49 protein-coding genes (2 of these 49 running past the window's edge) are annotated in these 57,671 nt (G+C 62.0%); 26 read left to right on the top strand and 23 right to left on the bottom strand.

Annotated features, from left to right (window positions below; translation table 11 throughout):
- Positions 1–192, bottom strand: partial view of an ABC transporter ATP-binding protein gene (locus C5L13_RS19140; RefSeq protein ID WP_105384862.1) — the 5' portion only. Its footprint begins 582 nt before the window's first position; only the first 192 of its 774 coding nucleotides appear in the window; its start codon is at positions 190–192; the stop codon falls past the left edge of the window.
- Positions 193–401: 209 nt separating this feature from the next.
- On the opposite strand from C5L13_RS19140, the gene C5L13_RS19145 reads away from it, so the two are divergent.
- Genes C5L13_RS19145 through C5L13_RS19160 form a run of 4 tightly spaced genes read left to right on the top strand, consistent with a single transcriptional unit; the run spans position 402 to position 4,742 of the window.
- The gene (locus C5L13_RS19145; protein ID WP_105384863.1) at positions 402–1,274 is read left to right on the top strand and encodes a dimethylarginine dimethylaminohydrolase family protein; all 873 of its coding nucleotides are present in this window, start codon (positions 402–404) and stop codon (positions 1,272–1,274) included.
- 2 nt (positions 1,275–1,276) lie between these two features.
- A complete protein-coding gene (locus C5L13_RS19150) occupies positions 1,277–1,918 on the top strand; it encodes a TetR family transcriptional regulator C-terminal domain-containing protein (protein ID WP_105384864.1) in 642 nt (213 codons plus the stop codon).
- 17 nt (positions 1,919–1,935) lie between these two features.
- Complete coding sequence (locus tag C5L13_RS19155) at positions 1,936–3,129, top strand: pyridoxal phosphate-dependent aminotransferase (RefSeq protein WP_105384865.1); 1,194 nt, start codon at positions 1,936–1,938, stop codon at positions 3,127–3,129.
- Complete coding sequence (locus C5L13_RS19160) at positions 3,126–4,742, top strand: 5-guanidino-2-oxopentanoate decarboxylase (RefSeq protein WP_105384866.1); 1,617 nt, start codon at positions 3,126–3,128, stop codon at positions 4,740–4,742. Before C5L13_RS19155 ends, C5L13_RS19160 begins: the two co-directional genes overlap by 4 nt.
- Before the next feature lie 15 nt (positions 4,743–4,757).
- On the opposite strand, the gene C5L13_RS19165 is transcribed toward C5L13_RS19160, so the two are convergent.
- The 3 genes from C5L13_RS19165 to C5L13_RS19175 all read right to left on the bottom strand — a co-directional run bounded on the left by C5L13_RS19165 (position 4,758) and on the right by C5L13_RS19175 (position 7,548).
- Entirely contained in the window at positions 4,758–5,027 is a 270-nt protein-coding gene (locus C5L13_RS19165; protein ID WP_105384867.1) for a hypothetical protein, read from the bottom strand.
- A 61-nt stretch (positions 5,028–5,088) separates the two neighbouring features.
- Positions 5,089–6,348 (bottom strand): DUF763 domain-containing protein, encoded by a 1,260-nt coding sequence (locus C5L13_RS19170; protein WP_105384868.1) that lies wholly within the window; start codon positions 6,346–6,348, stop codon positions 5,089–5,091.
- 27 nt (positions 6,349–6,375) lie between these two features.
- The gene (locus tag C5L13_RS19175) at positions 6,376–7,548 is read right to left on the bottom strand and encodes an aminotransferase (protein ID WP_105384869.1); all 1,173 of its coding nucleotides are present in this window, start codon (positions 7,546–7,548) and stop codon (positions 6,376–6,378) included.
- A 73-nt stretch (positions 7,549–7,621) separates the two neighbouring features.
- On the opposite strand from C5L13_RS19175, the gene C5L13_RS19180 reads away from it, so the two are divergent.
- Complete coding sequence (locus C5L13_RS19180; RefSeq protein WP_105384870.1) at positions 7,622–8,284, top strand: sulfite oxidase-like oxidoreductase; 663 nt, start codon at positions 7,622–7,624, stop codon at positions 8,282–8,284.
- Between the two features lie 237 nt (positions 8,285–8,521).
- Here the strand turns inward: C5L13_RS19180 and C5L13_RS19185 are convergent, their stop codons facing one another.
- Genes C5L13_RS19185 through C5L13_RS19195 form a run of 3 tightly spaced genes read right to left on the bottom strand, consistent with a single transcriptional unit; the run spans position 8,522 to position 12,305 of the window.
- Positions 8,522–10,813 carry a xanthine dehydrogenase family protein molybdopterin-binding subunit gene (locus tag C5L13_RS19185; protein WP_105384871.1) on the bottom strand — a complete coding sequence of 764 codons (2,292 nt, stop codon included), beginning with the start codon at positions 10,811–10,813 and terminating at the stop codon, positions 8,522–8,524.
- Positions 10,810–11,793, bottom strand: coding sequence for an FAD binding domain-containing protein (locus C5L13_RS19190; protein ID WP_105384872.1), 984 nt, complete (start codon positions 11,791–11,793; stop codon positions 10,810–10,812). Before C5L13_RS19190 ends, C5L13_RS19185 begins: the two co-directional genes overlap by 4 nt.
- The gene (locus C5L13_RS19195) at positions 11,793–12,305 is read right to left on the bottom strand and encodes a (2Fe-2S)-binding protein (protein WP_105384873.1); all 513 of its coding nucleotides are present in this window, start codon (positions 12,303–12,305) and stop codon (positions 11,793–11,795) included. The genes C5L13_RS19190 and C5L13_RS19195 overlap by 1 nt, the downstream gene beginning before the upstream one ends.
- A 232-nt stretch (positions 12,306–12,537) precedes the next feature.
- Here C5L13_RS19195 and C5L13_RS19200 point away from each other — a divergent pair, with 232 nt between their 5' ends.
- The gene (locus tag C5L13_RS19200; RefSeq protein WP_105384874.1) at positions 12,538–13,131 is read left to right on the top strand and encodes a TetR/AcrR family transcriptional regulator; all 594 of its coding nucleotides are present in this window, start codon (positions 12,538–12,540) and stop codon (positions 13,129–13,131) included.
- A gap of 12 nt (positions 13,132–13,143) precedes the next feature.
- Here the strand turns inward: C5L13_RS19200 and C5L13_RS19205 are convergent, their stop codons facing one another.
- The 3 genes from C5L13_RS19205 to C5L13_RS19215 form a co-directional block, all read right to left on the bottom strand.
- Positions 13,144–13,950 carry a helix-turn-helix domain-containing protein gene (locus C5L13_RS19205; protein WP_105384875.1) on the bottom strand — a complete coding sequence of 269 codons (807 nt, stop codon included), beginning with the start codon at positions 13,948–13,950 and terminating at the stop codon, positions 13,144–13,146.
- Complete coding sequence (locus C5L13_RS19210; protein ID WP_105384876.1) at positions 13,947–14,312, bottom strand: nuclear transport factor 2 family protein; 366 nt, start codon at positions 14,310–14,312, stop codon at positions 13,947–13,949. The genes C5L13_RS19205 and C5L13_RS19210 overlap by 4 nt, the downstream gene beginning before the upstream one ends.
- 89 nt (positions 14,313–14,401) lie before the next feature.
- Positions 14,402–15,013: a LysE family translocator gene (locus C5L13_RS19215; protein WP_105384877.1), complete on the bottom strand. Its 612-nt coding sequence runs from the start codon at positions 15,011–15,013 to the stop codon at positions 14,402–14,404.
- A gap of 150 nt (positions 15,014–15,163) precedes the next feature.
- On the opposite strand from C5L13_RS19215, the gene C5L13_RS19220 reads away from it, so the two are divergent.
- From C5L13_RS19220 to C5L13_RS19235, 4 genes are all read left to right on the top strand, one after another.
- The gene (locus tag C5L13_RS19220) at positions 15,164–16,273 is read left to right on the top strand and encodes a carbohydrate kinase (protein ID WP_105384878.1); all 1,110 of its coding nucleotides are present in this window, start codon (positions 15,164–15,166) and stop codon (positions 16,271–16,273) included.
- 11 nt (positions 16,274–16,284) lie between these two features.
- Entirely contained in the window at positions 16,285–17,223 is a 939-nt protein-coding gene (locus C5L13_RS19225; protein ID WP_105384879.1) for a pseudouridine-5'-phosphate glycosidase, read from the top strand.
- Between the two features lie 118 nt (positions 17,224–17,341).
- Complete coding sequence (locus tag C5L13_RS19230) at positions 17,342–19,663, top strand: xanthine dehydrogenase family protein molybdopterin-binding subunit (protein ID WP_158693481.1); 2,322 nt, start codon at positions 17,342–17,344, stop codon at positions 19,661–19,663.
- 39 nt (positions 19,664–19,702) lie between these two features.
- Complete coding sequence (locus C5L13_RS19235; protein WP_105384881.1) at positions 19,703–20,323, top strand: nucleoside triphosphate hydrolase; 621 nt, start codon at positions 19,703–19,705, stop codon at positions 20,321–20,323.
- 7 nt (positions 20,324–20,330) lie between these two features.
- Here C5L13_RS19235 and C5L13_RS19240 read toward each other — a convergent pair whose 3' ends face one another.
- From C5L13_RS19240 to C5L13_RS19255, 4 genes are all read right to left on the bottom strand, one after another.
- Positions 20,331–21,401, bottom strand: coding sequence for an ABC transporter ATP-binding protein (locus C5L13_RS19240; RefSeq protein ID WP_105384882.1), 1,071 nt, complete (start codon positions 21,399–21,401; stop codon positions 20,331–20,333).
- Positions 21,402–21,416: 15 nt separating this feature from the next.
- Complete coding sequence (locus C5L13_RS19245) at positions 21,417–22,265, bottom strand: carbohydrate ABC transporter permease (RefSeq protein WP_105384883.1); 849 nt, start codon at positions 22,263–22,265, stop codon at positions 21,417–21,419.
- Positions 22,258–23,196, bottom strand: a complete 939-nt coding sequence (locus C5L13_RS19250; RefSeq protein ID WP_105384884.1) for a carbohydrate ABC transporter permease — start codon at positions 23,194–23,196, stop codon at positions 22,258–22,260. Before C5L13_RS19250 ends, C5L13_RS19245 begins: the two co-directional genes overlap by 8 nt.
- A gap of 67 nt (positions 23,197–23,263) precedes the next feature.
- Entirely contained in the window at positions 23,264–24,508 is a 1,245-nt protein-coding gene (locus C5L13_RS19255; RefSeq protein ID WP_407070452.1) for an extracellular solute-binding protein, read from the bottom strand.
- Positions 24,509–24,793: 285 nt separating this feature from the next.
- Here C5L13_RS19255 and C5L13_RS19260 point away from each other — a divergent pair, with 285 nt between their 5' ends.
- Genes C5L13_RS19260 through C5L13_RS19270 form a run of 3 tightly spaced genes read left to right on the top strand, consistent with a single transcriptional unit; the run spans position 24,794 to position 27,789 of the window.
- Positions 24,794–25,993 (top strand): ROK family transcriptional regulator, encoded by a 1,200-nt coding sequence (locus C5L13_RS19260; protein ID WP_105384886.1) that lies wholly within the window; start codon positions 24,794–24,796, stop codon positions 25,991–25,993.
- Positions 25,994–26,027: 34 nt separating this feature from the next.
- Positions 26,028–27,131, top strand: coding sequence for a Gfo/Idh/MocA family protein (locus tag C5L13_RS19265; protein WP_105384887.1), 1,104 nt, complete (start codon positions 26,028–26,030; stop codon positions 27,129–27,131).
- A gap of 16 nt (positions 27,132–27,147) precedes the next feature.
- Positions 27,148–27,789: a ThuA domain-containing protein gene (locus tag C5L13_RS19270; RefSeq protein WP_105384888.1), complete on the top strand. Its 642-nt coding sequence runs from the start codon at positions 27,148–27,150 to the stop codon at positions 27,787–27,789.
- 28 nt (positions 27,790–27,817) lie between these two features.
- Here the strand turns inward: C5L13_RS19270 and C5L13_RS19275 are convergent, their stop codons facing one another.
- Both C5L13_RS19275 and C5L13_RS19280 read right to left on the bottom strand, forming a co-directional pair.
- Positions 27,818–29,809 carry an alpha-glucosidase gene (locus C5L13_RS19275; RefSeq protein ID WP_105385037.1) on the bottom strand — a complete coding sequence of 664 codons (1,992 nt, stop codon included), beginning with the start codon at positions 29,807–29,809 and terminating at the stop codon, positions 27,818–27,820.
- Positions 29,810–29,833: 24 nt separating this feature from the next.
- Complete coding sequence (locus C5L13_RS19280; RefSeq protein ID WP_105384889.1) at positions 29,834–30,538, bottom strand: GntR family transcriptional regulator; 705 nt, start codon at positions 30,536–30,538, stop codon at positions 29,834–29,836.
- 100 nt (positions 30,539–30,638) lie between these two features.
- Here C5L13_RS19280 and C5L13_RS19285 point away from each other — a divergent pair, with 100 nt between their 5' ends.
- The 4 genes from C5L13_RS19285 (at position 30,639) to C5L13_RS19300 (ending at position 34,463) form a co-directional block, all read left to right on the top strand.
- Positions 30,639–31,796 carry an LLM class flavin-dependent oxidoreductase gene (locus C5L13_RS19285; RefSeq protein WP_105384890.1) on the top strand — a complete coding sequence of 386 codons (1,158 nt, stop codon included), beginning with the start codon at positions 30,639–30,641 and terminating at the stop codon, positions 31,794–31,796.
- Positions 31,796–32,689 carry an aldo/keto reductase gene (locus C5L13_RS19290; protein WP_105384891.1) on the top strand — a complete coding sequence of 298 codons (894 nt, stop codon included), beginning with the start codon at positions 31,796–31,798 and terminating at the stop codon, positions 32,687–32,689. The genes C5L13_RS19285 and C5L13_RS19290 overlap by 1 nt, the downstream gene beginning before the upstream one ends.
- Positions 32,689–33,222 carry a flavin reductase family protein gene (locus C5L13_RS19295; RefSeq protein WP_105385038.1) on the top strand — a complete coding sequence of 178 codons (534 nt, stop codon included), beginning with the start codon at positions 32,689–32,691 and terminating at the stop codon, positions 33,220–33,222. Before C5L13_RS19290 ends, C5L13_RS19295 begins: the two co-directional genes overlap by 1 nt.
- 71 nt (positions 33,223–33,293) lie before the next feature.
- Positions 33,294–34,463, top strand: a complete 1,170-nt coding sequence (locus C5L13_RS19300) for a pyridoxal phosphate-dependent aminotransferase (RefSeq protein ID WP_105384892.1) — start codon at positions 33,294–33,296, stop codon at positions 34,461–34,463.
- Between the two features lie 58 nt (positions 34,464–34,521).
- Here C5L13_RS19300 and C5L13_RS19305 read toward each other — a convergent pair whose 3' ends face one another.
- Positions 34,522–36,927: a DNA translocase FtsK gene (locus C5L13_RS19305; protein WP_105385039.1), complete on the bottom strand. Its 2,406-nt coding sequence runs from the start codon at positions 36,925–36,927 to the stop codon at positions 34,522–34,524.
- Positions 36,928–37,079: 152 nt separating this feature from the next.
- On the opposite strand from C5L13_RS19305, the gene C5L13_RS19310 reads away from it, so the two are divergent.
- From C5L13_RS19310 to cysG, 9 genes are all read left to right on the top strand, one after another.
- Positions 37,080–37,667 carry an ANTAR domain-containing response regulator gene (locus tag C5L13_RS19310; RefSeq protein ID WP_105384893.1) on the top strand — a complete coding sequence of 196 codons (588 nt, stop codon included), beginning with the start codon at positions 37,080–37,082 and terminating at the stop codon, positions 37,665–37,667.
- Positions 37,668–37,704: 37 nt separating this feature from the next.
- The gene (locus C5L13_RS19315; RefSeq protein ID WP_205836855.1) at positions 37,705–38,982 is read left to right on the top strand and encodes a CmpA/NrtA family ABC transporter substrate-binding protein; all 1,278 of its coding nucleotides are present in this window, start codon (positions 37,705–37,707) and stop codon (positions 38,980–38,982) included.
- Between the two features lie 324 nt (positions 38,983–39,306).
- On the top strand, positions 39,307–40,566 hold the full coding sequence (locus C5L13_RS19320; protein ID WP_105384895.1) for an MFS transporter: 1,260 nt from the start codon (positions 39,307–39,309) through the stop codon (positions 40,564–40,566).
- Between the two features lie 19 nt (positions 40,567–40,585).
- A complete protein-coding gene (nirB, locus tag C5L13_RS19325; protein WP_105384896.1) occupies positions 40,586–43,036 on the top strand; it encodes a nitrite reductase large subunit NirB in 2,451 nt (816 codons plus the stop codon).
- Positions 43,037–43,040: 4 nt separating this feature from the next.
- Positions 43,041–43,379: a nitrite reductase small subunit NirD gene (gene nirD / locus C5L13_RS19330; protein WP_105384897.1), complete on the top strand. Its 339-nt coding sequence runs from the start codon at positions 43,041–43,043 to the stop codon at positions 43,377–43,379.
- Between the two features lie 48 nt (positions 43,380–43,427).
- Positions 43,428–44,273, top strand: a complete 846-nt coding sequence (locus C5L13_RS19335) for a formate/nitrite transporter family protein (RefSeq protein ID WP_105384898.1) — start codon at positions 43,428–43,430, stop codon at positions 44,271–44,273.
- Between the two features lie 49 nt (positions 44,274–44,322).
- Complete coding sequence (locus tag C5L13_RS19340) at positions 44,323–46,056, top strand: bifunctional protein-serine/threonine kinase/phosphatase (protein WP_105384899.1); 1,734 nt, start codon at positions 44,323–44,325, stop codon at positions 46,054–46,056.
- A gap of 290 nt (positions 46,057–46,346) precedes the next feature.
- Positions 46,347–49,019: a nitrate reductase gene (locus tag C5L13_RS19345; RefSeq protein WP_105384900.1), complete on the top strand. Its 2,673-nt coding sequence runs from the start codon at positions 46,347–46,349 to the stop codon at positions 49,017–49,019.
- Positions 48,991–50,469 carry a siroheme synthase CysG gene (gene cysG, locus C5L13_RS19350; protein ID WP_105384901.1) on the top strand — a complete coding sequence of 493 codons (1,479 nt, stop codon included), beginning with the start codon at positions 48,991–48,993 and terminating at the stop codon, positions 50,467–50,469. Before C5L13_RS19345 ends, cysG begins: the two co-directional genes overlap by 29 nt.
- Before the next feature lie 53 nt (positions 50,470–50,522).
- Here the strand turns inward: cysG and C5L13_RS19355 are convergent, their stop codons facing one another.
- The 6 genes from C5L13_RS19355 to C5L13_RS19380 form a co-directional block, all read right to left on the bottom strand.
- Positions 50,523–52,859, bottom strand: coding sequence for a polysaccharide biosynthesis tyrosine autokinase (locus tag C5L13_RS19355; protein WP_105384902.1), 2,337 nt, complete (start codon positions 52,857–52,859; stop codon positions 50,523–50,525).
- 76 nt (positions 52,860–52,935) lie between these two features.
- Positions 52,936–53,841, bottom strand: coding sequence for a UTP--glucose-1-phosphate uridylyltransferase (locus tag C5L13_RS19360; RefSeq protein WP_105384903.1), 906 nt, complete (start codon positions 53,839–53,841; stop codon positions 52,936–52,938).
- Positions 53,832–54,845 carry a glycosyltransferase family 2 protein gene (locus C5L13_RS19365; protein ID WP_105384904.1) on the bottom strand — a complete coding sequence of 338 codons (1,014 nt, stop codon included), beginning with the start codon at positions 54,843–54,845 and terminating at the stop codon, positions 53,832–53,834. Before C5L13_RS19365 ends, C5L13_RS19360 begins: the two co-directional genes overlap by 10 nt.
- Positions 54,842–55,771 carry a glycosyltransferase gene (locus tag C5L13_RS19370; protein ID WP_105384905.1) on the bottom strand — a complete coding sequence of 310 codons (930 nt, stop codon included), beginning with the start codon at positions 55,769–55,771 and terminating at the stop codon, positions 54,842–54,844. Before C5L13_RS19370 ends, C5L13_RS19365 begins: the two co-directional genes overlap by 4 nt.
- Positions 55,771–56,775: a glycosyltransferase family 2 protein gene (locus C5L13_RS19375; RefSeq protein ID WP_105384906.1), complete on the bottom strand. Its 1,005-nt coding sequence runs from the start codon at positions 56,773–56,775 to the stop codon at positions 55,771–55,773. Before C5L13_RS19375 ends, C5L13_RS19370 begins: the two co-directional genes overlap by 1 nt.
- An 8-nt stretch (positions 56,776–56,783) precedes the next feature.
- Positions 56,784–57,671, bottom strand: partial view of a glycosyltransferase gene (locus C5L13_RS19380; RefSeq protein ID WP_105385040.1) — the 3' portion only. Its footprint extends 306 nt past the window's final position; only the last 888 of its 1,194 coding nucleotides appear in the window; its start codon lies beyond the right edge, outside the window — the gene reads right to left on this strand; its stop codon occupies positions 56,784–56,786.

The raw sequence follows: 57,671 nt of genomic DNA on the forward strand, positions 1-57,671 counted from the left end.
GATCGTGCCCGCGCTTGGCAGCTCCAGCATGTTGATGCAGCGCAGAAAGGTGGACTTCCCCGAACCACTGCCGCCGATGATGGCAATCACGTCTCCCTGACGGGCGGTCAGCGACACGCCCTTCAGCACTTCCAATGGACCGAAACGTTTGTGTAGATTCGAGACTTCTATGGCTTGCGCCGAATCCGTCATGGATAGCCTTCACCGCCAGCCGGAATTCGGCCGGTCACACAATTTGGCACTGTTCCCCCAGCTTATGATTTTGGGCTCGCGGCGCTGGTAACGCGGCCTTGTGGAAAGAAGTCTGGCACTTGTGCGGATATTATTCAAGCGTATAATAAGGCCGAAATCCGAAAAAGAGCGACGTCGCCCGCCTTCATTTTTCCCAAGGGATAGAGATTATGACCGCCTACGGCTCTCAAGCCATGTCTGCGCCTTTGATGCGTGTTCTGATGCGCCGTCCGGGCGATAGTCTTCGCAACGCAGACGCGGGCGAATGGCATTACGGGCCAAGCTTCGATGCCGAGAAAGCGATCCGCCAGCATAGGGAATTCACAGGGCTGGTCGAGAAATCCGGGGCGGAAATCCTCTGGCTGGAAGATGCCGGCGACGGCCTTGCCGACTCGATGTTCACTCACGACCCGTCGTTGATGACGGACCACGGAGCCATCCTCCTGCGCATGGGCAAATCCCTCCGCGCCACTGAACCCGAACTGCATGAGAAAGCCTATGCGGCCGCCGGAATTCCGGTGCTCGGCCGGATCGCTGCGCCGGGCGCCGTCGAGGGTGGAGACTGCGTCTGGGTCGACAGACAGACGCTGGCGGTCGGCCGCGGCGTGCGCACCAACCAGGCCGGCATCGACCAGCTTGCCGCCATCCTGAAGCCGATCGGCGTCACGGTTCTTGGCTACGACCTGCCGCTCTGGCAAGGCGTCGAAGCGTGCCTGCACCTGATGTCGGTGATCAGCCCGCTTGCGGAAAAGCTTGCGCTTGTCCATGCGCCGCTGATGCCGGCCGCCCTCTACATGATGCTGCAGGAGCGCGGCTACACCCTGATCCACGGTTCCGACAACGAATTTGCCGAGAGCAATGGCCTGAGCCTGAACGTCCTGCCGACAAGTCCTGGCCATGTGATCATGGTCGACGGTTTTCCCATCACCCGGCAGGCCATGGAGGCCCACGGCTGCGTGGTCGACACCTTCGAAGCCGACGCTCTTTGCATTGCCTGCGAAGGCGGCCCCACATGCCTTACCCGCCCGGTTCTCAGGAGATGACGGTGAACCGGCGCACCTACCACCGGGCGAGCGAGGCCGAAAGGCGGGAGGACCTGATCCTCGCCACGCTCGACTGCATCGCCGAATATGGCATCCAGGGCGCGACGGTGCGCCAGATCGCCACGCGAGCCGGCGTCACCGGCGGGCTGATCCGGCACTATTTCGCCGGTAAGGACCAGATGCTGCAGGCTGCCTACCGCAAGGTGATGACGGGCATGACGGAAACCGCGATTGCCGCGGCGATCGAAGGCGAGACGGCCAAGGCGCGGCTACGCCGCTTCATCGTCGCCAACGTCACGCCGCCGGTCACAGATCCGCGCACCCTCTCGCTCTGGGCGGCCTTCATCAGCCATATCCAGATCGATCCGAGTTTTGCCGCCGTTCACCGCGAAAACTATTTTGCTTTTCTGGAGGCGCTGGAAACGCTGCTGACCGCCTTCTTCGTGGAGCAGAATCGGGAGGTCAGCCCGAAGGAATGCCGCGCCCACGCCGTCGCGCTCAACGCGCTGGTGGACGGCCTGTGGCTTGAAGGAACGCTCGCCGCGGACATGTTCGCGGAGAAGGAACTGGCGGAGAATGCCCTGGTATCCGTGGAGGCGCTGCTACGTCTCCAGCCAGGCGAGCTCTCCGCGGACGAACGATAACAAAAAAGGAAACACCGATGCGCTACGCCTCGATCACCGACCGTCTCGCCCATCTCGGCTCCGGCCGCTGGGCGCTTCATCTCACCGCCCGGCGCATGAAGGCAGCCGGCGAGGAGATTATCGAGCTCACCATCGGCGAACCGGACGTAGCACCCGACAAGGCGCTGCTCGACGAGGCCGCCCGCGCCATGTATGCGGGCCGAACCCGCTATTCCAATGGCCGCGGTGAACCACCGGTGCTGAAGGCCCTGATCGAGAAATACTCGAAACGCCGGCCCGGCGTCACGGAACGCAACTTCCTCTGCTTTCCCGGTACACAGACGGCACTTTACGGCGTCATGACCGGTCTTGTCGAAGCCGGCGACGGCGTGCTGGTCGGCGACCCGCTTTATGCGACCTATGAGGGCGTCATCGCCTCCACCGGGGCGCATATGATCCCCGTGCCCCTGAGGCCGGAGAAGAAGTTCCACCTGCAGGCCGAGGATCTGGAACGGGCGGTGACCCCGGAAGCCCGCGTGCTGCTGCTCAATACGCCGCACAATCCGACGGGCGCAGTTCTGACGGCCGCGGAGATTGTTAAGATCGGCGAGGTCTGCCGCCGCCACGATCTCTGGATCGTCTGCGACGAAGTCTATGAGCAACTGATATTCGAGGGCACGCCGTTCGCCTCCCCATTCGACCTTCCCGAGCTTGCGGAGCGGACGATCGTCGTTTCGTCCATCTCCAAATCCCATGCCGCCCCGGGCTTCCGCAGCGGCTGGGCGGCGGGTCCGGAGGAATTCTGCGAAAAGCTTCTGCCGGTTTCGGAGACCATGCTGTTTGGCGTGCAGCCCTTCATCTCCGACATGACGGCCATGGCTCTCTCGCAGCACTTCGACACCGCCGACGTGATGCGCGAAAACTACCGCCGCCGTGCCGACATCGTCGAGAAGACGTTTGCCGGCAGCAACCTGGTCAAGCCGATGCCGCCGGAAGGAGGCATGTTCATCCTCCTCGACGTGACGTCGACCGGTCTCGGCGGCGAAGAATTTGCCTGGGAACTGCTGCACCAGGAAAAGGTAGCGGTCATGCCCGGTTCCTCGTTCGGAGATCAGGCGGCCGGCTTCCTGCGCATCTCCCTGACCATGCCGGACGACGTGCTCGGAACGGCGATGAGCCGTATCGGCGACCTTGCAAATCGCCTCGTCTCGCTCAAGGAAAAGCGCGCATGAGCGGCAACCTGAAGACTGTCGGCGAGACGCTGATCGATCTTCTGGAAATCAACGGCGTGGATGTCGTCTTCGGTATTCCCGGCGTCCACACCGTCGAACTCTATCGCGGGCTCGCCGCCTCGAAAATCCGTCACGTGACGCCACGCCACGAACAGGGCGCGGGGTTTATGGCGGACGGTTATGCCCGCGTCAGCGGCAAGCCGGGCGTCTGCCTCGTCATCACCGGGCCGGGACTGACCAACATCATCACGCCCATGGCACAGGCCTATCAGGATTCCGTGCCCATGCTGGTGATATCAGGGGTCAACGCGCGCGCCACGCTCGGCCATGGCCGCGGCCGGCTGCACGAACTGCCGGACCAGCGCGGCATGATGGCGACGCTGGCGCTGATGTCCCACACATTGCACAACCCGGAAGACCTGGCCGATGTGATGGAGCGCGCCTTCGCGATCCTCCGTTCGGGAAGGCCTGGCCCAGTGCATATCGAAATCCCGACAGATGTGATGGCGGCGCGGATCAAGGCACCGCGCCTGCGCAATATCGCGCCCGGCCGTCCGCGCGCCGATGCGGCAACGACCAACGAAGCAGCCAGCCGCTGCCTTGCAGCCGGCCGGCCTGTGATCCTGGTGGGCGGGGGCGCGGTATCGGCCGCGAAGGACATTCTGACGCTCGCCGAAAGGCTGGATGCGCCGCTGGTGACGACCACCAATGCCCGCGGCGCCTTCGCACATCACCCGCTGTCCGTGCCGGCAAGCCCCAGCCTCGAATCCGTGCGAAAATTGATTGCGGATGCCGACCTGGTTCTCGCCTTCGGCACCCAGATGGGCCAGACCGATTACGATATGTATGTGAACGGCGGTTTTCCGGAACTCGCCAATCTCATTCGCATCGATATCGACCCGGCCCAGCTTGCCCGCGGCCCGCAAGCGGCGCTTTCGATCCTGTCTTCCGCGGAAAACGCCGCGTCCGACCTCTCGGCTGCGATCGGTTCCGGCAACCGCCGGCAGTCTGACGGAGCGGGGCGGGCCGGCGAGACGCGGCGAGCGGCGCAGGCAGAGCTGACACCGAAGATGCGCGTCGAAATCGGCATCCTCGACAAAGTACGGGAAACCCTGCCGGGCGCGATCATCGTCGGCGACAGCACGCAGGCGGTCTATGCGGGCAACCTCTATTATGAAGCGGGCCGGCCGCATGGCTGGTTTAATGCCGCGACCGGTTATGGAGCGCTCGGCTACGGCCCTCCGGCTGCCGTGGGAGCTGCGATCGCCGAGCCGGAAACACCCGTGGTATGCCTCACCGGCGATGGTGGGCTGCAATTCACGCTCGCAGAGATCGGCTCGGCGAAGGACGCCGGGGCAAACGTCATCTTCCTCGTCTGGAACAACGACGGTTATCAGGAGATCGAGACCTACATGGTCGAGAACGGCATCGAGCCGGAGGGCGTCAAACCCTCCGCGCCCGATTTCCTGAAGATCGCCGAGGCTTTCGGCCTGCCGGCGGTGCGGCTTGGGAATATCGAAGATCTGCCGGCGGCTCTTGAGAGCTGCCGCCGCCAGCAAGGCCCGTCGCTGATCGAAATCCATCAGACCAAGACGATCGGCGCAACTGCCTGAGTTCTGCGTCACGGGTCACTCGCTGTCCTTGCGCCCGGTTGGACGGCCGACGACATCGGCCTGCGCCTCGGCGCTGTAAGGCAGGTTCTGGCCACCGGCATCACCCGCATCGGCGACGTGGTCGTTCGGGTTTCCGGAACCTTCCGCATCATGCGCTTTCCGAGCCTTGTTGATTTCGGCGGTCGTCGGATCCGCCTTTCCGCGCGAGATATCCTCGCCGGTGCCGGAGCTTTTTTCGATGTTCCGGTGACTGCTGCCAAAACGGCCAGGTTCGTTGGATTGCATCTCTCATCTCCTCCTTTTGGCTCTCATATCGAGAACCACTCAGAGGGCACCATCGTTCCCCTCAGCCGCGACGCTTTTCGGCCGATTCCCCGGATGCGGGTTCGAAGCCGAAAACGCTGCGGCCGCCCCACTCATGGGATTGGCGGAATTCGCCGGCGACGATCTCCTTCAAATCCGGGCCGGTGACATAGCGCTCAAGCTGCCTAGCCTGATCGTCGAGCCGTTTCAGAGCCTGCAACTCCTCCTCCCGGCCGAGCCGCGCCTTGCCGACCGCCGATTTCATCACCTTGATCGTTTCGTCATAAACCTTGAGCGGCACCGGAAAGGGATGCCGGTCCTTGCCGCCATGGGCGAGCGAAAAACGGGCAGGATCGGAAAAGCGGCAGGGCGCGCCGTGAACGACCTCCGCCACCATGGCAAGCGCCTGCACCGTGCGTGCGCCGACACCCGGCGTCAGAAGCAATTGCTCGAAGTCTTCCGGTCCTCGATCGGCTGCGGCGGCGAGCGTGCCGTGCAGCCGCTTCATGTTGACGTCTTCCTCGCGGACATCGTGATGCGCCGGCATGACGAGATGCGGCAGCATGGGCTGCGCCAGATCCTTTGCCTTGCGCTTCGGATCAAGCGCAATCACCTCGCGAACGATCCGGTCCGGGCCGAGCGAGGCCAGCAGGTCGAGCTGGCCCTTTCGTGACGCTTCGGCACGATGGTCGGCCAAATTGACGATCTCGCCCTGCCCGCGGCCTTCGATCGCCGCGTGTGGAGAGTCAACAAAGCTGGTGATGCCTTCCGACAGCCAGTGATAGCGCCGCGCCTGGCGTTTGTCGCCGTTCATGCCCTGCTGCACGACAACCCATTTTCCGTCGTCGGTAACGATGAAGCCGTGCAGGTAGAGGTCGAAACCGTCCTGCACCGCGGCGCTATCCACCTTGGCGACCAGCCGGCTGGTCTTCGCAAGGCCGCTGCCGTCAATCCCGACCCGGTTGCCGATGGCGATCAGCTCGTCCGGGGTCTTGCGGGAATTCTGGCCGCGCCCGCCGCAGACATGGATGCCGAGTTCACCGGACAGCGGCGTCAACCCGCGCTTCAGCGCACCGATGACGCTGGTGGTGATACCCGAAGAGTGCCAGTCCATGCCCATGACCGAGCCGAAGGACTGGAACCAGAAGGGATGCGCCAGCCGCCGCATGAACTCGTCGCGACCATAATGGATGACGATCGCCTGCGCGATGATCGCCCCGAGTTTCGTCATCCGCTCGCCCAGCCAAGGGGGGACCCGACCGCCGTGAAGCGGAAGATCGGCACTTCCTGCTCTTTGAACCATGATCCGCTTATATACGGACCGGCGGTATCAAGACAGAAAAAAGTTCTGCAAACGTTCCTTCAGGCGGCCGATCGTCGGCACGTCCGCGTTGGCGAAGGCAAAGCGCAGATAATTCTGCTGACCGTCCCCGAAATACGCGCCGGGAATGCAGATGATGCCGGCCCGCCTCGCCAGCTGTTCTGCGACCTGCGCCGAGCCGACACCGGCAAAAGGATGGCGCACGAAGGCGAAATAGGCGCCGATCGCATCGAGCTTCCAATCGGTCAAGCCCCGCATCACGGATCGCAAGGCATCGGCGCGACGGCCGATTTCCTGCCGGTTCTCCTCCCGCCAGTCCGCAAGCAGCGGCAGAGCCGCGGCAACGGCCGCCTGGGCGGCGCGGGGCGCGCAGATCTGCAGGTTGTCCATGATCTTGGCGATCTGCTCCACCGCGCTTGAACCGGCCGTGATGGCGCCAAGCCGATGGCCGGGAATGCAGAATGATTTCGAAAAACTGTAGAGGCTGATCAGCGTTTCCTCCCAGCCTGCCAGGCTGAAAAGGTTGTGCGGAGCGTGGCCTGCGACCGGCATGAAGTCGCGATAGGTCTCGTCGAGGATCAGCCAGATGCCCTTTTCACGGCAGAGCCTGAAGATCGCTTCGAGCAGCGACGGAGGATAGATCGCGCCGGTCGGATTGTTGGGAGAGACGAGCGCCAGCGCCCGGACATCCGGCGTGATCGCAGCTTCGAGGCTCACCAGATCCGGAAGAAAACCGTTTTCCGCCGCACAAGCCACGAATGCCGTCTTCACGCCCATCATCGCGAGCGTCGTTTCGTGGTTGAAATAGAAGGGCTCGGTCATCAGAACCGTGTTGCCGGGTCCGGCGACCGTCATCGCGGCGCAGACGAAGGCCTGGTTGCAGCCGGAGGTGATATGGATGTTGTCGGACCCGAGCGACGCGCCATAAACCCTGGAGGCATGTTCGGCATAGACGCTGCGAAGTTCCGCCTCGCCTTCGATCGGACCGTAACCGGTAAACGCGGTGGAGGAGGCCGTTTCGCCGAGAAGCTTCAGCATTTCGGAATGGGCGGGGTAACCGGGCACGGCCTGCGACAGGTCGATCAGCGGCCCCTTGGAGCCGTCGTAAGCGCGTCCCCAGGCAAAAACGGAGGGGACGGGCGGCGGTGAGAGCTTTTCGACGAGCGGATTGAAGGCAGGCATGATTTTCCAGAACGGGCAATTGATTTGGTCCTCTTGTTTATCAGATTATCGAGGGACGCAAGGAGAACCGGTCATGCCCGACGACATTCAGCCCGAGGATTCGAAGCTCACCGTCACCAAACGGAAATGGGCCGAACAAGGAAAGTTCCTCACCGGGCGTATCACCCGTCCGGAGACCGATCGTCTGCCGCCCGGCCAGCACCTCGTCAAGAACTGGCCGGTGCTGGACCTTGGTCAACAGCCACGGGTTGCCGCCTCCCAATGGAAGCTCGATGTGCGCGGCCTCGTCAACAATCCCCGGACCTTCGACTGGGCGGCGTTCCAGGCCCTGCCGCAGAGCGAAATGCGCTCCGACATCCATTGCGTGACGACCTGGTCGCGCTACGACAACAACTGGAAGGGCGTCTCCACCCACGACTTCCTCGATGCCGTCGATCCGAAGGACGAGGCCCTGGCGGTGATGCTGACGAGCTACGACGGCTATACCACAAACCTGCTTCTCTCCGACTTCGCCTCACCGGATGCGATCATCGTGACCGAATGGGAAGGCCAGCCGCTGACGGAAGAGCACGGCGGGCCGGTGCGCCTCGTCGTGCCGCATCTCTATTTCTGGAAAAGCGCCAAGTGGCTCAACCGCATCGAGTTTCTCAGCCGGGATAGCGCCGGTTTCTGGGAGCAGAACGGCTACCATATGCGGGGCGACCCGTGGTCGGAAGAGCGGTATTCGGAGGATTGAGCCCGTCTACGTACAGCGGCGCTGTCGTGGATGGGTCTTCGGGACGGTGCGTGGAGCCCCTCCCCCTTGTGGGGAGGGGTTGGGGAGGGGAGTTTTCTCCGAGTGAAAACCCCTCCCGCCTGCCGGCCACCCTCCCCACAAGGGGGAGGGTTAAGAATGCTGCACTGCACTGCCTACGTTACTATATTCGATTGTCTGCCACGACGGGCGAGAAGAGCTGCACGCCTTCCTCTAATCTCAGATCAGCTTCTCCAGCGTGATCGGCAAATCCCGCACGCGTTTACCGGTTGCGTGAAAGACCGCATTGGCAATCGCCGGTGCGACCCCGACGATGCCGACCTCGCCCACGCCCTTGCCGCCCAGCACCGAGGCGTCGTTGTCGGGGATACCGACGGAGATGACCTGGATATGCGGTATGTCCGCATTGGTCGGCACCAGGTAATCGCCCATATTGTTGTTGATCACCCGGCCGAAGCGCTCGTCGATCAACCCCTCCTCGAGCAGCGCCTGGCCGATGCCCATGATGATGCCGCCACGCCACTGGCTCTCGGCGAGCTTGGGATTGTAGATCCGGCCGCAGTCGAAGGCCGAGACGACGCGCGATACCCGCACGGTGCCGAAATCCTCGTCCACCTTCACCTCGACGAAATGCGCGCACCAACTGTGCATGGAAAGATCGCCGGCCGTCGGTCCCTGGACATTGGCCATGGTCGTCCATGACCGTTTATGATCCTCAGGTCCGTTGGCGCCTTCCGGCAGCGTATTGCGCTGCGTCTCGATGCGGTCCCGTCCGATTGCCGACATCAGTTCGGCAAGCGTCAGCGAGGGCCCTTCGCCACGCGGCACCGAAATCCGGCCGTCGGCGATGACGAGAGTATTGGCGCCGGTATCCCGGAACGGCGAATTGCTGTCGTTCAGAGCAAGACCGATCAGCTCGTCGCGCGCTGCCGTGGCGGCCTTGTGGACGGCACCGGTGATGGCGCCGGCAAGCATCGACCCGCCGGCCACCGTCGCGCCCGGCAGCGAGGAATCGCCAAGCTTGACGTCGACCTGTTCAGCCGGAACACCGAGCACCTCCGCCGCCGTCTGTGCGAGGATGGTATAGGTGCCCTGCCCCATGTCGATCGCACCGCTGACGACCTCGACGCTACCGTCGCCGAGAATGCGGATGAGAGCCTCGCTCGCGGCTTTGAGCACCGGAAAGGTGCCGCAGCCGATACCCCAGCCGACCAGTTGCCGGCCATCCCGCATCGAACGCGGCTCGTGGCTGCGCCTGGACCAGCCGAAGACCTCGGCTCCAACTGTCAGAGCCTCGCGAAGTTGCCGCGTCGACCACGGCTTGCCGGACTGGTAATCGTGATCGGCATAGTTCCTCAGCCGCAGTTCCAGCGGGTCCATTCCGATCGCGTAGGACAGTTCCTCGATGGCGCTTTCAAGCCCGAAGGCGCTGGGATTCTTGCCCGGCGCACGAAGCGCTCCCGGCGTCACCGTGTTGACCGGAACGAGCCGATGCTGCGTGCTCAGATTGGGCACGGCATAGAGCAAGGGGGTCGCCGCTCCCGTCTGTTCCGGAAAGTCGGCAAAGACGGAGGTCTCGCTTGCACCGCGATGAACGATCGCCTGAAGAACACCATCCTTCGTCGCGCCGATCCGGATGGTCTGCCTGGTTGCCGCCCGGCCGCCATAGGCGGTGAAGGTCTGCGGACGGGTGACCGCCAGCTTTACCGGACGCCCAAGCTTGCGAGCGGCCGCAGCAGCAACCGCACTATAGGTATAGCCCATGGCCTTGGAGCCGAAGCCGCCGCCGATGAAGGGCGATACGATCCTCACATTCTCGTAGGGAATGTCGAACCATTCCGCATAGGTGCGTGCCATGCCGTGCGTCCATTGGCTCGGCTCCCAGACGGTCAGGAAGTCGCCTTCCCATTTTACCGTCAGCCCGTGAGGTTCGATCGGCACGTGATATTCCCGCGGCGTCCGGTATTCCGCCTCGATCTTGATATCAGCGGCGGCATAGGCGGCCTCGGCATCACCCCAGCCAACGCTCAGCATGTCCACGAGCCTGCCTTCGCCGGCGTCGGGATCGTCGAGGCCCGTCACGGACTGCGTCTCCTCGTAGGAGACCTTCACCAGCTTGGCCGCCTCCGTCGCCTGCTCCAGCGTCTCCGCCACGACGGCTGCGATCGCCTGACCGTTGAAGCTGACCTCACGCGGCAGCGGATGGAAGGGCTGGTTGTCGGGCCGATTACCGAACCAGTCGGACGCCACCAGAAGGCCGAGATCGTCTTCCGGCGTAAACACCGACAGAACGCCGGGCGCAGCCTTTGCCTTCGCGGCATCGACCGCAACAACACGGCCGGCGGCAATGGTGCTCTGCACCAGCACCGCATGAACGAGGTTCTTCACGGGCTGTTCGAGAGCATAGGTTGCGCCGCCGGTGGTCTTCAGTTTGCCGTCGAGCCGCGAAAAGCGGCCGCCCACCATGCCGTCGGCGGCATCGCCATGTTTGCGGGTTTCCATGATGGTCATGCCAGACCTCCCATTGTCAGGATGGCGCGTGCGACGACGCGCGGCGCAAGTTCGATCTTGTAGCTGTTGCCGCCATGTGAAACGGCGCCTTCCATGGAGAGACGGCTTGCCTTCTCCACGGCCTCGACGTCCAGCACCGTGCCGATCAGTGACTGTTCCACGGCGCGAGCGCGCCATGGCTTGGTGGCAACACCGCCGAGCGCGACGCGGATGTCCCGCACGGTCTTCCCGTCGGCCTCGAATTCAATTCCGACCGCAGCGCTTGCCGCGGCAAATTCGTAGGACTGCCGGTCTCGCACCTTCAGATAGGTCGAGTTCTTCGCCGCCACAGAGGCTGGAATGCCGATGCCGGTAATGATCTCACCATTCTTCAGCACGGTCTCCCAGTCGGGCGTTTCCCCTGGCAGCATGTAGAGGTCTTCGATCGCAACCCTGCGGCGGCCCATTTCCACATATGCATCGAAGGCGACCAGTGCCACCGCAAGATCGCCGGGGTTGACCGCTATGCAGGCCCTGCTCGTGCCGAGAACGGCGTGGTTGCGGGTCACACCGCCGATCGCCGAACAGCCGGAACCGGGATTGCGCTTGTTGCAGGCCGGGAAAACGCCCGGCTCGCGGAAATAGGAACAGCGGGTCCGCTGTAACAGATTGCCGCCGATCGTCGCCATGTTGCGTAGCTGAGCGGAGGCGGCGAGCGACAGGGATTGGGCAACGGCTGGAAATGCTGCCTTCACTCCGGGATGATCGGCTACCTCTCCCATCTTGGCGAGAGCACCGATCGTCGCTCCGTTTGCATCGACAGCGATATCGCCGAGGCCGGCAAGATGAGTAATATCGACGAGGGTATCCGGTTCGGACACGCCACATTTGGCGAGATCGAGCAAGGTCGTACCGCCGGCCAGCAGCATGGCGCCGGCGTCCAGCATCGCACGACTGGCCTCTTCGGTGGAAGCGGCGCGGAAATAGGAAAAATCGCGCATCAGGCCACCTCCACCTTGTCCTTGGCCTCTATCCCAGTCGTAACCGCGCTCGCCGCTTCGCGGACAGCCGCGACGATGCTGTTATAGGCTCCGCACCGACAGAGATTGCCGGACATGTATTCGCGGATTTCCTCCTCGGAGCCCGCATGCCCTTCCCGGATGCAGGCGACCGCGGACATGATCTGGCCCGGCGTGCAGTAACCGCACTGGAAAGCATCGTTTTCGATAAACGCCGCCTGCACGGGATGCAGGTCGCCGTTTTCCGCCGCGATCCCTTCGATCGTGGTGATCTGCCTTCCTTCCACCTGAGCAGCGAGAGTGAGGCAGGAGAGCACACGCTTTCCGTCGACATGGCAGGTGCAGGCGCCGCACTGGCCCTGGTCGCAGCCTTTCTTGGTGCCGGTGAGCGCGAGGCTTTCCCGCAGGGCGTCGAGCAGGGTGACGCGCGGCTCGACATCAAGCTCATGTCGTTTGCCGTTGATGTCGAGTGAAAGATGAATGGTTCGTGTCATGATAAGCTCCTGCTATCGTCACGAATTGAATTTTTGGATCGAGGTCCGCTAGCCGAACGACCGGCTTGCGCTAGATAAGGTCCCTGGGGCGCGTGGTCGCATCTTTCAGCATGACACCCGGCCCCCTCCTGGACTATGAGGTAGATGACGCCCCGAACAAACGGAGGCGCCTCCGTTTAACTAGATGTCATCCTGACTTTCGTCAAGTCCTCATTCGTCTGGAGCATGCATTTTGGCCACGGCCGAACCGAAGACACCACCGCCCGCATCAACCAAGCTCCGTGCCGATGCTCGCCGCAACCGCGACAAGCTGGTCGAAGTGGCTGCCGCCGCCTTCGCGGAAAAGGGCGTCGAGACATCGCTCGAAGATATAGCGCGGCAAGCTGGCGTCGGCATCGGCACGCTCTATCGGCATTTTCCGACACGCGAACATCTCGTGGAAGTGATCTACCGCCGCGAACTGGAAAGCCTTGCCGGCGCGGCGACGGAACTTGCCGAAAAACATCCCCCCGACATGGCACTCGAGGAATGGATGCGGCGCTTTGTCGGCTATATCGCGACCAAGCGTGGCATGGCGAACAGTCTGAAGATCCTGATGAATTCCAACTCTACGCTATTTGCGGAAGGCTTCGGGAACATACGAAGCGCCTTCGAGCGCCTCGTCCGGGCCGCCGGAGAAAAGGGCCTCATCCGGACCGACATCGACACCGCGGACCTACTGCAGGCGCTCTCCAGCATTTATTCCATGCCGGATTCCCCCGACTGGCGCGAGCGTTCCCACCGTCTGATCGGGCTTCTTATGGATGGCCTGCGGGCGCGAAAATAGCGCTGGTTGCCATCACCCGCTTTCCGCAGTCCGGCGTAGAAGCCGTGCCGTCTCCTCATCGGCGGGGAAGAAGGATTCGATGGCCAGTTCCGACAAGGTGACATCCACCGGTGTGCCGAAGACCGTCGTTGTCGAGATGAACGAGAGACAGCCAGCTTCCGTCCGCAACTCCATGGGCACGGTGATCCCGGCATAATCGCTTCGCGGTTTCGAAGGCATTTCGGGGGGAACCGGATAGCCCGACAGCTCTTCCAGCAGCCCTTTCAAGATACGGTCACCCGTGGCCGCGATCTGCTGATGCAACCGCTCAAGCAGATGATTTCGCCACTCGGTCAGGTTGGCGATATGCGGCGCCAGCCCCTGCGGATGCAGGCTCAGCCGCAGGACATTGACCGGTCCCTCGAGAAGCGAGGGATCGGCCACGCCGTCAAGCAGCGGTGCCACCGCGGCATTTGCCGCCACCAGCGTCCAGTGCCGGTCGATGGCAAGTGCCGGGAAGGGTTCGTGACCCTTGAGCACCATGTCGATGGCTTTGCGGGCCGCTGCGAGAGCCGGATCGTCCAGCTTTCGCTCGGCATAAACAGGCGCGAAGCCTGCCGCGAGCAGCATGGGGTTCCGCTCGCGCAGCGGCACTTCCAGCCGCTCGGCGAGATGCAGAAGCATGTCGCGGCTTGGAAGCGACCGCCCGCTCTCGATGAAGCTGAGGTGGCGCTGCGAAATCTCAGCCTCCAGCGCCAGGTCGAGCTGGCTCATGCGCCGGCGGCGGCGCCAGTCGCGCAGGAAATCACCGAGAGGACGGGCGGTCGTGATCGTGTTCATGCGGCGGCCGGAACCTGATCGAGGAAACCGTGCACCGCCTTCAGGCGTCCGTTTTCGAGCATTGCGAAATCGGTACCCTTGATGATCGGCTCGCTGCCCTCCGGCCCAAGACCCCACGAAAAGCGCAGGTTGTCGCCGTGGCTGTCGGCAGCACCAAGCAGCTCGAAACGGAAGCCGGGGAAACGAGCCTGCACCGCCTCTACCAGCCCGTTGATCTCCTCATGCCCCTCGCCGCGCATCAGCGGATCGACATAGAGAGCCTCGTTTGTCCAGGCTTCCGCGATCATGGCGCGACGGCGGACGGCATCCGTCTCGTTCCAGATGGCGAGGTAACGTTCGGCGTAGGTATTTGCATCTGTCATTTCTCTTCTCCTTTTGTCGCCCGGCTCATTGCAGGCAGGGCGATCATGCGGGAGCACCGGCATCGTCTCAATTACGCGGCAGGTAATAACTATCGCTCCGAAAGCGCAAGTCTGGCACCGAGCAGGACGAAGGCAGCCGCGAAAGTTCGGCGCATCCACGCGAGGATGGCCGGGCGGGAAATGACATGGTTTCGCACCGATGCCGCGAAGAACCCATAGACGACAAAAACGCCGAAGGTCATCAGCATGAAGACGAGGCTGAGTTCGGTCATGCGCAGGATGGGAGAAGCTTCACCGGGACTCACGAACTGGGGCAGGAAGGCGAAGAAGAAAATCGAGAGCTTCGGATTGAGCGCATTGGCCAGGATGGCCGAAACGATGACCTGCCGCGCTGAGTGCGGTGTCGTTTCAGGCTCGACGGTCAACGCCCCTTTTTCCTTCAGCACCTGCCAAGCCATGAATAGGAGATAGGCGACACCGAGATATTTGACGGCTTCGAAAGCGAGCGCGCTCGCATGCAAGAGCGCCGCCAAACCGGAAACGGCTGCTGCCATATGCGGCAAAATACCAAGCGTGCAGCCAAAGGCGGCCACGATGCTCGCCCTCGCCCCGCGGGAAAGGCCTGCGGCGAGAGTGATGAGCACCCCGGTACCCGGTGATGCCACGACGATGAACGAGGTGAGGAGAAACTCAGGAGTCATGGACAGCCCTTTCCAAACTTTTGCCTAAAGCTATGCCGAAGCGCCGTCCTCATTCTTGAACAAAATTGCAGATTCATGGACAACCAGAAACAATTGTTGACACGAGCGACAATTGTTTTCAAAAGACTCCCATCCCGTGAGGACGTTGCGATGGAAGAACTGACCACTCAGGAAGCTGCCGTACTGGCAATCATCAGGGACAATCCCTTTGCAGGGCAGCAGGAGATCGCGACTGCGCTGGGCCTGGCGCGTTCCACCGTCGCCGCGCATATCGTGCAGCTGATGCAGAAGGGGCATATCCTCGGAAGGGGCTACGTGATGCCGACGCCAACCCGCGCGGTTTGCATCGGAGGCGCGGTGCTCGACAGAAAATATCACGCACGAAGCGCTCTTGTTCGCGGCACGTCCAATCCTGTCGAGAGCGGCCGCAGCCTGGGTGGTGTCGCTCGCAACGTGGCGGAAAACCTCGCCCGGCTTGGGACCGCCACGACCTTCGTCTCGATCGTCGGCGAGGATGAGGGCGGCCGCACGCTGCTGAGCTATATGCGCGATCAAGGCATCGACGTGAGCCAGGTTCTGACGAGCGCCGAACGCTCCACGGCCGAATATGTCGCGGTGCTCGAGCCGGACGGGGAGCTGGCGCTCGGCATTGCCGACATGGGCATATTCGACCTTTTTCGCCCCGACCACCTTGATCGCATCTGGCCTCACCTTGCATCCGCCAGCTGGGTATTCTCAGACTGCAATCCTCCCGCCGAAACGCTTGCCGCATTGATCGAAAAGCGCCGCGATGCGCGCTTCCGCCTCGCCATCGATGCGGTATCGACCGCCAAGGCCATGCGACTGCCAAGAGACCTTTCCGGCATCGACCTGTTGTTCATGAACATCGACGAAGCAAACGCCATCCTGCAGCGTGAAGGGCGCGAGCCCGTCAAAGATGCCAAGGAAGCCGCACTTGCCCTGCAGGCCGCCGGAGCCCGTGAGGCAATCGTCACGATGGGAGCCAAGGGGATCGCCGTAGCTGGTCTCGAAGGGGCACGGACATTTCCCGCCGTTCGGGCAAAACCGGTCGACATGACCGGCGCGGGCGATGCGATGATTGCCGGAACGCTTCACCGCGTCATATCCGGTGACGACACCTATACCGCCGCGCGTACCGGCACCCTGCTTGGAGCGCTGACCACCGAGAGCGCGGCAAGCGTCCATACCGAACTCTCCGAACGCCTGCTCGAAGCCAATATCCACCGGCTCGCCGATTGAAAGGAAAAACCATGTCACTCCTGAAACCGAAACTCAGCTCCGAAGTTGCCGAAGCGCTGGCGGCGGGCGGTCCCGTGGTTGCGCTCGAATCGACAATCATCACCCACGGCATGCCCTATCCGGCCAATCTCGAAACGGCGCTCGCCGTCGAAGATGTCGTGCGCAGGAACGGCGCGGTGCCGGCAACGATTGCCGTCATCGAGGGCGAGCTTCGCGCGGGGCTTGAACGCGATGAGCTGGAAGCGCTCGCTCAGGCCAAAGGCGTGGTGAAAGCATCCGGCCGGGACCTTGCCGTCGCGATGGTGCGCAAGCAGTCGGCCGGCACAACCGTATCCGCCACCATGCTGCTCGCCGATCTTGCCGGCATCGAGATCTTTGCAACCGGAGGCGTCGGCGGGGTGCATCGCGGCGCCGAGCAGACCTTCGACATTTCCGCCGATCTGACCGAACTCGGCCGCACCAGAACTGCGGTGGTCTGCGCCGGCGTCAAGTCCATCCTCGATATCGCCAAGACGCTCGAATATCTGGAAACCCAGCGCGTACCGGTGATTGCCTACGGCACGGAGGATTTCCCCGCATTCTTTACGAGGCTGAGCGGTTTCAAGGCGGACCACAGGCTCGATACGCCGGAAGAAATTGCCAAGGCCATGTGGCTGCACCATCAGCTCGGCACCGGCACTGGCCTGATGATTGCCAACCCGATTCCGGAAGCCGCGGCGCTGGCGCCGGAGTTCATCGACGGCACCATCACTGATGCCGTGCGCGAAGCGGACGAACGCGGCATCGGTCGCAAGGAACTGACGCCCTTCCTGCTCGCGCGCATCAACGAGCTCTCCAAGGGCGAAAGCCTGAAGGCCAATATCGAACTCGTGAAGAACAATGCCGCCCTCGCCTCCAGAATGGCGGTCGCTTACGCTGCGCTGACGAAAAAAGGGGCAGGAACCCGGTAGCATTGGATCGGCATCCCGACCGGTCCACCGTAAACCTCAGTTTGTCATGGCGGAGTTCCTGCTTTAGCCTCGCAAATTGATAGACACCCTTGGCTTGTCATGGTGCGGGAGCGTGAGCTTGAACAATGCGCATAGTGTCTTCGCGGGTCGCCGCGAAGACGACAGATTTTTGACCGGGCGGGGTACCTATACCGGCGACAACGTGTTCAGCGGCCAGCTTTACGCCGCATTCCTCAGGGCCGATCGAGCCCATGCACGCATCGTTTCGATCGACGCGGAAGCCGCGCTGGAAGCGCCCGGCGTTCACCTGGTCCTGATCGGCAAGGACGCCCTCGAAGCCCGTCTGATCGCGCCCGGTCCGCTCGTGTCCTTCCCCGGCGTCGACGGGATGACGATCCGGGCGCCGATCCGTCATGCTCTTGCGACCGATATCGTACGTTTCGTGGGTGAGCCCGTCGCCATGGTGGTAGCGGATAGCGTCGAGGCCGCGGCCGACGCCCTTGAACTCGTTGCGGTGGAATACGAGGATTTACCTGCCGTCATTGGCGCTGAAGCCGCGCTCGAAGACGGCGCTCCGCGGATTTTCGAGGATGTGCCTGATAATCTCGTCTTCCGTCACAGCTTCGGCGATGAAGCCGCCACCGACCGTGCATTTGCAAACGCTGCGCAGGTATCGAGGCTTACCGTCGAATCGCAGCGCGTCGCCGCCAATCCCATGGAGCTCAAATCCTTCGTCGCGGCCTATGAGGCGGAAACGGACGCACTAGACATCTATTCCGCGAGCCAGGGCACCGGCCTTGCGGATGCGCTCGCCCGCTTTATCGGCCATCCCCCGGAAAAGGTCCGTCACCACATGGGCGATGTCGGCGGCAGCTTCGGCATCCGCGGCGTTCCTTATCCGGAATATGCGGCGATCATGCTCGCCGCCCGCAGGCTCTGTTGTCCGGTGCACTGGACCGGAAGCCGTACCGAGAGCTTCCTAGCCGACTATCACGGCCGCGCGCTGAAGCTTACCGGAGAACTCGCGCTCGGCGAAAGAGGCGAGTTCCTCGGCATACGTATCGATATCGTCTGCGACCTCGGCGCCTATCATTCGCCTGCTGGTGCTTTGATCAACGTGCTCAATCCGATGCTGACGGCGACGGGTTGCTACCGCATCCCTACTGTTTTCGGAATGAACCGGCTCGCCTTCACCAATACATCCCCGATTGCCGCCTATCGCGGCGCCGGCCGCCCGGACATCAACTATCTCGTGGAACGCTTGGTGGACCAGGCCGCTGTCGATATCGGCATGGATCGGGTGGAAATCCGGCGCAGGAACCTGATACCGGACGATGCCTATCCCTATCAGACACCGACCGCGGTCTATGACAGTGGCAACTACGGCGCGATGCTGGAGAAGGCGATCGCGCTTTCGCAATGGGACGGCTTCCCTGACCGCCGCGATAGTGCGCAAAAGGCCGGACTTCTGCGTGGCATCGGCATGGGCATATTCGTCGAGCCTTCCGGAGGCGGAAATCTGCCCGAGGAAACCGAAATCCGTTTCGAGCCCGACGGCACCATTACCCTTTATACGCTTTCCGGTTCCGCAGGCCAGGGCCACGAGACGGTCCTGCCGCAGATCGTCGCCAGGGAGCTTGGTGTCGACGAAAACCTGATCACGCTGCGTGCCAACAGCCCAGCGCCACCTCACAAGTTGAAAGGCGCAGGTACCGTCGGCTCCCGAACCATGGCCTCCCACGGCGCTTCCCTGACGGCCAATGCGCGAGAGATCGTCAGAAAGGGCTTCGGGCTTGCCGCCCAGGCGCTGGAGGCTTCCGAACAGGATATCGAATTCGACCACGGTCACTATCGGGTCGCAGGCACCAATCTCTCGGTCTCGTTACTGGAACTGGCAGCGCATAACGCCACGGCCGATGGAAACGCGCTCGATACGCTCCACGCGATCCAGCCGGAACGCAATTTCCCCGGCGGAGTGCATGTGGCGGAAGTGGAGATCGACCCTGAAACCGGCGAAACGAAAGTCATCTCCTATATCGGAGTGGACGATGCCGGCCATATCGTCAACCATACGCTTCTGGAAGGCCAGATGCATGGCGGCGTTGCGCAGGGTGCCGGCCAAGTGCTGGGCGAGCAGATTGTCTATGACGGCAACAGCGGCCAGCTTCTGACTGCCTCGTTCATGGATTATTTCATGCCACGCGCCGATTTCATGCCGAGACCCCGCTTTTTTGATCTGCCGGTGAACACCGCCACCAACGTACTGGGAGCCAAGGGAGGCGGCGAAGCCGGCACGACCGGCGCGCTGCCGACCCTGATGAACGCGGTGATGGATGCGCTTCGCAGGGGTGGCGTTGAAGAATTCGATATGCCCGCCACGCCCTTCAGGGTCTGGCAGGCGTTGAAGTCTGCTGGTGCCAAATCCGGGCGAACAAGATAGAAGCCGCGGGATGTGATCTAACCGCAGGGTTCCGGAACCATGACACTGGACGATATCGCAGAAACCGTCATCGGCCGCGCCAAAGGCAGCAGGCGCTTTATCGTGGCGATTGCCGGGCCGCCGGGTTCGGGAAAATCGACGCTTGCCGACCGTTTGCACGAGGCGTTGCTGGCCAAGGGTGAAACGGTGGAAGTCCTGCCGATGGACGGTTTCCACATGGACAATGCCATTCTGGAGGCGCGCGGACTGCTGCCCCGCAAAGGCGCCCCGGAAACCTTCGACGTGCGCGGCTTCTCAGATGTCCTGACCGCCGTCCGGAAAGCCGAGGAGGAAGTGCTCGTACCGGTGTTCGACCGGTCGCGCGAACTCGCGATCGCCTCGGCCCGACCGATCGACCCGCAGACGCACATCGTGCTCGCGGAAGGCAATTATCTGCTGATCGACGAAGCGCCCTGGTCGAGGCTTGTGGAACTGTTCGACCTTACCGTGTTCGTCGGTCCGGACGAAGATGTCCTGCGGGAGCGCTTGCGGCAGCGCTGGGTCCACTACGGGCTCGATGAAGCCGCAATCGACTGGAAGCTGAACGGCAACGACCTGCCGAACGGTCGTTATATCCTGCAGCACTCACGGCCCGCGGATATCCGGTTGGACAGCTTCTGAGCTCCGCTCACAGCGCAATGCCGCTTTCGCGGTCGAAGACATGCACCTGGTCGGCGCTGATATTCGCTTCAAACCGGGCGCCGTAGCGGGCCGGATACTCGCCGTCGACAATCGCCGTCACGGCCTGGCCCGCCAGATCGAAGACCACATGGGTCTGGGCGCCGGTCGGCTCGACCAGCAGCGTCTGACCCGCCAATGCCGTTCCGCCGGTGCCGGGGCTCAGATGCTCGGGGCGAAGGCCCACCTTGATCGCCTGGCCGCGTTTGACCTTGCGATCGGGCGCGATGCGGATCGCCGTTCCGTCACCGAGGCGCGCCGCAGGTTCGCCACCCTCGCCTTCCACGGTGCCGTCAAGGATATTCATCGCCGGCGAACCGATGAAGGCCGCCACGAAGAGATTGGCCGGCGTCTTGTAGAGCTCGAGCGGCGTACCCTCCTGCTCGACCCGCCCCTGATTGAGCACGACGATCCGGTCGGCCAGGGTCATTGCCTCGATCTGGTCATGCGTCACGTAGATCGACGTCGTGCCCACCTTCTGGTGCAGCGTCTTGATCTCGGAACGCATCTGCACCCGCAATTTGGCATCGAGGTTTGAGAGGGGTTCGTCGAACAGGAAGACCGCAGGATTGCGGACAACTGCGCGGCCCATGGCGACGCGCTGACGCTGGCCGCCGGAAAGCTGCGCAGGCTTCCGGTCGAGAAGCGGCACGAGGTCCAGCATGCGCGCGGCCTCGGCGACCCGTTCGGCGATCACCTGTTTCGTGGCGCCGGAGAGGCGGAGGTTGAAGCCCATATTCTCGGCGACCGTCATATGCGGATAAAGCGCATAGGACTGAAAGACCATGGCGATGTTCCGCTCTCGGGGCGTCAGTTCGTTGACGACCTTGCCGCCGATGAGGACATCGCCATCGGTGATCTCCTCAAGACCGGCGATCATCCTGAGAAGCGTGGATTTTCCGCAACCCGAAGGGCCGACCAGCGCGATGAACTCGCCGTCCTCGATCGAGAGCCGCACCCCATGGATGATCTCCAGCGAGCCGTAGGATTTTTTGACGTTGGACAGTGTGACGGAAGCCATGGGTGCTATCTCCGGTCAGGACTTGACGGCGCCGGCGGTCAATCCGGCAATGATGTGCTTCTGGGCAAGGAAGAAGACGATGATGGTCGGCAGGATGGTGAGCGTGATGAATGCGAGCACCAGCTGCCACTCCGTGCCGAACTCTCCGCGATAGACCATGATCCCGAGCGGCCACGGATAGATGGACTCGGAATTCAGCATGATGAGCGGCAGGATATAGCTGTTCCAGCTCGCGACGAAGGAAACGATCGCGACGGTCGCAATGATCGGGCGGGAGAGCGGCAGGGTGATATGCCAGAAAAAGCGCATGTAGCCGCAGCCATCCACGAAGGCCGCCTGGAACAGTTCCTCCGGAAGGTTGCGGAAATAGTTCCGGAACAGAAGAATGCTCATGCCGAGACCGAACGCGACCTGCGGCAGGACCACGCCCCAATAGGAATTGAGCAGGCCGAGATCGCGGATCCGGATAAAGAGCGGCAGGATCGCCGTGGCGGCAGGAAACATCAGCCCGATCAGAAAGTAGTTGAGCAGAAAGGTCGCGCCGAAGAATTTGACATGCGCAAAGGTAAAAGCGGCCATGGCGGCGACGGATACGGTGAGGAACACGGTGAGCGTCGCAATGATCAGCGAATTCATCATCTGCCGCCAATACCGCTCCCCGAACAGGATATCGGTATAGTTGGACCACTGCCATTCCGCCGGCAGGCCGAACGGATTGACGCGCAGATCGCCGAGCGTTTTGAAGCCTCCGAGAGCCGTCGTCAGCAGCGGAACGACGACCACGGCCGCGATGATGGTGAGCGAGACGTAGAGGTAGATTTTCGTGCCGGCGCTCATCCGGATAGCGGTTCTCGTCTCAGTCATGGCGCATGAATATCCGTTTGTAGCTGAAGGCGAGCGTGACGCAGATCACGAACAGCACGACGCCGACAGCGCTTCCAAGACCGACCTGCATCCGGGTCACCCCGAAATTGTAGAGGAAGGTCACCATTGTCTGAGTGGAGTTGAACGGTCCGCCGCCTGTCAGAGGCATGATCATGTCGAAGAGCTGCAGTGAACCGACCACCGCAAAGAACACCGACAGGCGCAGCGTCGAACCGAGCAGCGGCAGCGTCACGAAGCGGAATTTCTGCCAACCGGTCGCACCGTCGATCTCGGCTGCCTCAAGCACGCTCTTGTCGAGCGACTGAAGACCGGCGATGAAAAGCATCATGTGGAAGCCGAAATATTTCCAGACGACCACGGCCAGAACCGCATAGATGGCAAGGTCCTTGTCGGCGAGGACATAAGGCGTCTCGACGCCGAGGAAGCCGGCAATGGCCGCGAAAAGCCCGTAGTCGCCGTCATAGACGAATCGCCAGATGAGGCCGGCCGCCACATCGGCAAGCACATAGGGCAGGAAGAAGATCAGCCGGAAGACGACCACGCCCGTGATCCGGTTCGCCAGCATCGTGGCAAGCCAGATCGCAAGCGGTATCTGCAGCAGCAACGAAACGACGATGATCAGGAAGTTGTTCTTGAGCGCGGTCAGGAAGGCGCTGTTCTTGAAAAGCACCTCGAAATTCCGCAAGCCGACGAACTGTTCGGGCAGGCCGTAGCCATCCCACCGGTAGAGGCTGTACCAGGCCGCCTCCCCCATCGGCATGATCACGAAGATCGTAAAGAGAAGAAGCGCCGGCGGCAGAAACAGGATCAAAACCGGAAGCCGGCCGCGCGCCGTGGGGCTCTTGCGCTTGGCAACGCGCGTAGCGCCCGCCGCATGCTCTATGGCGGTCGTTGCAGAAATATTGGTCATTTTCGTTCCGACTGTCATGGCCGCAGGGAGCGCACCGGCGAAGCGTCGGCCCCGCCGGTGCCTCGCATCACATCTTGTCCATTTCCACCGCGTCCTGGATCGTCTGCGCGCCCTCTTCCGGCGACATCTGACCCGACACGATGGCGACCGACGCGTCGTTCACGACACGGCCGACGGAGGGACCGAGTTCCTGATCGAAGAAGTTCTGGTGCCAGGTGGAAGCTTCGAGCTGTTTAGCGGACTCCCGAAGGAGAGGATTGGTGACGCCGTCCTCCGCTCCGACCGCCGCCGGCAGGATCATCCCGGCTTTCGCCATCATCCGCTCGTTCTCGGCATTCGTGAGATAGGCCAGGAAATCGAGGGTTTCCGGCGGCGCTTTCGCAGTCACGGCCCATGCGTTGATGCCGCCCAGCGTATCGGTGGCCTTGCCCGCTCCCCCGGCTACGACAGGGAAGGCAAACCGGCCGATATTGTCGCTTGCAAGCCCCTTGCCGTCGCCGGCATTCCTGCGCTGGAAGGCCTCCGTCGTCTCGAAGCCGAGGATCATCGCGGCCTTGCCGTCGCCGAAGACGCCGAGTGTCTGCGGCCAGGTCGTGGCGAGATAACCCGGCTGGAACGGTTCGAGCTTGCCGAGCTGGGCAAGCTGCTCGCCGGCCTTGACCGCTTCAGGCGCCACAAAACCGTCGCCCGCACCGGTCTTCATCGCGTCGAAGCCCTGCTGTCCGGCATTGCGCATGACGAGATAGCTCCAGTAGAAGTGGATCGGCCACTTCTCCCCACCGCCTCCCGCAATCGGAACGATCCCGGCATCCTTCAGCTTTTTTACCGCGGCCAGGAAATCATCCCAGGTCTTGATGCCGGCGGCGTCGACCCCGGCTTTCGTGAAATAGGCCTTGTTATAGAAGAAGCTGACCGTACCCATCTTGTAGGGCACCGCGCTGATCTTGCTGTCGAAGGTGACCGCCTTCAGCGCCGCAGGATTGTAGCTCTTGCCCCAGGCGCCGCCATCTCCCTTCATTTTGCCGCTGATGTCCTTCAGCGCGCCGGTCGCCTGCTGCTGCTTCAGCACGCCGCCGCCCCAGCTGTAGAAGAAGTCGGGCGCATCGCCGGATTGCAGGAGCGTCGGCAGCTTTGCCTTGAAGGCCTCGTTTTCAAGAAACTGCATCTCGATCTTCACGCCGGGATGCTCGGCCTGATATTTGTCGGCGATACTGCGCCAGACTTTCACGTATTCCGGATTGAGTTCCAGATGGAGCCATTTCACGACGGCATCAGCCGAGGCCGTGGCGGCCGTGGCGCATAAGGCCAGCATGCCGATGGCAGTGGCAGATGCAAAGCGAATTCCGAATTTTCCGATGGTCAGCATTTCGCACTCCTCCCGTAGCGCTTTATTTCCGTATCCGGAATAAATAAAGCGCGCACGCTTGCCGCCTGTCAATAGGGAGGACGGGAAAACGCCCGGCGAAGCATCAACCTCCCGCAAAGCCGCAAATTTTTGTTGCACCATCCGCGAAATCGGGACTAGAAGATGAGTGATTTAATTTGCCTCACGAAATAAATCGCGGCGCGATTCACTCGTCAGGCCTTGAGAGTGCCGATGAAGACCGCCGATCCCGAACTGATGCGCGCCATCAACCGCCTGAGTGTGCTGGATACGATACGCCGCCACGGGCCTATCTCCCGTGTGGAAATCAGCGAGCGTACCGAGCTTTCCACGACCACCGTTTCGGCAATTACGGCCTCCCTTCTCGATGACGGGCTGATCCTGACCCGTCATGAAGGCGACATCCGCAATGAGGCGGTGCGCGGCAGGCCGCGTGTCATGCTGGAGGTCAATCCGGATGCGGCCCGCGTCGTGGGCGCCAAGATCGCCGCGAGCCGCATGGTCTTCGTCGTCACGAATTTCAGGGGTGACGTGCTCTCGACGCTGACACTACCGATCCGCATAGACCGGCAGCCGATCGCGGTGATTGCCGATCTGGTCGAAGACGGCGTTCGCCGCTGCGTCGTCGATGCGGGGCTGTCGCTGGAGGACGTCGATACCGTATGCCTCGGACTTCCGGGCGTCATCGAGCACCGCACCGGCCATGTTCGCTCGAGCCCCATCTTCCGCGAGACCAATATCGATTTTGCGGCCGAAATGTCGGCGCGCCTCTCGACACCGACGATTGTCGAGAGCGACGCGCACGCCATCACCCTCGCCCACCACTGGTTCGGCAAGGCTCGTGAGCTGGAGGACATGGTGCTGATCTCGCTCGAGCAGACGCTGGGGCTTGGCGTATTGCACGGCAATCGCCTTTTCCGAGGCGCCGGAGGCCTCAGCCATAACCTCGGCGATCTCGTGCTCGGCATGGGCGCGCAAGGGATCGTTCGCCTTTCCAGCCAAGCCGGAGAGAGCGCGATTCTCGGCGAAAAGCAGACCGACGGACGGTTTGCCGAAGCGGTGCGGCTGGGGCGGGGCATGACCCACGTCCAAGCGCTGATCCAGGCCGATGACGACCGGCTGATCGCCGCAGCGGTCCGCGCCGGCGAAGCCGTCGGCATTACGATCGCCAATATCGTCACGCTGTTCGCGCCGCCGCGCGTCATTTTGGTCGGCTCGTCGCTGGCGCTGGGAGAGCCCTTCCTGAACAGCCTGCGCGACGCCTATGCGCTTGCCGTACCGCCGTCTCTGAAGGGTGTCAGTGAACTCGTTTTCGACGATTCCACCGACGATTTCTGGGCACAGGGAGCCGCTGCGGTTGCCCTTTACGAACTTTATGAATCGCCCTGGAGCACCACGGGGCCTGCGCTCTAAGCGGAAAAATCAGCAATTATCGGGAGGAGAATGAATGGACAAGGTCGGCATCGGCATCATTGGATGCGGCAATATCTCGGGCGCCTATCTGAAGGCGATGACCGCTGACTTTCCAGTTCTCGACATTCGTGGCTTGGCCGACCTCAACCGCGAGCTTGCCGAAGCCAAGGCCTCCGCGTTCAGCCTGTCGGCCAGGACGGTCGACGAACTGCTCGCCGATCCAAAGGTCGAGATCATCGTCAATCTGACCATCCCGAAAGCCCATGTGGCCGTCGGTCTGCAAGCGCTCGAAGCCGGCAAGCACACCTATTCGGAAAAGCCGCTCGGGATTAATTTCGCCGAAGGGAAAAAATTGGCGGAGGCCGCGAAGGCGAAAGGCCTACGCATCGGCGCCGCCCCCGACACCTTCCTTGGTGGCGGCCACCAGACCGCCCGCGCATTGATAGATCAGGGCGTCATCGGCATTCCGGTCGGTGGCACCGCGACCTTCATGTGCCCCGGCCATGAGCGCTGGCACCCGAACCCGGCCTTCTATTACGAAGTCGGGGGCGGCCCCATGCTGGACATGGGGCCGTATTACATCACCGACCTCGTCAACCTGCTGGGGCCTGTGGCGAAAGTTGCGGGCTTTGCGATCACGCCTCGCAAGGAGCGGATCGTCACCAGCGAACCGCGCAACGGCGAGCGCATTCCTGTCCATGTGCCCACCCATGTGGCCGGCGTCATGGCCTTTGCCAACGGCGCAGTCGTGCAGATCGGCATGAGCTTCGACGTTGCGGGCCACAAGCATGTGCCGCTCGAAGTTTACGGCACGGAAGGCACGCTGATTGTCCCGGACCCGAACCGTTTTGCCGGACCTGTCGAATACCTCAAGAAAGGCGGGCAATTCGAAGATCAGCCCGTGACCATGCCCTATGCGGACGGCAACTATCGTTCGATCGGGGTGGCGGACATGGCCCATGCGATCCGGTCCGACCGGCCGCATCGCGCCAACGGCGATCTGGCGCTGCATGTGCTGGAGGTCATGGAAGCGTTTCACACAGCTGCCGAAACTGGCCGGACGATCAACATCACGACGGCCGTGGAGCGTCCCGCGCCCTTGTCCGAGTCGCTCGTCGACGGCCGGCTCGCCAAGTAATTTCCAGGAGGAAGAAATGAAAGAAGCACTGATCGTCTGGGGCGGATGGAGCGGACACGAGCCGCAGGAATGTGCCGCCATCATCAAGGACATGCTCGAAGAGGACGGTTTCAAGGTCTATGTCGAACATTCGACGGAGGCCTTCGCCGATCCCTCGATCCATGATCTGAGCCTGATCGTGCCGATCATGACCATGTCGAAGATCGAGAAGGAAGAGGTCAAGAACCTTGCGGCCGCCGTCGAGAGCGGCGTCGGCATCGCCGGCTACCACGGCGGCGCGGGCGACGCCTTCCGCGAATCCGTCGATTATCAGTTCATCATCGGCGGCCAATGGGTCGCCCATCCCGGCAACATCATTGATTATACCGTCAATATTACCCGCCCGGACGATCCGCTGATGGAAGGCATCTCCGACTTCCCCTACACGTCCGAGCAGTATTACATGCATGTCGACCCCTCGAACGAGGTGCTGGCAACCACGACCTTCACCGGCGACCACGCCTGGTGGATCGACGGCGTCGTCATGCCGGTCGTCTGGAAACGCAAATACGGCAAGGGCCGCGTCTTCTATTCCTCCCTCGGCCACCAGGCCAAGGAATTCGACGTGCCGCAGATGAAAACCATCTTCCGCCGCGGCGCCAATTGGGCCGCGCGGTGATGCAGCAAGGGGCGACGGACCGTCGCCTCTACAGCTCTCTCAAGGCGACGAACGTTTCCTTGAATGAAGCATCTGCGCGGTAGAAGACCGGCGGGTTGCCGATGGGCGAAGCAACCGCGATCTCCTGTCCGCCTTCGTATCCTTGCCCAGACCACAGATGCACCCAATCTGCTCCGTCAGGCAGATAAACCAGTCGCTCCTCCTGCGCGGCGTGCCAGACCGGCGCCACCAGCAGTTCGGAGCCGTAGAGATAGGCATCCTGGATCGCATAGGTCTTCGGATCATGCTCGTAATGCAGGAAGAGAGGCCGCTGCACCGGCAGGCCGCGCGCGGATGCCTCTTGCGACAAGCTCTTCAGATATTCCCCGAGATGAACATAGATCCGCGTCATCCGCGCGAAATGGGCAAGCACGTCCGGGTCCTGGTCGACCTGCACATTGTCGCGCGGCCTGTTGCCCTCGTGGGTTCGCATGACCGGCGTGAATGCGGCCATTTCCGCCCAGCGCATGATCAGTTCGGGTGTGCGGACATTGCCGAAGAGGCTCGTGTAACCGCCGATGTCGGAATGATGATAGGCATTCCCCAGCAGCCCCGACGACAGCGCCGCACAAATGACGGTCACCAGCCCGTCATGCCGGGAAAAATCCACCGACTGGTCGCCGCCCCAGAGCAGCGGGCAATGCTTCTGCACGCCTGTGAAACCGGCCCGCATGAAGAACAGGGCGTCCCCTGTCCTGCCGCGGCTTTCCACCGCCATGGCATTGACCTCGGCCCACAGCGTCGGCCAGGCATTGTGCATCAGCTTGGCGTCGATGCCGTTGGCAAGCTCCACGTCGATGGGAAGATATTCGCCGAAGTCGGCCATCCATCCGGACAGTCCGTAGTCCAGCATGCGGCGGCCGATGATTTCCTCGGCAAACCAGTCGGCGGCCTCCGGATTGGTAAAATCGACGACGCCGCAGTCGAACTCGCCGAAATCGACAATCGCGGTACGGCCGAGTTGATCCTTGGCGAAATAGCCGGCGGCTTCGGCCTCCGGGAAAAGCGATCCGTCGACGGCGAGATAGGGGTTCACATAACCCAGGAACCGAATGCCTTCGTCATTCAGCGCTGCAATGCGTTGCCGCAGATCGGGATAACGCTCCTCATTGGCCTGCCAATCCCAGAAAAGGCGCGAACCGAAGGAGGTCTGGCGGATACCCACCCAATCTTCGCACCAGAGGCCGGAAACCTGCACCCCCGCCTCGCGCATCCTCTCCAGTCTCTCGAAGGAATTCACGCCGTCCTTGAGACCGATGATGGCTCCCCGGTAGACCCAGTCCGGCAGCTCCGGCTGCCGCCCGAAACGCAGTGACAGCATGGTGACAAGCTCGGCAAACGTCGGAGCGCAGTAAAATTCGACGCGCTCCGGCACGGCCCATACCTCCAGCTCGTGGAATGTCCGGCGGCGAAAATCGAAGATGGAATAGGCCGTCGTCTCGACATGCAGCGCGTATCGGGCCGAGGAGAGATAGGTCGGCTGAGGATAGTTGGTGTTGTAGTAGTCCCCGCCGGCCTTGTCCTTGAGATCGGACTTGAACGTGATCTCGCTCGTCTTGTCGCGGCCGACGCCAGGCTCGGAGGTCCACAGCGGAAAGCGGCGCCCGCGCATGTCGAAATAGGACATCTGCTCGCCGCCGCCCCAGACATGCTCGTCATGATCGGCCTGGATACGGATCCAGAAACGATTGATGCTTTCGTCCAGCGACCGGAAAAAGATCGTGGATCCCCCGATCGTCATCTCCAGACGGGGCGGCAGACCTTTAGCTTCCGACAGAGTGATCCTGGAGCCGTCGACCTCCGCATGCCGCAGCGGGCTGCGCTCGACGATATAATCCTCGACCTCGAAGTTGCCGCGATACATGTCCATCCGCTCCTGGCCGTGCCCGACGAAGATGGACGGCGATGACGCTGTATGGTGCAGCACGGTGCGGTTGTTCAGAGAAATGGAGAAACCGTCGGATGTGGCGTGGAATTTCATCATTCTGCTACTCAATTGAGATCCCTACCGGAGCCGCGACACGTAACGTGCCACCGAATGATCGAACCATGTGCGGGAAACCTCCGCCACCACGCCATCCTGCGCCTGGCTCAGTCGCAGCACATGGGGGATCGGCGCGCCGGGTCTTTGCCCGAATGCCCGCGGCGCCCAGTCGGGCACCGTATCGAGATCGATCCTGTCTTCAGCCTTCGAAATCCAGAGGCCGAGCCGGGTGCGGTAATAGAGGTAGAGGGATTCCGAGAGATCTGCTGCCGTGATTGACGGCGTATAGGAGCCGTCGAGCCAGATCTCCTCCAGAGCCGCCACCTGTCCCGACAGCCTGCGAATCCGGCGTATCCGATGCCCTTCCGGCGAGAATCCGAAATTCGGCAATATCCCCGGCTTGTCGAGCCGGGCCACATCCAGCACCTCCGCCGTCGGCAGTCCGCCGCCCTGGATGAGCTCCAGCCGGAACATCGCATAGACGCTTCTCGGATCGCTGACCGCCCGGACGTAGTTGCCGGATCCCTGAACCCGCTCGAGAAGACCCCTCGCCTGCAGCTCCGCCAGCGCCTTGCGCAGCGTTCCTACCGCAATTCCGAGCTGCGAAGCCATATCCCGCTCCGGCGCAAGCTTCTCGCCGTCGACCAGCCGGCCGGCAGCGATATCCCGCACGAGCAGCTCGGTGATCTGCAGATAGATAGGCAGACTGCCGGGATGGCTCTCCATGAACTCGTTTCTCCTCCCCCGAGAAAAATTGATACATCATTGATCTACATCAAACCGGATGTTATGCAAGTGATAATCGTCAAGGACGGAGGAGCGTTTGATGAGTGTTGTGCCGATTACATCCCCGGAGCTCGATGCGGCGGAGGTCTCCTGGTTCTCGGCACTGTGCTCGGACGACTACGCTTTTCTCGGCGTACCGGAGGACGGCTTGAAGTCGAGCTGGGATCATTGCTCCGATATCGTCAAACGAGCCGAAACCCTGGGCTTCCGCAATATCCTCTGCCCCTCCTCCTACCAGGTCGGTCAGGATACGCTGAGTTTCGTCGCCGCCTGCTCGCAGGTCACCGACAAGATCAATCTTCTGGCCGCGATCCGCTGCGGGGAGATGCAGCCGATCATGCTTGCCCGCACCGTTGCCACCCTCGACCACATGCTGAAGGGCCGGCTGACCCTCAACGTCATCAGTTCCGATTTTCCGGGCGAGGTCGCCGACAGCGCCTTCCGCTACCGGCGCAGCCATGAGGTCGTGCAGATCCTCCGGCAGGCCTGGACGCGTGAGACGATCGACCATGAAGGCGAGGTCTACCGGTTCAAGGGCGTTTCGACCGAACCTGCACGACCTTACCAGCAGAATGGCGGACCCCTCCTCTATTTCGGTGGCTATTCGCCGGACGCGCTGGAACTCTGCGGCGCGCAGTGCGACGTCTATCTGATGTGGCCGGAACCGAAGGAACAGATCGCCGAGCGCATGAAGGCGGTCAATGAACGGGCCCAGGCCCATGGCCGCACGCTGGATTATGGCCTTCGGGTCCATATGATCGTTCGCGATACGGAACAGGAAGCGCGCGAATACGCCGAACACTTGGTCTCGAAGCTGGATGACGAATACGGCCAACTGATCCGAAGCCGCGCCCATGACAGCACTTCGCTCGGCGTTTCGCATCAGGCCCGGACCCGAGAACTCGCCGACAAATTCGGCTATGTCGAGCAGCATTTGTGGACCGGCATCGGGCGGGCGCGCTCCGGCTGTGGCGCCGCACTTGTGGGTTCCACCGACCAAGTACTTTCGGAGATAGAGGCTTACCAGAAAATGGGTATCCGCGCCTTCATCTTTTCCGGTTACCCTCATCTCGACGAGGCGGAACATTTCGGCCAGAAGGTGCTACCGCAGCTGAAGACCTGCTCGCTGCCGCATGCCTATGGCCGCGTGCCGGCAGAGACACCCGCAACACCCCTCGGCACAGGAAGACGTCATTGATGGACCGCATTCAACTTTCGCCCGAACTGAAACTGAGCCGCCTCGTCTATGGCATGTGGCGCATCGGCGATGATCCGGATACTTCACCCAAGCATGTCCAGGCAAAGATCGAAGCTTGCCTCGCCCAGGGCATCACCACCATGGACCACGCCGATATCTACGGCGGGTATACGGCCGAGGCAATCTTCGGCGCCGCGTTGAAAGCCGCGCCTTCGCTGCGCGATGAACTCGAAATCGTCACCAAATGCGGCATTGTCGCGCCCGCCGGCCGGCACTCCGCCGTTCGCGGCAAGCACTACGATACCAGCGCAGCGCACATCAATGCTTCGGTCGAGGCATCGCTACGCGATCTGGCAACCGATCACATCGACCTGTTGCTGGTCCACCGTCCCGATCCGTTCATGGATCCGGACGAGACGGGACCGGCGCTCGATGCGCTCGTCGAATCCGGCAAGGTGCGCGCCGTCGGCGTATCGAACTTCCGGCCATGGGACTATTCGCTGCTTCAGTCGTCCATGGAAAGCACGCTGGTTACCAACCAGATCGAGATGAGCCTTCTTGCCACCGAAGTCTTCATCAACGGCGATCTCGCATTCCTTCAGGAGCGGATGATAGCGCCCATGGCCTGGTCGCCGCTGGGCGGCGGCTCTCTCTTCAAGCCCGAAAATACCGCTCTGATGAGGGTTCTGGAACGGATCGCCGGCGAGCAGGAGGTCGACGCCACCGCGGTTGCGCTCGCCTGGCTGCTTGCGCATCCGGCCAACATCCTGCCGGTTCTCGGCACCAACAATATCGCCCGTATCACGGCGAGCGCCGATGCCATGAAGGTGAAGATCGACCGCCAGACCTGGTTCGAACTCTACACCGCAGCCCTTGGAAAGCAGGTGCCATGATGCCTTCAGCCGACACCATCCAGGGCCTGAAAGAACAGGTCTTCATCCCGAATGCGTCGACGGCAAGGCATTATCGCAATGCGCTCGGCACGTTCACGACGGGAGTGACGGTGGTGACGGCAACGACCCCGAAAGGGCCGATCGGCATGACGGTGAACAGCTTTACCTCCGTGTCGCTCGACCCGCCGCTCGTCCTATGGTCCCCGGCCAAGAGCTCAAGCCGGCATCCGGCCTTCACCACGGCGGATCACTTCGCCATCCACGTGCTGAGCGCCGAGCAGGATCGCCTGAGCGCCCGGTTTACGCGCGGCGGGCTCGGATTTGATGAATTGGAGTGGACTGAAAATAGCGAGGGTGTACCGGTTATTCCCGGCACTCTCGCCCGGTTCGAATGCCAACTCACTTCAATGCACGATGCCGGCGATCACACGCTGCTCATCGGCCTCGTCCTGCGTGCCGCCCATCGTGAAGGCGATCCATTGTGTTTCTCGCGCGGCATGTTCGGACGTTTTGCGAGTGCAGGCGGTCAATAGGGGGAAAAAATATTGACCGTCCGGCGGCGTTGGGCCTAGGCAGGTAAAACGCAATTCCAACAGGCCAATCCATGACAATCATCAGACCGGACATCAGCGCCCGTGCAGCGGCAGCGCCCCGCAGCGGCATTGGCGAAATCGTCGCCTACGCCCGAGGCCGCGAAAACCTGATGCCGCTCTGGATCGGCGAAGGCGATCTGCCGACACCTGACTTCATCACCCGCGCCGCCAGTGAAGCCCTCCTCGCCGGTGAAACCTTCTACACCTGGACGCAAGGCATTCCGGCGCTTCGCGAAGCAATCGTCCGTTATTATCAGCGGCACTATGCGGCCAACCTCTCGGTCGACAATATCTACGTGACCGGCTCGGGCATGCAGTCGATCGTGCTTGCGATCCAGACGGTCGCCTCGGCCGGCAACGAGATCGTCTATCTCTCGCCAGCCTGGCCGAATGTGGTGAATGCCATCAGCGTTTCGGAAGCCAAGCCGGTTGCCGTCGAACTTGGCTTCACCGACGGCCGCTGGGTGCTCGATATCGAACGCCTGAAGGCGGCGATCACGCCGAAGACCAGCGCGCTCTTTATCAACTCGCCATCCAATCCGACCGGCTGGACAGCCACCCGGGAGGACTTGAAGGCCGTCCTTGATCTCGCCCGCCAGCACGGACTTTGGATCATCGCCGATGAGATCTATGGCCTCTATTATTTCAACGGCCCCCGCGCGCCGTCCTTCATGGACGTCATGGAGCCGGATGACCGGATCATTTTCGCCAATTCCTTTTCGAAGAACTGGTGCATGACCGGCTGGCGCGTCGGCTGGATGGTAGCGCCCGCCGAGATCGGTCAGACACTGACCAACCTTATCCAATACTCGACCTCGGGCGTTGCCCAGTTCATGCAGAAAGGTGCGATTGCCGCGCTCGACGAGGGTGACGACTTTGTCCGCACCAATATCGAACGGGCGCGAAGATCCCGCGACATCCTGTGCGACGCGCTGATTGCCACCAACCGCGTCGAAACCCGCAAACCCGATGGCGCGCTCTATGCCTTCCTGAAGATAGACGGGGTCGCCGACAGCCGCGACGAGGCGTTCCGGATCGTCGACAAGACAGGTGTCGGCATGGCGCCGGGAACCGCCTTCGGCCCCGGCGGCCAGGGGTTCATGCGCGCCTGCTATCTGCGTGATCCGCTGCAGATCGAGGACGCGGCCGAGCGGCTGAGCGACTATATCCGCAGTCGGTAGGTCGCACTTACCATGAACTCGATGAGTTGCACCGGCCTCCCCGAGGGGAGGTCGAGCGTCAATCGCCGAAATCCTCGGCCACGGTCGCAGTCGGTCGACCGCCGGCAATGATCTCGCGCTTGCCGACATGGTTCGCGGGTCCGACCAGCCCCTCCTGTTCCATGCGTTCGACCAGCGATGCGGCGCGGTTATAGCCGATCGACAGCCGCCGCTGGATATAGGACGTCGAGCACTTCTTGTCCTTCATGACGATCTTGACCGCCTTTTCGTAAAGCTCGTCGCTGTCGTCACCGCCCATGGCGCTCTTGTCGAAGACGGCTTCCTGCGAAACGTCCTCGTCTTCTGCCTCGTCTTCATCCTCGGTGACGGTGCCGAGATAATCCGGCCGGCCTTGGGTCTTGAGATGGCGGACGACAGATTCCACTTCGGCATCCGACACGAAAGGTCCGTGGACGCGGGAAATCCGCCCGCCGCCTGCCATGTGCAGCATGTCGCCCTGGCCGAGCAGGTGTTCGGCACCCTGCTCCCCGAGGATGGTGCGGCTGTCGATCTTCGACGTCACCTGGAAGGAAATGCGGGTCGGGAAGTTCGCCTTGATCGTGCCGGTGATGACGTCGACCGAGGGGCGCTGGGTCGCCATGATGAGGTGGATGCCGGCAGCACGCGCCATCTGCGCCAGCCGCTGGATTGCGCCTTCGATGTCCTTGCCGGCGACCATCATCAGGTCGGCCATCTCATCGACGATGACGACGATATAGGGCATCGGAGACAGATCGAGTTCCTGGTCCTCATAGACGATCTCGCCGGTCGTGCGGTCAAACCCGGTCTGCACGCTGACGGTGATCACCTCGCCCTTGTCACGGGCGAGTGCCGCCCGCTGGTTGTAGCCGTCGATATTGCGGACACCGAGGCGCGACATCTTGCGATAGCGATCCTCCATCTCGCGCACCGCCCATTTCAGCGCAAGTACCGCCTTCTTGGGATCGGTGACGACAGGCGTCAGGAGATGCGGGATACCGTCATAGACGGAGAGCTCGAGCATCTTCGGATCGATCATGATCAGCCGGCATTCTTCCGGGCGCAGCCGGTAGAGAAGCGACAGGATCATCGTGTTGATGGCGACGGATTTGCCCGAGCCGGTGGTGCCGGCAACCAGAAGATGCGGCATCTTGGCGAGTTCGGCGATGACAGGCTCGCCGCCGATGGTCTTGCCGAGACAGAGCGCCAGCCGGTGCTTTGTCTCCCAATAATCCTCGCATTCGATCAACTCGCGGAAATAGACAGTCTCGCGTATCGCATTCGGCAGCTCGATACCGATGACATTGCGGCCGGGCACCACGGCGACACGCGCCGAGAGTGCCGACATCGACCGCGCGATATCGTCCGAGAGACCGATGACGCGAGAAGATTTCACACCCGGCGCGGGCTCGAATTCGTAGAGCGTCACGACCGGACCCGGCCGCACGTCGATGATCTCGCCGCGAATGCCGAAGTCTTCGAGAACACTTTCGAGCAGGCCGGCACTCTGCTGCAGCGCATCCGGCTGAAAGGCCTGACCGCGCTCGCCCTGCGGCTCCTGCAGCAGCGAGATCGGCGGAAACTCGTATTCCGCCACCGCCGGACGAACGGCGCGCGGACGTTGCGGCTCGGGTTTCGGCGTCGCGACAGCTGCAGTCGGGGGTGCCGGCCGCGGCGGCTCTGCCAAAACAGGAGCCGGGGCCTCAATGACGGGCTGCGGCGCAACCTGAGCGGGAACCATGGGCTGCGGCGCCTTGACCGGATCGGGCCTTGGAGATGACGCCACGACGACGGTGCGGGCAACCGGCTTCCGTGGAACCTCGCGGTAGAGATTGGTAACCGGCTGACCGGGCTGCGCCACGATCGACCGTATTTCCGGCTGGGTAGGAACGGCCACCGGTTCGATGGCGGCCGGGCCTTCCAGCTCAAACGGCATCACATCCCAGAAAGCAAAATCGGAAATTGCGATATCCTGGCGGCTTTCGGTGGAGGCCGGCATCACCGGAACGGCTTTAGGTTGCCCAACAATCATATTGTACTCTTCGGCCACGGTTCGCCGCATTGTCGCGGCGAGCTTCTGGAGACCCGCTATCTCCTCGACCGACACTGCCGGTGGCTCAAGGACGGCTTCCGGATCATAGTCGGCAGCGTTGATGAACACCTCCGATGGAACGACGTCCATCGCGCCGCCCACTTCTGCAACCGCCGGCGGGCTGGCAAGTTCGGAGCCTACTTGCTTACGGTGCAACACGCTCTCGGGCGTCCGCGTGAAGCGCACGTTGGGCGCAAGCCGAAACGCGGCCTGCCACGGCGCCTGCTCAAGCACCGGCTGATTGAAATCCGCGAGACTCTTGGGATGGGCGCGCTCCTGCGCGGCCTCGGCGGCATCGCCTTCGGCACCGGATTGGTCGGAACTCTGGGGGAAATTAAGACGTGAAAATTGCATGAGACCCGGACGAGATACGAGGATGGCACATTCTTTCATTAAGTAAAAAATAAAGGTTAACCGGTTCTTTCCAGACCGCCTCATGGCGATGCATTTCGGGGAATTGACGATCGCGCTTGCCAAGGTTGCTGCACTGCGGCAACATTGTATGAATGCCGGCTCCCGATCTCACCATTCTGGTCATTGACGAAAATGCCATCCGCGCTTCCATCATCGAGGAAGGGCTGCGGGAGGCTGGCCACAACAATGTGACGGTCATCCATGAGGTTCAGGGCGTCGCCCGAATCATCGAGACGTTGAAGCCGGACGTGATCGTCATCGATATCGAAAACCCGAACCGTGACATGATGGAGCACCTGTTCCAGCTCACGCGCACCGTGAGCCGGCCGATCGCCATGTTCGTCGATCGGTCCGATACGGCCCTCATAGAGGCGGCGATGGAAGCAGGCGTCTCGGCTTATGTTGTGGACGGGCTCAAGAAGGAACGGGTCAAATCCATCCTCGACATGGCGATCAGCCGTTTTAACGCCTTCAGCCGCCTGCAGCGTGAACTGGCCGATGCGAAATCGGCGCTCGAGGAACGCAAGGTCATCGAGCGCGCCAAGGGGATACTGATGAAGATGCGCGGCCTTTCGGAAGAGGAAGCCTTCGCGCTGCTTCGCCAAACCGCCATGAATGAAAAAAAGAAGATGTCCGAGATCGCGCAGAGCGTTGTGACGGCGGCCGGACTTCTGATGTGATGTTTTCGACCAGGAAAATTTCCGGGAGAAAGCCGGAGTGAACATGATGACGAAAATCGGCCAATCCGGAAGCGATCTCGCTGCGCCCGCACGCGTCGACGGCGAAGGCCCGAAAGTCTTGCGCGCCGGCTTCATTCCGCTTGTGGATGCCTCAGTACTGATCGCCGCCAGCGAATTCGGCTTTGCGCGCAAGGAAGGCCTGACGCTCGACCTGGTGAAGGACGTGTCCTGGGCGAACGTGCGCGATCGCCTCGCCTTCCGTCAATTCGACATCGCCCACATGCTGTCGCCCATGCCGGTCGCCTCCATGCTCGGCCTCGGCTCGAACCCATCGCCCACCATCACGCCATTCTCGCTCGGGCGGGGCGGAAATGCGATCACGCTCTCAACGCCCCTTTTCGAGCGGATAAGAGACATCGGCGACGTTGCGGAAACTGCAGGCGCGCTGGAAACCGCCCAGGCCCTGGCAAAGGTCCTGAAGGCAACGAAGGAGCGCGGGGAACCGCTGCCGACGCTCGGGGTAACCTACCCTTTCTCCTCGCACAATTACGAGCTTCGCTACTGGCTGGCAGCCGGAGGCATCGATCCCGACCGCGACGTGAAGCTGGTTGTCGTTCCACCGCCGCTGACCTCCGATGCCCTAGCAGCAGGCGCCATCGACGGTTTCTGCGTCGGAGCGCCCTGGAACATGGTCGCCTCCGAGCGTGGCCTCGGCCGCATTGTCGCGGCCAAGCAGGATATCTGGCCATCGGCACCGGAAAAGGTGCTCGGCATGCGACCGGAATGGGCGGAAAGTCATCCGGAAACCGTTTCGCGCCTGATTGTCGCGCTCGATGCGGCCGCCCGCTGGTGCGATCGGCCCGAAAATCACGATGCACTCGCCGAAGTGTTGGCCGATCCCCGCTTCATCGCCGCGCCAGCCGATATCATCCGCCAGGTTCTCGCAGGACAATTCAGCCTTGATGACAAGGGAAACCGCCGCGTCATCGAGGATTATTTCACGTTCCATCGCGGTTTTGCGAACTATCCGAGGCCAAGCCAGGCCCTCTGGATCTACAGCCAGATGATCCGATGGGGCCAGGTGCAATTCAGCGATGAACGTCTCGGCGCGGTCGCGAGCGCCTATCGTCCCGATCTCTACCGCGCTGCGTTGGGCACAGGCCCGGCGGATGACGATATCCGCATCGAGGGCAGCTTGATTGACGACCGTTTCATGGATGGCCATGTTTTCGATCCGTCGCAGATGGCAGCCTATATCGAAAATTTCGCTGTCCGCACCTCTCTGGCAAACCATTCGGACCGCCACGAAATCTGAGCCTATCGGCAACAGATGCACATCCTTTGCGCGCCCTCGATTTAGCAACCGCACAAAAATATTGCACGGCGCCAGACCGCCGAATATTTAAGCTACATATTTCAAAGCATTATTTTTCTTTAAATTCAACCACATAAGAGACGCAATCCGAAACTGGCACGCCCATTGCATCGTCTAACCTGCATCGGTCAATGGCGACCGAAGCAGCGAGGCGCGGCATAAGCGCTGAACAAGACACCGACGTCGCAAGGTCTTTGCTGTCCGGGATCCTCCCTTCCCGTGGACGCAATTTCCAAGCGGCGTTTTTTTGTGCCCGGAGAAGCTATGTCTATTTCTGAGAAAACACCGTCGATAGCTGATGGCGAACCGGCCAAAGCATTGTGGATCTCGACGACCGCCTTCACGGTCTGTTTCGCGGTCTGGACGATCTTCGCGATCATTGGCGTTCGCATCAAACAGGAACTCGGCCTTACCGAAGCACAGTTCGGATTGTTGGTGGGCACACCTGTATTGACCGGATCACTCATCCGGATCGTGCTCGGAATATGGACGAGCCGCTACGGTGGCCGTCTGGTCTATACTCTCACCATGCTGGCGGCGGCAGTCGCGACCTTCCTGCTGTCCTATGCCACGACCTACACGGAAATGCTGATCGCCGGACTTGGCGTCGGCCTGGCAGGCGGTTCCTTCGCTGTCGGCGTCGCATATGTCTCGCCGTTCTTCCCGCCGGAAAAACAAGGCACCGCACTCGGCATCTTCGGTGCCGGCAATGTCGGCGCTGCCGTCACGAAATTCGCGGCTCCCTTTGTGCTGATCGCGTGGGGATGGCAGGCAGTTGCGGAAATCTGGGCCCTCGCGCTCGTGGCCATGGCCGTCATCTTCTGGTTTACGACGACCGATGACCCGGCATTCCGTGATCGCCGCAACCGGGGCATAGCGCCGAAGAGCCTGCGCCAGGAATTCGCTCCGCTCAAGAACGTCCAGGTCTGGCGCTTCTCGCTCTACTACTTCTTCGCCTTTGGCGGCTTCGTCGCCCTGTCGCTGTGGCTGCCGCGCTATCTGGTCGGCATCTATGGCTTCGATCTCGCGACCGCCGGCATGATCGCCGCCGCCTATTCCATACCGGGCAGCATCTTCCGCGCATTTGGCGGCATGCTCTCCGACAAGAAGGGCGCCCGCAGCGTCATGTACTGGATGCTGGTCGTTTCGGCAGTCGCAACTCTCATCCTTTCGCTGCCGGCTGCGACCGGAACCGGCTTCGGCATTACGCCGGCCGTCTTCATCGCGGTGACTTTCGTGCTCGGTTTCTTCATGAGCCTCGGCAAGGCCGCCGTCTACAAGCACATCCCTGCCTATTACCCGGACAGCGTCGGCGCGGTGGGCGGTATCGTCGGCATGGTGGGCGGTCTCGGCGGTTTCGTCCTGCCGATCGCCTTCGGTCTGCTGAAAGACATCACCGGCCTCTGGACCAGCTGCTTCATGCTGCTCTTCGTCGTCGTCGCCGTCTCGCTGGTGTGGATGCACCTGTCGGTGAGGCAAATCGACCGCCAGAAGCTTTCCACGCCAGCCGTAGCCGCCGCTTAAGACCCAAGGACTTGAAAACATGACTGAAAAACTTGTTATCATCGGCAATGGCATGGCCCCCGGGCGCATGCTGGAACACCTCTTCGAACAGGCACCCGGCCGGTATGAGGTCACGATCTTCAACGCCGAACCGCGCGTCAACTACGACCGCATCATGCTCTCGCCCGTTCTCTCGGGCGAGAAGGACTACGAGCAGATCATCATTCACGGCGACGGCTGGTACATCAAGCACGGCATCACGCTGTACAAGGGCCACAAGATCATCGCGATCGATCGCGCCGCAAAGACCGTGACATCCAACCACGGCGTCACCGAAAGTTACGACAAGCTGGTGATCGCCACGGGCTCGGTCCCGTTCATCATCCCGGTTCCGGGCAAGGACCTGCCGGGCGTCATCACTTATCGCGACCTTGACGACGTCAACGCCATGCTGCTCGCCGCCCAGTCGCGCGCCAAGGCCGTGGTCATCGGCGGGGGCCTGCTGGGTCTCGAAGCAGCGGCCGGCCTTGCCGAGCGTGGCATGGACGTGACCGTGCTGCATGTCATGCCGACGCTGATGGAGCGCCAGCTCGATCCGGCCGCAGGCTATCTGTTGCAGAAGGCCGTCGAAGACCGGGGTATCAAGGTCATCTGTAAGGCCAATACCAAGGCGATCGTCGGCAACGGCAAGGTGGAAGGCATTGAACTCGACGACGGCCGCATCATCCCGGCAACGCTCGTCGTCATGGCGGTCGGCATCCGCCCGAGCGTCGGCCTCGCCAAGGAAGCCGGCCTGGCCGTCAACCGTGGTATCGTGGTCGACGCTGGCATGCAGACCTCGGATGGCGATATTTTCTCAGTCGGCGAATGCGCCGAAGTGGGTGGCATGGTCTATGGCCTTGTCGCCCCACTCTACGAAATGGCGCGCGTCGCTGCTTCTCATCTCGCTGGCGACAGCAAGCCGGCTTTCGTACATTCCGACACTCCGACCAAGCTCAAGGTCACCGGCATCGACCTCTACTCGCTCGGCGACTTCGCCGACGGCGACGATCGCCAGGAAATCGTGCTCCGCGATGCGACTGCGGGCGTTTACAAGCGCCTTGTCCTCAAGGACAACCGCATCATCGGCACCGTACTCTACGGTGAGACCTCCGACGGCGCATGGTTCAACGATCTGAAGAAGAAGGCGACCGACATCTCCGAGATGCGCGACACGCTGATCTTCGGACAGGCTTACCAGGGAGGGTCCCCGCTGGACCCTATGGCGGCCGTTGCAGCCTTGCCGGATGATGCGGAAATCTGTGGCTGCAACGGCGTATGCAAGGGCAAGATCACCTCGACGATCTCGGCCAAGGGGCTGACCTCGCTGGACGATGTGCGTGCTCACACCAAGGCTTCAGCCTCCTGTGGCAGCTGTACGGGCCTTGTCGAGCAGCTCATGGCGCTGACGCTCGGCGATGCCTACAACCCGGCAGCCGTCACGCCGATGTGCACCTGCACCGAACTCGGCCACGACGACGTGCGCCGCCTGATCAAGGCTAAGAAGCTCAAGACCATTCCGGCCGTCATGCAGGAACTGGAGTGGAAGACCTCCTGCGGCTGCGCCAAATGCCGCCCGGCGCTCAACTATTACCTCGTCTGCGACTGGCCGGACGAATATGCCGACGACTACCAGTCGCGCTTCATCAACGAGCGCGTCCACGCCAACATCCAGAAGGACGGCACCTATTCCGTGGTGCCGCGCATGTGGGGCGGCGTCACCAACTCGCAGGAACTGCGGGCGATCGCCGACGTGGTCGACAAGTTCGAAATCCCGCTGGTGAAGGTCACCGGCGGCCAGCGCATCGACCTGCTCGGTATCGAGAAGGAGGACCTGCCGGCCGTCTGGGCCGACCTCGGAAAGGCGGGTTTCGTTTCCGGACAGGCCTACGCCAAGGGGCTGCGCACCGTGAAGACATGCGTCGGCTCAGACTGGTGTCGCTTCGGCACGCAGGACTCGACCGGTCTCGGCATCCGCATCGAGAAGTTCATGTGGGGTTCCTGGACACCTGCCAAACTGAAGATGGCCGTCTCCGGGTGTCCGCGCAACTGCGCGGAAGCGACCTGCAAGGATATCGGCGTCATCTGCGTGGATTCCGGTTTCGAGATTCACTTCGCCGGCGCCGCCGGTCTCGACATCAAGGGCACCGAAGTGCTCGGGCTCGTGAAGACCGAGGATGAGGCGCTCGAGCATATTGTGGCACTCACCCAGATGTACCGCGAGCAGGGCCGCTATCTGGAGCGCATCTACAAGTGGGCGAAGCGCATCGGCCTCGACGAAATCCGCCGGCAGATCATGGACGATCAGGAGAAGCGCGAAGCCTATTACGAACGCTTCGTCTTCAGCCAGAAATTCGCCCAGGTCGATCCCTGGTCCGAGCGCGTCTCGGGCAAGGACAAGCACGAGTTCAGGCCGATGGCGACGGTCGGTTTCAATCAGGCCGCGGAGTGAGAAGATGACGATGAACTGGATTGCAATCGGCAAGATCGACGACATCCCGCTTCGCGGCGCCCGCTGCGTGAAGACGCCCATGGGCAAGATCGGCGTGTTTCGCACGGCCGAAAACCAGGTCTTCGCCATCGAAGACCACTGCCCCCACAAGGGCGGGCCTCTCAGCCAGGGGATCGTGCACGGGACCTCGGTGACCTGCCCGCTCCACAACTGGGTGATCTCGCTCGAAACCGGCAAGGCTCTCGGCGCCGATGAAGGCGCCGTCAAAACCATTCAGCTCGAACTGCGCGGCGACGACATCTTCATGGCTCTCGAGAGCCTGGTGCTCGCCGCGGCCGAATAGTGATTGCCAATATACCTACAAGAATCGTGACTGGTGGAGGAAATAGCCATGTCCTACGTAGCCCCGCAGGAACTCGCGACGAAAATGATCGACGCGGGTGAATCGAAAATCTTCATGTCCACCAAGGACACCTTGATCCGCGCCTATATGGCCGGTGCAATCCTGGCGCTGGCAGCGGCCTTCGCCGTCACCATCACCGTCAACACCGGGCAGCCGCTGCTCGGCGCGCTGCTCTTCCCGGTCGGCTTCTGCATGCTCTACCTGATGGGCTTCGATCTGCTCACCGGCGTATTCACGCTCGTGCCACTGGCCTTGATCGCCAAGCGTCCTGGCGTGACGATCGGCGGCGTGCTGCGCAACTGGGGCCTCGTTTTTGTCGGCAATTTCGCCGGCTCCATGACGACCGCCGTCTTCATGGCGATCATCTTCACTATGGGCTTTTCCGAAGCGCCCAACGCAGTCGGCCAGAAGATCGGGGTCATCGGCGAATCCCGGACGATCGGCTACGCAGCCGCCGGAGCAGCCGGCATGCTGACCCTCTTCGTGCGGGCGGTCATGTGCAACTGGATGGTTTCGACAGGGGTCGTCGGTGCCATGATGTCGAACTCGGTCTCCGGCAAGGTCATTGCCATGTGGATGCCGATCCTGGTCTTCTTCTATCTCGGTTTCGAGCATTCCATCGTCAACATGTATCTCTTCCCGTCGGGCATCATGCTGGGCGGCCAGTTTACCTGGCTGGACTACTTCCTCTGGAACGAGATCCCCACCGTGGTCGGCAACCTTGTGGGCGGTCTGACCTTTGTCGGCGGCGTCATCTACGCCACCCACTACAAGACCTCGCCGAGCCGCAAGGGTGAGGAAAAGCCCGCCACACGGCTTGTCGCTGCGGAGTAATCTGCGCGGGCTCCGCCTCAAGGGCGGAGCCACTCTTCAGGAAGAAGCAATGCTGCAGTCTCTCGCCCCGGGTAAGCTCGTGCTCGACATCGGCCAGTATTCGGCACCCGGCCGCAAGGCGATCAATCAGGATTTCCACGGCGCCATCGTCCCCGAAGGCGCCGCACTTGCAATGAAGGGCGTGGCGCTTGCCATCGCCGACGGCATCTCTTCGAGTCCAGTCAGCCACATCGCTGCGGAAACCGCGGTCAAGAGCTTCCTGACCGACTACTACTGCACCTCCGACGCCTGGACGGTAAAGACTGCTGCAAGCCGCGTGATCGACGCGACCAATTCCTGGCTCAACGCACAGAACCGAGGCGTGGAGGATCGCGACCACGCACATGTGACGACGTTCTCGGCACTCGTCCTCAAAGGGCGTCAGGCACATATTTTCCACGTAGGCGACAGCCGCATATGGCGGTTGTCCGGCGGCAATCTCGAGCCGTTGACGACCGACCACCGCCTGACGCCCTCGCAGAGCGAAAGCTATCTGGGCCGGGCGCTTGGTCTCCTCCCTTCCGTCGAGATCGATTATCACCGGCTGGACATCCATCCCGGCGATGTTTTCGTCCTGACCACCGACGGCATCCATGACCACGTCGCTCCTCGCAATGTCGCCGCGCGCCTCATGCCAAAGGGAGATCTGTCGGCAGCAGCGAAGGATATCGCGGCCTCGGCCTTTGAGGCGGGAAGCGACGACAATCTGACGGTCCAGATCGTCCGGATCGAAAACCTGCCGGACGACGATTTCGAACCGGTCTTCGATCATGCGGGTTCGCTGCCTCCGGCACCCCTGCCCCGGATCCCGGGCGATTTTGAAGGGTACCGGCTCCATAGGCAGATCCATGCGAGCAGTCGCAGCCACCTCTTTTTCGCGACCGAACCGGAAACCGGCGAGAACGTGGTCCTGAAATTCCCCTCGGCAGATCTGCGAGAGGACGAGAACTACCTTCGGCGCTTCGCAATGGAAGAGTGGATTGCACGCCGCGTATCGAGCGTTCATGTGTTGAAGAGCCGGCAACCGCTCAAGCCGCGCCGGTCGCTTTACCTCGTGACTGATTTCGTAGAGGGCGAGACGCTTGCGCAGTGGATGACGGACCGGACGAAAGCCGATCTCCGTTCAGTGCGTGACATCATCGGCCAGATCGCCAGCGGGCTCCGCGCCTTGCACCGGAAGGAAATCATCCACCAGGACCTGCGGCCGGAAAACGTCATGATCGACCCGAGCGGCACCGTGAAGATCATCGACTTCGGATCTGCAGCGGTGGCCGGCGTGATCGAGGCCGCGCCGAGCCTGGACGACACCGACATACTTGGAACGGTGCAATACGCCGCGCCGGAATATTTTGCCGGCGACCGGGGAAACGAGCAATCCGACCTCTATTCGCTCGGGGTAATCGCCTATCAGATGCTGACGGGCCGCCTGCCCTATGGTCCTGCGGTGGCACGCACTAGAAGCCGGAAAGAGCAGCAGAAGTTACGCTTTGCCAGCCTGCGCGAAATACGTCCCGATGTGCCGGATTGGGTTGAGGAGGCAATCCGCAAGGCCGTCCATCCCGATCCCGCCAAGCGATATGCCGAACTCTCGGAATTCGAATATGACCTGTCGCATCCGAACGCAAAGCTTCTGGGCACACGCCCGCCATCCCTGATGGACCGTAACCCATTGCTCTTCTGGCAGGTTTTAAGCCTGTTTTTAGGGCTTACCATTGTTGGTCTGCTGGCGCGAGACTTCGTTTGAAAAGGCAAATGCATAATTTTTAAGCTGCAATTGCAACTTATTAAATCTTGTGCAATTTCGTTTCTTTTGCGATGATACAGGCAGAACAAGAGCCGCTTGCGGCCATGTTTCAGAGCCGGCAAATCCGCAACGAAGCGGGGTCCGCCGACAGCCCAAATTCAGGCGCCAGCATCGACGCTGTGTACTCACCAGGCTCCATTCGGGACTGGCTGATTGCGCAGCGTTTTCGTTTTTGGCTCCTGGAAATGCCTCTACCGCATACTGTCGCCCAGCGAGGAATTAGTAGGTCAATGCATCCAGAACTCGGAAATGAGAACAGCATAAAGACCACCTGCGCTTATTGCGGCGTCGGCTGCGGCGTCATCGCCTCGGTGGACGAAACCGGCGCGGTGAAAGTCGCAGGCGATCCCGATCATCCCGCCAACTACGGCCGCCTCTGTTCGAAGGGCTCGGCGCTCGCCGAGACCATAGATCTCGATGGTCGGGTCCTCTATCCCGAGATTCACGGCCAGCGCGCCGAATGGGATGAGGCCCTGGATCTCGTCGCCGGCAAGTTTTCCGAGGCCATTGCCGAGCATGGACCGGATGCCGTGGCCTTCTACGTCTCCGGCCAGCTTCTGACGGAAGACTATTACGTCGCGAACAAGCTGATGAAGGGCTTCATCGGCTCTGCGAATATCGATACCAATTCCCGGCTCTGCATGTCCTCTTCCGTCGCCGGCCATCGCCGCGCCTTCGGCTCCGACACCGTGCCCGGCACCTACGAAGACCTGGAACTCGCCGACCTTGTCATCCTTACCGGCTCCAACCTCGCCTGGTGTCATCCCGTCATCTACCAGCGACTGGCAGCAGCGAAAGCCGCCCGCCCGGCGATGAAGGTGATCGTCATCGATCCGCGCCGCACCATGACCTGCGACATCGCCGACCTGCACCTGGCGATCCGGCCGGATGGCGACACGGCGTTGTTCATGGGGTTGCTCGCGCATCTCGCAAAAAGCATCGCGATCGACCAGGATTACATTGCCGCCCATACCCAGGGTTTCGCCGAAGCTTTCGCTGTCGCTTCCGCGCTCCCTTTTTCTGAACTGATCGAGCGCACCGGCCTTCCGGCTATGGAGATCAGGGAATTTTTCCGCCTGTTCGAGACGACGGAAAGGGTGGTCACCTGCTACAGTCAGGGCGTCAACCAGTCCTCCTCAGGCACCGACAAGGTCAACGCGATCCTTAACTGCCATCTGGCGACGGGCCGCATCGGCAAGCCGGGGATGGGGCCCTTCTCGCTGACCGGTCAGCCGAACGCCATGGGCGGCCGCGAGGTCGGCGGCCTCGCCAACATGCTCGCCGCCCATATGGCGATCGAAAACCCGGATCATCGCGACCGGGTACAACGGTTCTGGGCATCCCCGACGATCGCGCAAAAGCCCGGCCTCAAAGCGGTCGATATGTTTCGTGCCGTGGCCGACGGGCGGATCAAGGCGCTCTGGATCATGGCAACCAACCCCGTTGTCTCCATGCCGGACGCTGCCGCGGTCGAAGCGGCGATCAAGGCCTGCCCCTTCGTCGTCGTCTCCGATATCCTGCCCGATACGGATACGGCGCGCCACGCCCACGTTCTTTTGCCCTCGCTCGGCTGGGGAGAGAAGGACGGTACCGTCACCAATTCCGAACGCCGCATTTCCCGCCAGCGACGCTTCCTGGCAGCTCCTGGGCAAGCCAAAGCCGACTGGTGGCAGCTTGCCGAGGTCGGACGCCGCATGGGTTTTGCCGGTTTCGATTTTCGGTCTCAAGTCGAGATTTTCGCCGAACATGCGGCCCTCTCGGCTTTCGAGAACAACGGCAGCCGCGATTTCGACATCGGCGCGCACGAGGCGATCGACACGGAGGCATACGACTCTCTCGCACCCTTCCAATGGCCGCTACCTGCAGGCCCGGAACCCGGGACGACACGCTTCTTCGCCGATGGCGGTTTCTACCACCCGGATCGCAAGGCGCGCTTCGTTGCCGTGCAAGCGCCGGCGACCGATCGGACCAGCAAACGATATCCGTTGACACTGAACACCGGCCGCATCCGCGACCATTGGCACACCATGACCCGGACCGGCAGGAGCGCCAGGCTTTCAGGCCACATCGCCGAACCCTTTGCTGAGATTCATCCAGCCGATGCGATGAAACTCGGCATCCAGGGTGCCGGCCTTGTGGAAGTGGAAAGCGCTTTCGGCAAAACCGTCGTGCGGGCGCTGGTGACCGAACGACAGGCACAGGGAAACGTCTTTGTGCCGATGCACTGGAACGACCAGTTCGCGGCGCAGGCACGCATCGATACGCTTGTCGCCCCCTTGACGGACCCTCATTCAGGCCAGCCGGCATCCAAGAACGTCCCCGTTGTCGTCCGCCCGTTCGGGGCGGCCTTCTATGGATTTGCCGTGTCTTCAGCCAAACCGGCCGGCGTCACCGCAGACTACTGGGCACTCGCCAAAGCTGACGGCGGATGGAGAACGGAACTCGCCTTCAGCACCCAGATCAGCGACTGGACGGCCTGGTGCCGTAAAGCCTTTTCAATCGATGCCGATCTCGAACCGCTCGGTTATGCCGATCATGACACCGGCATCCTGCGGCTTGCCTTCTTCGATGGCTCGAAACTGCTCGCCGCCCTTTTCGTGGCGCGAGAACCCGTCGCCGTCGCCCGCAACTGGGCAATCGCACAACTGACCGCCGAACACAGCAACCTTCGCAAGCGCTTTGCCATCGTTGCGGGCCGCCCCGGTGCGAACCAGCCGGATCCGGGCGCAACCGTCTGCTCGTGCTTCTCGGTTGGCGTCAATCGCATCATCGGCGCCGTCCGCGGCGGCTGCCACAGCGTCGAAGCTGTCGGCAAAGAAACCAATGCCGGCACCAATTGCGGCTCCTGCCGCGCTGAAATTAGGGGGATCATCGATGGATGTCTTGCAGCAGCAGCGGAATGACGCACCCGCCCGCATGGCGCCCCTTGCAAAGCTTCCCGTCTTCTGGGGACTTGAAGGCAAGCGGGTAGTCATCGTAGGCGGATCGGATGCCGCGGCATGGAAGGCGGAACTTCTGGCCGCTTGCGGCGCCGAGGTTCATGTCTATGCGGAAGGCCTCACCGAGACCTTCGGAAAACTGATCGAACGGGGAGCCGAGCATCGCCAAGGCCGTTTCGTGCATCATCCCCGGATGTGGAATACCGATGCGTTGGAAGCTGCCGCCCTGGCGATCGCCGATTGCGAAGAAGAGGACGAAGCGGAGGCCTTTTTCAATGCCGCGCGCAGAGCCGGCGTGCCCGTCAACGTCATCGACAAACCAGCTTTCTGCCAGTTCCAGTTCGGTTCGATCGTCAACCGTTCGCCGGTTGTCGTATCGATCTCCACCGACGGCGCGGCGCCGATCCTGGCCCAGGCGATCCGCCGGCGGATCGAGACGCTTCTGCCGCAATCGCTGAAAGGTTGGGCCGAGCTTGCCCAGTCGATGAGAGAAAAGATCAATGCCCGGCTTGCGCCGGGTCAGCAGCGGCGCGCCTTCTGGGAGCGTTTCGTTGATCGTGCTTTTGCAGGTTCCAATACGCCGGAGGAGGCCGTCGGCGGGGCGCTTCTGAGGGAAGCCGAAAGGCTCTCGGAGGCGCCCGCCACCGGCCGCGTCACGCTCGTCGGCGCCGGTCCGGGCGATGCGGAATTGCTGACGCTCAAAGCCGTGCGTGCGCTGCAGGCCGCGGATGTCATCCTCTTCGATGACCTTGTTTCCGACGATGTGCTGGAACTCGCCCGCCGCGAGGCAAAGCGCATGCTGGTGGGCAAACGCGGCGGCCGCGAAAGCTGCAAGCAGGAAGACATCAACGCGATGATGGTCAATTTTGCGAAGGCCGGCAAACGCGTCGTGCGTCTGAAATCCGGCGACCCGATGATCTTCGGCCGTGCGGGCGAGGAAATCGCCTGCCTGGAGCAGGAAGGCATACCCGTCGATGTCGTACCCGGCATCACTTCGGCGAGTGCTATGGCCTCCCGGCTCGGCGTTTCGCTCACCCATCGTGACCATGCGCAGGGCGTGCGCTTCGTCACCGGCCACTCCCGCAAGGGCGTCTTGCCGGATAATCTCGACTGGCGCGCACTCGCCGATTCCAACACCACGACGATCTACTACATGTCGGGTCGCACCGCCGGAGAGATTGCCGCCAAACTCGCTTCGGCGGGAATGAGTTCCTTGATGCCCGCAGTCATCGTCAGCGCGGTGAGCCGGCCGAACGAGCGGCGCTGGAGCGGTTCGTTGAACGAGATGTCTGCCGCGATGGCCGAGATCGGCGTCGACGAGCCGGTGCTGATCGGTATCGGCGACGTGTTCCGCAAGGTTCTGCGAACCGCAGACACAGATCGCCTGGACAGCCGGATGGCTGCACGCGCCTGAGACATGCGGACGAGCTGGAATGAGAAGGGGCGGTAAAAACCGCCCCTTTCAGTTTATCGCGGCGCCGATGCGGAGCCTTCCTTGTAGTAGGAGAGATAGTTGTTGCGCAGCCGCTCGGGCGCGCCAGGATCCGCATAGCGGTGCAGTTCCGACATCTCCGTCTTGTTGAGGATGACGCCGACCGTCTTCGAGGCGATCTGCGGCTCCGAACGCATCACCGACTGCACTGCCTTCGACGGCGTGACACCCCACTCCGTTACGAAGATGAAGCCGTCGACATAAGGCTCGAAAGCCTTGGCATCGATCACCGGGATGAGCGGCGCCAGATCGACGACGATGACATCGAACGCATCCTTGACGCTTTCGAGGAACTGGCTCATGCCGGCTGAAGCAAGAAGTTCGCTCGTATGGGCAAGCTGCTTGCTGCGCGTCGTCATCGGCAGGATCGTCAGCCGCGACCGGCGGTCGACACGCGCTGCGTTGGTCCAGGATGTCTTCTGCAGCACGACCTCGACCAGACCGACCTCCGGCTCCGATGCCAGCATGCGGCTGAGCCCCGGATTGCGCAGATCCGCGTCGATGACGAGGGTGCGCACGCCGCTCGAGGCGATGAGACCCGCGAAATTCGCGGCAACCATCGACTTGCCCTCGCCGGGAAGGCAGGAAACGACGCCGATGACCCGGCATTTGCGCTCCTGCAGCATGATATCGCAGGCAAGCTTGGTATTTCTGAGCGTTTCGGCGAACTGCGAACGCGGGGCTTCGACGGCGACCCTCATCAGACGTCGGAACGAGATCGGGTTGCCGGGCGGTGCGGCCGCAGCCTCCGCCTCGGTCGGCTGAGGCGCCGGTTTCTCTTCGGCATGGGTGCCGGAGAGCTTCGGCAGATAGCCGAGGAAGCGAAGGCCCAGCTTGTCCTGAACATCGTCGCCGGTGCGGAAGAAACGCTCGCGCAGTTCCAGCAATGTTGCCGCCGCGCAGCCAAGCATCAGGCCGAGCACGACCGACAATGCCATGGTGAGCGTCTTGCGTGGGCTGGAGGGCGCCGTCGGCGTGCCGGCATCGGAAATCACCCGTGCCTTTGCGATCGGGAACGACTGCCTCTGTGTCGCCTCTTCGAATCGACCGAGATACGATTCGTAGAGCGTCTTCAGAGCCGCAGCCTTCTGCTCCAACTCACGAAGCTGCACCATCGAGACGTTGGCCTGCGAGTTGCGGCCTGCGACCCGGTCGATGCTGTCGCGGAGCGATTTCTCGCGCGAGCTCGCAACTTCGAATTCGTTGCGGAAACTTCCCGTCAACTGCTGAAGTTCGCGGTAGATCTGCTGGGAGATCTCCTCCTTCTCGCCCTTGAGGGCAACCGCCTGGGGATGGTTTGCACCAAACTGCTGGATGACGCCCCGTTCGCGGTCGTTGATTGCGATATAGCGCTTGCGAAGATCCTGGATCACCGAGTTGTCGGTATCGCGCGCCGAAATGACGGCATTCTCGACGGCCGCCTCGGCACCCTTGTCGATGATCGCCTTGTATTGCTGATAGCGCGCCGAAGCGGTCGCGGAATCGGCCTGGGCGACGATCAGCTGGCTGTTGAGGTCGGAGAGCTGCTGACTGGAGAGCAGTTCCCCGCGCGGAGAGACAAGCCCATGCTCGGTCTTGTACTGCTCGACGGCCAGCGATGCCTGTTGCGCGCGGGTATTGAGGTCGTTGAGCCGCTCCTGCAGCCAGAACGAGGCGCGTTCCGACGCATCAAAATTGGCATTGAGCTGATCCGTCAGATAGGAATCCGCATAAGTCCGGGCGATCGCCGCAGAGAGCAACGGGTCGGCAGAGCGGATGGAAATCGCAATGACGGAGCTGCGCCCGACGCGCTCCACCGTCACAGCCTGCTGCAGGAGGGCGGCGGCCTTCTCGCGTCGACCCATACGCTCGAGCTCTTCAGAGGGCGGCGGTCCGCCTGGCGTCAGCATGGCGGTGACGCTCTTGATCGCGCCCTTGGCAAGGTCGATCGGCGACCGCGGCGGGTTCACCAGCGTCTCGTTCTGGTCGAATTTACCCTTGTCGACGACGCGCAGTGCAAGCGCCTTCGACTTCAGGATTTCCACGGCACTCGACATGCGATTGTCGATCTGCTGGGCCGTCTGGCCGTCCTTCTCATCCTCGGCGTAGCGCGAGAGATTCTCGTCGATGAGAATCTGCGTCATTGCCGTGTAGATTGGCTGGGCCATGAAAAGATAGAGCCCTGCGAGCACGACGGTCGCGACAATACATGCAGCGATCACGCCCAAGCGGCGGATTACCGCTGCCCAGAGCTTGTCGAGATCGATGAACGTGTCGCTGTCACGCGTCTCGCTCGGAAATATTGTTCGCGGTCGAAAGTTTACCTGATCCATGGGGCTCGCTTTCCGGAGCTTGTAAGTGACGGACGGCAGCCGCTGCTGCCGTCCGCCGCAAATGAGGTTGTGTTTGCTATGCAGCCTGGACCCGCGTCTCGTGCGAGGTCAGCAGTTCCTTGAGAGAGGCATAGATTTCGGCGCCCATGTCGGCGCGCAGCATGGCGAATGCCACATTGGCTTCGACAAAGCCGCGCTTGCTGCCGCAATCGAATGTGCGTCCCCTGTAGGGATGCGCATGGAACGGCTGGACCTGGGCAAGCTTGTGCATGCTGTCGGTCAGCTGAATCTCGTTGCCGGCGCCGCGTTCCTGACGGGCGAGAAGCTCGAAGATCTCCGGCTGGAGAATATAGCGCCCATTCAGGTAATAGTTTGACGGCGCGTCCTCCGGTTTCGGCTTTTCCACCATGGCGGTCACTTCGAAACCGTTCTTGACGCCTCGGCCGACACCGACGACGCCGTAGCTGGATGTCTCTTCGGGCGCACATTCCTCGACTGCAAAGACATTGCCGCCGACCTCTTCGTAGAGTTCCATCAGGCCTGCCATGCATCCCTGAGGGCCATAGGACACCATGTCGGGGAGCAGGAGGGCGAAAGGCTCGTTGCCAACAAGTTCACGGGCGCACCAGACTGCATGTCCGAGGCCGAGCGGCACCTGCTGACGGGTATAGCTCACGGTGCCGGCGACCGGCAGCATCTTTTCGAGCTGCGTCACCTGCACGGTCTTGCCGGAGCGCGTCAGGGTCGCAATCAGCTCCGGAGCGCTGTCGAAATAGTCCTCGATTGCGGTCTTGTTGCGGCTGGTGACGAAGATGATGTTCTCGATCCCTGCCTGCATGGCTTCATCGACCGCATACTGGACGACGGGGCGATCGACGATCGTCAACATTTCTTTCGGCATGGCCTTGGTGGCCGGCAGGAACCGAGTCCCATTGCCTGCGACGGGGATCACCGCCTTTCGAACTGGTCTATTCATATCCATTCCTTCGTCCTTTCCGGAGGGCGCCCCCGCCCTATCCGATCGGATTTCAGTTGGCGCCAGCGGTGTCCCACCAGCCGGCGCATGCGGACAGCAATCGGCATACGCAGGTGCTTGAGTGCACCTGGATTTCCGATTGCTGTTTTCAAGAAGCCTCCGACGGAGCCTTTCTTGATTTCGTCGACGAGCGTCAGAAATGCCGTCGCCTCGTGGAAACTTCTGGTGCGGCGCCGCTGAGCGGTCATGGCCTTGGCATCCAGCTTGTAGCGAGCGAGGAAGGCCCGGTCGGAGGCCAGCATCGCGTCGATGTGGGATTGCTCCAGCACCCGCGAAATCGAACCCTGCCTGAGGTGATAGACGTAACCGACATCCGGCGTGATCGCGCAGCGTGCGCCGCAAGCAAGCGCTGATGCGAGCAGCAGGTAGTCTTCCCCTACTCTCAGCGTGTCATCGAAGCGCAGTTGGTGGCGGACCAGGAAATCGCGTTCAAAGATCGGCTTCATGTAACCGAAGTTGAAGGTCGACTGGAAGATCACGTTCGAGCCGATGAAGTCGGCAAGCGTCAGGATCGGCCGCCGCTTCAGCGCTTCCCGGGTAAACATCGTCTGCGGCTTTCCGCCTTCGATGGGAATAACGTCGAGATTGTCGAGCACGACCTGAGCCTCGGCTTCCTCCGCCCGCTCCAGCATCGTCAGCAGCCGCGTCGGATAGACGGTGTCGTCGGCGTCGAGAACGGCAATCCATCGTCCACGCGCCGCCGCAAATCCGGCATTGCGGGCAGCCGCCGGGCCGCCGTTTCTCTCCTGCTCGATGAGCCGCACCCGACCATCCGGATAGTGGCGCACGAGTTCGCGCGTGCCGTCCTTCGAGCAATCGTCGATGACGATCACCTCTACCGTTACACCGATCTGGGCAAGGGCGCTGGCAATCGCCTGTCCGATCGTATCCTCGGCATTGTAGGCCGCGATGACAAAACTCACGTCTGGATGGAAATCGGACATCGTCATGCGGCTTCGACGGCTCCATATTGACGGATTTCGCGCATTCCAAGCGTGCCGGAGACCACGCCGGCATGAAGCGCGGCGCGCAGGACATAACGATTGCGGTTGATCGGTGAAAATGCCTTCGCCGCAGCCATTGCCGTGCAGAAAACGAGTTTCAAGCCCGCAAGTCCGGTCTGCCTGGCGCGGCTTAGGCCGGTGTTTTTTGCAGCCAGAATGCGTCCATGCGTCTGACCCGACCGGAAACGGCGCTTGGCAAGCCAGGAAAAGCTGGCCCGCTTTTCCGGAACCCGCTCCTCGATAATGGCATCCCGGGCGAACTCGATGCGCCCTCCATCGTCGGTCAGTCCCGTGAAGAAATGGGTATCCTCGCCGCCGCTCTGTCCGAGCGAAAGTGCAAACCGTCGCCCGGCGACCGCAGGCGAACGCATGTCGAGCAACACGTTGCAGGTATAGCCGGTCCTGATCCGCCCATCGACCCACACTGGCATCGTGGAGTGGAAATCGCCCTTCCGCATCCACCCCGCGCTTCGGCCGTCGTAGATCGCCCTGACCGGGCCGAGCACCGCATCGGCCCCGCTGTGCATCAAGGTAGAGAAAAGTTCGGCAAGCCATAGGGGCGTGGCCGTCTCGTCGTCATCGATGAAGGCGAGATAGTCCGCGTCGCTTTCGGCAAGACAGGCATTGCGGGCGATGGAGATATTCGATTCCGGGCAGTGTACGTAATGGATCGGAAACGGCGAATGCACCCGCATCTCGTCGACCAACGCCCGCGCGCTGGGACCTGCGTCGTTATCGGCGACTATCAGACGCAGCTGGACCCCCATGGGTTCGGCAAGCCTGAAGAGGGATTCGAGCGTCGCCTGCAGTTCCGGTCTCCGATAGGTGCAGATGCCGATATCGATACGAACAGATCTTTCGCCTGCCGTCATCACACAGTCCTCCTCGGTCGAATACCGGCCAATTCCAGCCAGAAGCCCGCAGACCAGGCGAAATGCATGATCATTGCCGACAGCGACGCGAGCGGGCCATAGGGATTTTTCTGCCCGACGGCCATCCAGACGCCGTAGCCGAGGCAGGCCGCGGCCCAGATCGCCAGCGGCACTGCCGCCCACCAATAAAGCAGAGCCAGAAAGGCCCCGACCACGACCGGCGCGACCGCCAACGGGATTGCCTGCCGGAGCTTCGGGACCGAGCGGTGTTTCAGGAGGTTCTTCGCGCGGCCGCGACCATAGGCAAGATATTGCTTGAAGAGCGCCGACGCGCTGGCTCGCGGATAATAGGTCATGTAGGTCTTGCCGGTCATCCAGATGCGGGAGCCCGCGGCACGCAGCCTGAAATCCAGCTCGGCATCCTCGTTGTGGCTGAAACTCTCGTCGTAACCGCCGACTGAACGAAAGGCCTCAATTCGCATCAGGGCGTGATGGCCGTGATCGACCCATTCACCGCCGCCGCCGGCACGATGCTTGGAGCCGCCGTTGCCGAGCTTCGAGTTCTGGGCGATGGCGGTTGCCTTCTGGAAGAGGCCGAAACCGACCGTCTCCATACCCACCACCACGGAATCGGCGTTCATCTCGATCGCCTCCTGGATAAGGGTCCGGCAATAGTCATCCGGATAGTCGCCATGTGCGTCGATACGGATGAGATAGTCCCGATCCTCGCCGAAACGATCGACGGCAAGATTGATGGCAGCACTCTGTATCCGCTTGGGATTGGCGAGCAGCAGAAGATCTGGGATTTCGGATGTGAGGCTGCCGACGATGTCGGGCGTGCCGTCCTGGCTGCCGCCGTCGGCCACGACGATCAGCATATCCATCGTTCCGCGCTGTGCGTTGAGCTTGCGCAGGAGCGGCTCGATCGTCGCCGCCTCGTTGAGGCAGGGGATCACCAGAAGCGTTCGGACATCCTGGATATCGGAGAGTAAACGCGAAACCATACTCCACCTCACGATTGCACGGTTGAGACAGCCGACACATCTGCCGGCGACGAGACGCTGGGATGTAGGGCGGTGAGCCGGGAGACAAGGGCGCGGCAATCTGCGGGGCCGGTGATCCACTGGCTGCGCTCGACGGCGGCAAGGTGCGAAACGAGATCGAGGTAACGCGTCTCGGTCATACCGTTGAACAGCGTCTCGAGCGCTTCGGGCGTGGCTTTTTCAATCATCGGGCCAATTTGCCGGTTCTCCACGAACCTGCCGGTCTCCGTTCCGGAAAGTGCAATCGGGACCGCGCCGTAGAGACCGCCTTCGTAGAGCCGGTTCGGCAGGAGCCAGCTTGAATTGAGCCCTTCCTCGAAGAAGTCGATCGACCAGCTGAACTGGACGTCGCGATAGATTGCGGCGAGATCCTCCGGATTGCGGTAGGCGCCGTGGAATTCCACGTGAGGCGCCCCGCTCACCTTGGCATCGAAATCATCGAACTCGCTGTAGGCAGGGCGACCGCGCAGCACGACTTCGACCTTGCCGTCCATGCGTTCTGCGAAGTCGACCAGGATATCCAGCGATTTTCGGCAACGGAGCGCACCGAACCAGCCTATCCGCCAGGGTTGTCCCGGCTTCGGCAATCGCGGCGCCGGCGCGGCGGAGACGACTTCGGGCTTCAACGCCAGCACCTTGTTCTCCAGCAGCAGGATCGGCAGGTCCAGTCCGGAACGAGGCTTGAAGAAATTCTCTACGAAAGCCGGCGAGCTGGTGATGAGCAGGCTGGCCCGGCTACCGAAATAGCGCTGGACCTGACGCATCAGGCGGCCCTTCGCACCGTCGTCGAGAAGCAGCCGGTGAATGTCGAGGCATTCGTAGACCACGGGGATGTCGCGGCCGAACAGGGAAGCGGC

This window comes from Neorhizobium alkalisoli, from assembly GCF_002968635.1.
GTDB classification, from domain to species: Bacteria; Pseudomonadota; Alphaproteobacteria; order Rhizobiales; family Rhizobiaceae; genus Neorhizobium; species Neorhizobium alkalisoli.

Bases quoted from the DNA above. Each gene is read 5' to 3' on its own strand.
- C5L13_RS19145 (WP_105384863.1), top strand. From the start codon at position 402: ATGACCGCCTACGGCTCTCAAGCCATGTCTGCGCCTTTGATGCGTGTT.
- C5L13_RS19155 (WP_105384865.1), top strand. From the start codon at position 1,936: ATGCGCTACGCCTCGATCACCGACCGTCTCGCCCATCTCGGCTCCGGC.
- C5L13_RS19160 (WP_105384866.1), top strand. From the start codon at position 3,126: ATGAGCGGCAACCTGAAGACTGTCGGCGAGACGCTGATCGATCTTCTG.
- C5L13_RS19165 (WP_105384867.1), bottom strand. From the start codon at position 5,027: ATGCAATCCAACGAACCTGGCCGTTTTGGCAGCAGTCACCGGAACATC.
- C5L13_RS19170 (WP_105384868.1), bottom strand. From the start codon at position 6,348: ATGGTTCAAAGAGCAGGAAGTGCCGATCTTCCGCTTCACGGCGGTCGG.
- C5L13_RS19175 (WP_105384869.1), bottom strand. From the start codon at position 7,548: ATGCCTGCCTTCAATCCGCTCGTCGAAAAGCTCTCACCGCCGCCCGTC.
- C5L13_RS19180 (WP_105384870.1), top strand. From the start codon at position 7,622: ATGCCCGACGACATTCAGCCCGAGGATTCGAAGCTCACCGTCACCAAA.
- C5L13_RS19185 (WP_105384871.1), bottom strand. From the start codon at position 10,813: ATGACCATCATGGAAACCCGCAAACATGGCGATGCCGCCGACGGCATG.
- C5L13_RS19190 (WP_105384872.1), bottom strand. From the start codon at position 11,793: ATGCGCGATTTTTCCTATTTCCGCGCCGCTTCCACCGAAGAGGCCAGT.
- C5L13_RS19195 (WP_105384873.1), bottom strand. From the start codon at position 12,305: ATGACACGAACCATTCATCTTTCACTCGACATCAACGGCAAACGACAT.
- C5L13_RS19205 (WP_105384875.1), bottom strand. From the start codon at position 13,950: ATGAACACGATCACGACCGCCCGTCCTCTCGGTGATTTCCTGCGCGAC.
- C5L13_RS19210 (WP_105384876.1), bottom strand. From the start codon at position 14,312: ATGACAGATGCAAATACCTACGCCGAACGTTACCTCGCCATCTGGAAC.
- C5L13_RS19215 (WP_105384877.1), bottom strand. From the start codon at position 15,013: ATGACTCCTGAGTTTCTCCTCACCTCGTTCATCGTCGTGGCATCACCG.
- C5L13_RS19220 (WP_105384878.1), top strand. From the start codon at position 15,164: ATGGAAGAACTGACCACTCAGGAAGCTGCCGTACTGGCAATCATCAGG.
- C5L13_RS19225 (WP_105384879.1), top strand. From the start codon at position 16,285: ATGTCACTCCTGAAACCGAAACTCAGCTCCGAAGTTGCCGAAGCGCTG.
- C5L13_RS19235 (WP_105384881.1), top strand. From the start codon at position 19,703: ATGACACTGGACGATATCGCAGAAACCGTCATCGGCCGCGCCAAAGGC.
- C5L13_RS19240 (WP_105384882.1), bottom strand. From the start codon at position 21,401: ATGGCTTCCGTCACACTGTCCAACGTCAAAAAATCCTACGGCTCGCTG.
- C5L13_RS19245 (WP_105384883.1), bottom strand. From the start codon at position 22,265: ATGACTGAGACGAGAACCGCTATCCGGATGAGCGCCGGCACGAAAATC.
- C5L13_RS19250 (WP_105384884.1), bottom strand. From the start codon at position 23,196: ATGACCAATATTTCTGCAACGACCGCCATAGAGCATGCGGCGGGCGCT.
- C5L13_RS19255 (WP_407070452.1), bottom strand. From the start codon at position 24,508: ATGCTGGCCTTATGCGCCACGGCCGCCACGGCCTCGGCTGATGCCGTC.
- C5L13_RS19260 (WP_105384886.1), top strand. From the start codon at position 24,794: ATGAAGACCGCCGATCCCGAACTGATGCGCGCCATCAACCGCCTGAGT.
- C5L13_RS19265 (WP_105384887.1), top strand. From the start codon at position 26,028: ATGGACAAGGTCGGCATCGGCATCATTGGATGCGGCAATATCTCGGGC.
- C5L13_RS19270 (WP_105384888.1), top strand. From the start codon at position 27,148: ATGAAAGAAGCACTGATCGTCTGGGGCGGATGGAGCGGACACGAGCCG.
- C5L13_RS19275 (WP_105385037.1), bottom strand. From the start codon at position 29,809: ATGAAATTCCACGCCACATCCGACGGTTTCTCCATTTCTCTGAACAAC.
- C5L13_RS19280 (WP_105384889.1), bottom strand. From the start codon at position 30,538: ATGGAGAGCCATCCCGGCAGTCTGCCTATCTATCTGCAGATCACCGAG.
- C5L13_RS19285 (WP_105384890.1), top strand. From the start codon at position 30,639: ATGAGTGTTGTGCCGATTACATCCCCGGAGCTCGATGCGGCGGAGGTC.
- C5L13_RS19290 (WP_105384891.1), top strand. From the start codon at position 31,796: ATGGACCGCATTCAACTTTCGCCCGAACTGAAACTGAGCCGCCTCGTC.
- C5L13_RS19295 (WP_105385038.1), top strand. From the start codon at position 32,689: ATGCCTTCAGCCGACACCATCCAGGGCCTGAAAGAACAGGTCTTCATC.
- C5L13_RS19300 (WP_105384892.1), top strand. From the start codon at position 33,294: ATGACAATCATCAGACCGGACATCAGCGCCCGTGCAGCGGCAGCGCCC.
- C5L13_RS19305 (WP_105385039.1), bottom strand. From the start codon at position 36,927: ATGCAATTTTCACGTCTTAATTTCCCCCAGAGTTCCGACCAATCCGGT.
- C5L13_RS19310 (WP_105384893.1), top strand. From the start codon at position 37,080: ATGCCGGCTCCCGATCTCACCATTCTGGTCATTGACGAAAATGCCATC.
- C5L13_RS19320 (WP_105384895.1), top strand. From the start codon at position 39,307: ATGTCTATTTCTGAGAAAACACCGTCGATAGCTGATGGCGAACCGGCC.
- nirB (WP_105384896.1), top strand. From the start codon at position 40,586: ATGACTGAAAAACTTGTTATCATCGGCAATGGCATGGCCCCCGGGCGC.
- nirD (WP_105384897.1), top strand. From the start codon at position 43,041: ATGACGATGAACTGGATTGCAATCGGCAAGATCGACGACATCCCGCTT.
- C5L13_RS19335 (WP_105384898.1), top strand. From the start codon at position 43,428: ATGTCCTACGTAGCCCCGCAGGAACTCGCGACGAAAATGATCGACGCG.
- C5L13_RS19340 (WP_105384899.1), top strand. From the start codon at position 44,323: ATGCTGCAGTCTCTCGCCCCGGGTAAGCTCGTGCTCGACATCGGCCAG.
- C5L13_RS19345 (WP_105384900.1), top strand. From the start codon at position 46,347: ATGCATCCAGAACTCGGAAATGAGAACAGCATAAAGACCACCTGCGCT.
- cysG (WP_105384901.1), top strand. From the start codon at position 48,991: ATGGATGTCTTGCAGCAGCAGCGGAATGACGCACCCGCCCGCATGGCG.
- C5L13_RS19355 (WP_105384902.1), bottom strand. From the start codon at position 52,859: ATGGATCAGGTAAACTTTCGACCGCGAACAATATTTCCGAGCGAGACG.
- C5L13_RS19360 (WP_105384903.1), bottom strand. From the start codon at position 53,841: ATGGATATGAATAGACCAGTTCGAAAGGCGGTGATCCCCGTCGCAGGC.
- C5L13_RS19365 (WP_105384904.1), bottom strand. From the start codon at position 54,845: ATGACGATGTCCGATTTCCATCCAGACGTGAGTTTTGTCATCGCGGCC.
- C5L13_RS19370 (WP_105384905.1), bottom strand. From the start codon at position 55,771: ATGACGGCAGGCGAAAGATCTGTTCGTATCGATATCGGCATCTGCACC.
- C5L13_RS19375 (WP_105384906.1), bottom strand. From the start codon at position 56,775: ATGGTTTCGCGTTTACTCTCCGATATCCAGGATGTCCGAACGCTTCTG.